At 65.2% G+C, this 55,460-nt stretch carries 51 protein-coding genes and 3 pseudogenes (1 of these 54 running past the window's edge); 26 read left to right on the top strand and 28 right to left on the bottom strand.

What is annotated here, in order from left to right:
- Positions 1–899: the 5' portion of an FAD-dependent oxidoreductase gene (locus BLEFHOIH_RS18050; protein ID WP_125461778.1), read on the bottom strand. 610 nt of this gene lie to the left of the window's left edge; only the first 899 of its 1,509 coding nucleotides appear in the window; the start codon lies at positions 897–899; the stop codon falls past the left edge of the window.
- Positions 900–951: 52 nt separating this feature from the next.
- On the opposite strand from BLEFHOIH_RS18050, the gene BLEFHOIH_RS18045 reads away from it, so the two are divergent.
- Positions 952–1,590, top strand: coding sequence for a TetR/AcrR family transcriptional regulator (locus BLEFHOIH_RS18045; RefSeq protein ID WP_088347526.1), 639 nt, complete (start codon positions 952–954; stop codon positions 1,588–1,590).
- Between the two features lie 33 nt (positions 1,591–1,623).
- Here the strand turns inward: BLEFHOIH_RS18045 and BLEFHOIH_RS18040 are convergent, their stop codons facing one another.
- Positions 1,624–2,718 carry a linear amide C-N hydrolase gene (locus tag BLEFHOIH_RS18040; protein WP_088347417.1) on the bottom strand — a complete coding sequence of 365 codons (1,095 nt, stop codon included), beginning with the start codon at positions 2,716–2,718 and terminating at the stop codon, positions 1,624–1,626.
- A gap of 250 nt (positions 2,719–2,968) precedes the next feature.
- Positions 2,969–4,192, bottom strand: a complete 1,224-nt coding sequence (locus BLEFHOIH_RS18035) for a hypothetical protein (protein ID WP_125461777.1) — start codon at positions 4,190–4,192, stop codon at positions 2,969–2,971.
- 239 nt (positions 4,193–4,431) lie between these two features.
- On the opposite strand from BLEFHOIH_RS18035, the gene BLEFHOIH_RS18030 reads away from it, so the two are divergent.
- A complete protein-coding gene (locus BLEFHOIH_RS18030) occupies positions 4,432–5,469 on the top strand; it encodes a DUF3616 domain-containing protein (RefSeq protein ID WP_245297085.1) in 1,038 nt (345 codons plus the stop codon).
- Between the two features lie 57 nt (positions 5,470–5,526).
- Here BLEFHOIH_RS18030 and BLEFHOIH_RS18025 read toward each other — a convergent pair whose 3' ends face one another.
- The 3 genes from BLEFHOIH_RS18025 to BLEFHOIH_RS18020 all read right to left on the bottom strand — a co-directional run bounded on the left by BLEFHOIH_RS18025 (position 5,527) and on the right by BLEFHOIH_RS18020 (position 8,621).
- Positions 5,527–6,438, bottom strand: coding sequence for a sugar phosphate isomerase/epimerase family protein (locus BLEFHOIH_RS18025; RefSeq protein WP_088347415.1), 912 nt, complete (start codon positions 6,436–6,438; stop codon positions 5,527–5,529).
- Positions 6,439–6,471: 33 nt separating this feature from the next.
- Entirely contained in the window at positions 6,472–6,648 is a 177-nt protein-coding gene (locus BLEFHOIH_RS26820) for a hypothetical protein (protein WP_170937242.1), read from the bottom strand.
- A 143-nt stretch (positions 6,649–6,791) separates the two neighbouring features.
- Complete coding sequence (locus tag BLEFHOIH_RS18020; RefSeq protein WP_245297084.1) at positions 6,792–8,621, bottom strand: extracellular solute-binding protein; 1,830 nt, start codon at positions 8,619–8,621, stop codon at positions 6,792–6,794.
- A gap of 480 nt (positions 8,622–9,101) precedes the next feature.
- Here BLEFHOIH_RS18020 and BLEFHOIH_RS18015 point away from each other — a divergent pair, with 480 nt between their 5' ends.
- A complete protein-coding gene (locus BLEFHOIH_RS18015; RefSeq protein ID WP_245297083.1) occupies positions 9,102–9,731 on the top strand; it encodes an invasion associated locus B family protein in 630 nt (209 codons plus the stop codon).
- 171 nt (positions 9,732–9,902) lie between these two features.
- The gene (locus BLEFHOIH_RS18010) at positions 9,903–10,532 is read left to right on the top strand and encodes a glutathione S-transferase family protein (RefSeq protein ID WP_088347413.1); all 630 of its coding nucleotides are present in this window, start codon (positions 9,903–9,905) and stop codon (positions 10,530–10,532) included.
- Between the two features lie 402 nt (positions 10,533–10,934).
- Here the strand turns inward: BLEFHOIH_RS18010 and BLEFHOIH_RS18005 are convergent, their stop codons facing one another.
- The gene (locus tag BLEFHOIH_RS18005; RefSeq protein WP_088347412.1) at positions 10,935–11,381 is read right to left on the bottom strand and encodes a thioesterase family protein; all 447 of its coding nucleotides are present in this window, start codon (positions 11,379–11,381) and stop codon (positions 10,935–10,937) included.
- Positions 11,378–12,310: a DMT family transporter gene (locus BLEFHOIH_RS18000; RefSeq protein ID WP_088347411.1), complete on the bottom strand. Its 933-nt coding sequence runs from the start codon at positions 12,308–12,310 to the stop codon at positions 11,378–11,380. The genes BLEFHOIH_RS18005 and BLEFHOIH_RS18000 overlap by 4 nt, the downstream gene beginning before the upstream one ends.
- A gap of 105 nt (positions 12,311–12,415) precedes the next feature.
- Between BLEFHOIH_RS18000 and BLEFHOIH_RS17995 the strand changes: the two genes are divergently transcribed.
- The 3 genes and pseudogenes from BLEFHOIH_RS17995 to BLEFHOIH_RS17985 form a co-directional block, all read left to right on the top strand.
- Positions 12,416–13,144, top strand: a complete 729-nt coding sequence (locus BLEFHOIH_RS17995) for a TerB family tellurite resistance protein (RefSeq protein ID WP_088347410.1) — start codon at positions 12,416–12,418, stop codon at positions 13,142–13,144.
- A 104-nt stretch (positions 13,145–13,248) separates the two neighbouring features.
- Positions 13,249–13,998: an N-acetylmuramoyl-L-alanine amidase gene (locus BLEFHOIH_RS17990; RefSeq protein WP_088347409.1), complete on the top strand. Its 750-nt coding sequence runs from the start codon at positions 13,249–13,251 to the stop codon at positions 13,996–13,998.
- Positions 13,999–14,181: 183 nt separating this feature from the next.
- Positions 14,182–14,547 (top strand): annotated as a pseudogene (locus BLEFHOIH_RS17985) (DUF2155 domain-containing protein); the annotation flags it as partial.
- Here BLEFHOIH_RS17985 and aat read toward each other — a convergent pair.
- The 6 genes from aat to BLEFHOIH_RS17955 form a co-directional block, all read right to left on the bottom strand.
- Positions 14,499–15,191, bottom strand: coding sequence for a leucyl/phenylalanyl-tRNA--protein transferase (aat, locus tag BLEFHOIH_RS17980; RefSeq protein WP_088347407.1), 693 nt, complete (start codon positions 15,189–15,191; stop codon positions 14,499–14,501). The pseudogene BLEFHOIH_RS17985 and the gene aat overlap by 49 nt on opposite strands.
- A gap of 51 nt (positions 15,192–15,242) precedes the next feature.
- On the bottom strand, positions 15,243–16,583 hold the full coding sequence (accC, locus tag BLEFHOIH_RS17975; protein ID WP_088347406.1) for an acetyl-CoA carboxylase biotin carboxylase subunit: 1,341 nt from the start codon (positions 16,581–16,583) through the stop codon (positions 15,243–15,245).
- A 15-nt stretch (positions 16,584–16,598) separates the two neighbouring features.
- Positions 16,599–17,045, bottom strand: a complete 447-nt coding sequence (gene accB / locus BLEFHOIH_RS17970) for an acetyl-CoA carboxylase biotin carboxyl carrier protein (RefSeq protein WP_088347405.1) — start codon at positions 17,043–17,045, stop codon at positions 16,599–16,601.
- 26 nt (positions 17,046–17,071) lie between these two features.
- Positions 17,072–17,530, bottom strand: coding sequence for a type II 3-dehydroquinate dehydratase (aroQ, locus tag BLEFHOIH_RS17965; RefSeq protein ID WP_088347404.1), 459 nt, complete (start codon positions 17,528–17,530; stop codon positions 17,072–17,074).
- A 126-nt stretch (positions 17,531–17,656) separates the two neighbouring features.
- Positions 17,657–18,427: a DsbA family protein gene (locus BLEFHOIH_RS17960; RefSeq protein ID WP_088347403.1), complete on the bottom strand. Its 771-nt coding sequence runs from the start codon at positions 18,425–18,427 to the stop codon at positions 17,657–17,659.
- A gap of 29 nt (positions 18,428–18,456) precedes the next feature.
- Positions 18,457–19,815: a M48 family metalloprotease gene (locus BLEFHOIH_RS17955; protein WP_245297082.1), complete on the bottom strand. Its 1,359-nt coding sequence runs from the start codon at positions 19,813–19,815 to the stop codon at positions 18,457–18,459.
- 346 nt (positions 19,816–20,161) lie between these two features.
- Between BLEFHOIH_RS17955 and BLEFHOIH_RS17950 the strand changes: the two genes are divergently transcribed.
- On the top strand, positions 20,162–21,271 hold the full coding sequence (locus BLEFHOIH_RS17950) for an aminotransferase class I/II-fold pyridoxal phosphate-dependent enzyme (RefSeq protein WP_245297089.1): 1,110 nt from the start codon (positions 20,162–20,164) through the stop codon (positions 21,269–21,271).
- 2 nt (positions 21,272–21,273) lie between these two features.
- Here the strand turns inward: BLEFHOIH_RS17950 and dusA are convergent, their stop codons facing one another.
- Positions 21,274–22,272: a tRNA dihydrouridine(20/20a) synthase DusA gene (dusA, locus tag BLEFHOIH_RS17945; RefSeq protein ID WP_088347400.1), complete on the bottom strand. Its 999-nt coding sequence runs from the start codon at positions 22,270–22,272 to the stop codon at positions 21,274–21,276.
- 245 nt (positions 22,273–22,517) lie between these two features.
- Between dusA and rlmJ the strand changes: the two genes are divergently transcribed.
- Positions 22,518–23,342: a 23S rRNA (adenine(2030)-N(6))-methyltransferase RlmJ gene (gene rlmJ / locus BLEFHOIH_RS17940; protein WP_088347399.1), complete on the top strand. Its 825-nt coding sequence runs from the start codon at positions 22,518–22,520 to the stop codon at positions 23,340–23,342.
- 236 nt (positions 23,343–23,578) lie between these two features.
- Here rlmJ and BLEFHOIH_RS17935 read toward each other — a convergent pair whose 3' ends face one another.
- The gene (locus BLEFHOIH_RS17935; RefSeq protein ID WP_088347398.1) at positions 23,579–24,694 is read right to left on the bottom strand and encodes an ABC transporter substrate-binding protein; all 1,116 of its coding nucleotides are present in this window, start codon (positions 24,692–24,694) and stop codon (positions 23,579–23,581) included.
- A gap of 247 nt (positions 24,695–24,941) precedes the next feature.
- Between BLEFHOIH_RS17935 and BLEFHOIH_RS17930 the strand changes: the two genes are divergently transcribed.
- Positions 24,942–26,066, top strand: coding sequence for a TAXI family TRAP transporter solute-binding subunit (locus tag BLEFHOIH_RS17930; protein WP_170937241.1), 1,125 nt, complete (start codon positions 24,942–24,944; stop codon positions 26,064–26,066).
- A gap of 37 nt (positions 26,067–26,103) precedes the next feature.
- On the opposite strand, the gene BLEFHOIH_RS17925 is transcribed toward BLEFHOIH_RS17930, so the two are convergent.
- The gene (locus BLEFHOIH_RS17925; protein ID WP_088347523.1) at positions 26,104–26,520 is read right to left on the bottom strand and encodes a DUF4112 domain-containing protein; all 417 of its coding nucleotides are present in this window, start codon (positions 26,518–26,520) and stop codon (positions 26,104–26,106) included.
- 286 nt (positions 26,521–26,806) lie between these two features.
- On the opposite strand from BLEFHOIH_RS17925, the gene BLEFHOIH_RS17920 reads away from it, so the two are divergent.
- From BLEFHOIH_RS17920 to BLEFHOIH_RS17910, 3 genes are all read left to right on the top strand, one after another.
- Positions 26,807–27,211, top strand: a complete 405-nt coding sequence (locus BLEFHOIH_RS17920; RefSeq protein ID WP_088347522.1) for a septal ring lytic transglycosylase RlpA family protein — start codon at positions 26,807–26,809, stop codon at positions 27,209–27,211.
- A 278-nt stretch (positions 27,212–27,489) separates the two neighbouring features.
- Entirely contained in the window at positions 27,490–28,479 is a 990-nt protein-coding gene (locus BLEFHOIH_RS17915; protein ID WP_088347396.1) for a hypothetical protein, read from the top strand.
- Positions 28,480–28,786: 307 nt separating this feature from the next.
- Positions 28,787–30,595 (top strand): ATP-binding cassette domain-containing protein, encoded by a 1,809-nt coding sequence (locus BLEFHOIH_RS17910; RefSeq protein ID WP_088347395.1) that lies wholly within the window; start codon positions 28,787–28,789, stop codon positions 30,593–30,595.
- Between the two features lie 12 nt (positions 30,596–30,607).
- On the opposite strand, the gene BLEFHOIH_RS17905 is transcribed toward BLEFHOIH_RS17910, so the two are convergent.
- Genes BLEFHOIH_RS17905 through BLEFHOIH_RS17895 form a run of 3 tightly spaced genes read right to left on the bottom strand, consistent with a single transcriptional unit; the run spans position 30,608 to position 33,359 of the window.
- Positions 30,608–31,258 carry a PIG-L deacetylase family protein gene (locus BLEFHOIH_RS17905; RefSeq protein ID WP_088347394.1) on the bottom strand — a complete coding sequence of 217 codons (651 nt, stop codon included), beginning with the start codon at positions 31,256–31,258 and terminating at the stop codon, positions 30,608–30,610.
- Complete coding sequence (locus BLEFHOIH_RS17900; RefSeq protein ID WP_088347393.1) at positions 31,255–32,070, bottom strand: glucose-1-phosphate cytidylyltransferase; 816 nt, start codon at positions 32,068–32,070, stop codon at positions 31,255–31,257. Before BLEFHOIH_RS17900 ends, BLEFHOIH_RS17905 begins: the two co-directional genes overlap by 4 nt.
- Positions 32,067–33,359, bottom strand: coding sequence for a class I SAM-dependent methyltransferase (locus tag BLEFHOIH_RS17895; protein ID WP_088347521.1), 1,293 nt, complete (start codon positions 33,357–33,359; stop codon positions 32,067–32,069). Before BLEFHOIH_RS17895 ends, BLEFHOIH_RS17900 begins: the two co-directional genes overlap by 4 nt.
- 372 nt (positions 33,360–33,731) lie before the next feature.
- On the opposite strand from BLEFHOIH_RS17895, the pseudogene BLEFHOIH_RS17890 reads away from it, so the two are divergent.
- The 3 genes and pseudogenes from BLEFHOIH_RS17890 to BLEFHOIH_RS17880 all read left to right on the top strand — a co-directional run.
- Positions 33,732–34,394, top strand: a pseudogene (locus tag BLEFHOIH_RS17890) (DNA polymerase ligase N-terminal domain-containing protein); the annotation flags it as partial.
- Between the two features lie 93 nt (positions 34,395–34,487).
- Positions 34,488–34,985, top strand: a complete 498-nt coding sequence (locus tag BLEFHOIH_RS17885; RefSeq protein ID WP_088347391.1) for a cupin — start codon at positions 34,488–34,490, stop codon at positions 34,983–34,985.
- A 103-nt stretch (positions 34,986–35,088) separates the two neighbouring features.
- Positions 35,089–35,724, top strand: a complete 636-nt coding sequence (locus BLEFHOIH_RS17880; RefSeq protein ID WP_125461776.1) for a hypothetical protein — start codon at positions 35,089–35,091, stop codon at positions 35,722–35,724.
- Here the strand turns inward: BLEFHOIH_RS17880 and BLEFHOIH_RS17875 are convergent.
- From BLEFHOIH_RS17875 to BLEFHOIH_RS17865, 3 genes are all read right to left on the bottom strand, one after another.
- Positions 35,648–36,412: a DUF2161 family putative PD-(D/E)XK-type phosphodiesterase gene (locus tag BLEFHOIH_RS17875; RefSeq protein WP_088347389.1), complete on the bottom strand. Its 765-nt coding sequence runs from the start codon at positions 36,410–36,412 to the stop codon at positions 35,648–35,650. The genes BLEFHOIH_RS17880 and BLEFHOIH_RS17875 overlap by 77 nt on opposite strands.
- A 60-nt stretch (positions 36,413–36,472) precedes the next feature.
- Positions 36,473–37,213 carry an ABC transporter substrate-binding protein gene (locus BLEFHOIH_RS17870; RefSeq protein WP_245297081.1) on the bottom strand — a complete coding sequence of 247 codons (741 nt, stop codon included), beginning with the start codon at positions 37,211–37,213 and terminating at the stop codon, positions 36,473–36,475.
- Between the two features lie 129 nt (positions 37,214–37,342).
- Positions 37,343–38,239 carry a LysR family transcriptional regulator gene (locus BLEFHOIH_RS17865; protein WP_170937240.1) on the bottom strand — a complete coding sequence of 299 codons (897 nt, stop codon included), beginning with the start codon at positions 38,237–38,239 and terminating at the stop codon, positions 37,343–37,345.
- A gap of 290 nt (positions 38,240–38,529) precedes the next feature.
- On the opposite strand from BLEFHOIH_RS17865, the gene chvE reads away from it, so the two are divergent.
- The 7 genes from chvE (at position 38,530) to BLEFHOIH_RS17830 (ending at position 45,989) form a co-directional block, all read left to right on the top strand.
- Positions 38,530–39,558, top strand: coding sequence for a multiple monosaccharide ABC transporter substrate-binding protein (chvE, locus tag BLEFHOIH_RS17860; RefSeq protein WP_088347519.1), 1,029 nt, complete (start codon positions 38,530–38,532; stop codon positions 39,556–39,558).
- 92 nt (positions 39,559–39,650) lie between these two features.
- Positions 39,651–41,162 carry a multiple monosaccharide ABC transporter ATP-binding protein gene (gene mmsA, locus BLEFHOIH_RS17855; protein WP_210191690.1) on the top strand — a complete coding sequence of 504 codons (1,512 nt, stop codon included), beginning with the start codon at positions 39,651–39,653 and terminating at the stop codon, positions 41,160–41,162.
- A gap of 2 nt (positions 41,163–41,164) precedes the next feature.
- Positions 41,165–42,367, top strand: coding sequence for a multiple monosaccharide ABC transporter permease (gene mmsB / locus BLEFHOIH_RS17850; RefSeq protein ID WP_088347386.1), 1,203 nt, complete (start codon positions 41,165–41,167; stop codon positions 42,365–42,367).
- An 11-nt stretch (positions 42,368–42,378) separates the two neighbouring features.
- A complete protein-coding gene (gene araD1, locus BLEFHOIH_RS17845; protein WP_088347385.1) occupies positions 42,379–43,374 on the top strand; it encodes an AraD1 family protein in 996 nt (331 codons plus the stop codon).
- Positions 43,371–44,309 carry a 2-dehydro-3-deoxygalactonokinase gene (locus BLEFHOIH_RS17840; RefSeq protein ID WP_280950385.1) on the top strand — a complete coding sequence of 313 codons (939 nt, stop codon included), beginning with the start codon at positions 43,371–43,373 and terminating at the stop codon, positions 44,307–44,309. The genes araD1 and BLEFHOIH_RS17840 overlap by 4 nt, the downstream gene beginning before the upstream one ends.
- Positions 44,299–44,949, top strand: coding sequence for a 2-dehydro-3-deoxy-6-phosphogalactonate aldolase (locus BLEFHOIH_RS17835; RefSeq protein ID WP_088347383.1), 651 nt, complete (start codon positions 44,299–44,301; stop codon positions 44,947–44,949). The genes BLEFHOIH_RS17840 and BLEFHOIH_RS17835 overlap by 11 nt, the downstream gene beginning before the upstream one ends.
- A 23-nt stretch (positions 44,950–44,972) precedes the next feature.
- On the top strand, positions 44,973–45,989 hold the full coding sequence (locus tag BLEFHOIH_RS17830) for an aldose epimerase family protein (protein WP_245297080.1): 1,017 nt from the start codon (positions 44,973–44,975) through the stop codon (positions 45,987–45,989).
- A gap of 18 nt (positions 45,990–46,007) precedes the next feature.
- On the opposite strand, the pseudogene BLEFHOIH_RS17825 reads toward BLEFHOIH_RS17830, so the two are convergent.
- Positions 46,008–47,097, bottom strand: a pseudogene (locus tag BLEFHOIH_RS17825) (ATP-dependent DNA ligase).
- Between the two features lie 288 nt (positions 47,098–47,385).
- On the opposite strand from BLEFHOIH_RS17825, the gene BLEFHOIH_RS17820 reads away from it, so the two are divergent.
- A complete protein-coding gene (locus tag BLEFHOIH_RS17820) occupies positions 47,386–47,619 on the top strand; it encodes a hypothetical protein (protein ID WP_088347381.1) in 234 nt (77 codons plus the stop codon).
- Positions 47,620–47,621: 2 nt separating this feature from the next.
- Here the strand turns inward: BLEFHOIH_RS17820 and BLEFHOIH_RS17815 are convergent, their stop codons facing one another.
- Entirely contained in the window at positions 47,622–49,430 is a 1,809-nt protein-coding gene (locus tag BLEFHOIH_RS17815; RefSeq protein ID WP_245297079.1) for a CHASE3 domain-containing protein, read from the bottom strand.
- 185 nt (positions 49,431–49,615) lie between these two features.
- Here BLEFHOIH_RS17815 and BLEFHOIH_RS17810 point away from each other — a divergent pair, with 185 nt between their 5' ends.
- Positions 49,616–50,158, top strand: a complete 543-nt coding sequence (locus tag BLEFHOIH_RS17810) for a GNAT family N-acetyltransferase (protein WP_088347379.1) — start codon at positions 49,616–49,618, stop codon at positions 50,156–50,158.
- Here BLEFHOIH_RS17810 and BLEFHOIH_RS17805 read toward each other — a convergent pair whose 3' ends face one another.
- The 3 genes from BLEFHOIH_RS17805 to BLEFHOIH_RS17795 form a co-directional block, all read right to left on the bottom strand.
- A complete protein-coding gene (locus BLEFHOIH_RS17805; protein ID WP_170937239.1) occupies positions 50,159–51,877 on the bottom strand; it encodes an ADP-ribosylglycohydrolase family protein in 1,719 nt (572 codons plus the stop codon).
- Between the two features lie 285 nt (positions 51,878–52,162).
- Complete coding sequence (locus BLEFHOIH_RS17800; RefSeq protein WP_088347377.1) at positions 52,163–52,693, bottom strand: dihydrofolate reductase family protein; 531 nt, start codon at positions 52,691–52,693, stop codon at positions 52,163–52,165.
- Between the two features lie 72 nt (positions 52,694–52,765).
- Positions 52,766–53,539 carry an SDR family oxidoreductase gene (locus BLEFHOIH_RS17795; RefSeq protein WP_170937238.1) on the bottom strand — a complete coding sequence of 258 codons (774 nt, stop codon included), beginning with the start codon at positions 53,537–53,539 and terminating at the stop codon, positions 52,766–52,768.
- A gap of 312 nt (positions 53,540–53,851) precedes the next feature.
- On the opposite strand from BLEFHOIH_RS17795, the gene BLEFHOIH_RS17790 reads away from it, so the two are divergent.
- Positions 53,852–55,423 (top strand): Do family serine endopeptidase, encoded by a 1,572-nt coding sequence (locus BLEFHOIH_RS17790; RefSeq protein ID WP_088347518.1) that lies wholly within the window; start codon positions 53,852–53,854, stop codon positions 55,421–55,423.
- The last annotated feature ends 37 nt before the right edge of the window (positions 55,424–55,460 follow it).

The following is a 55,460-nucleotide window of genomic DNA, read 5'->3' as shown; positions in this document are numbered from 1 at the left end:
GCGGCATCGCCGGCAAGCAGCACCCTGCCTTGGCGATAGGTGTCGGCCAGCCGCGTGTTGTCCGTCCATCGGCTTCCGCTGTGAAGCGCCGTCACCCGGCTCTCCGTGCCGGTGATGCGCCGGAGCACGGCCTCGATTTCCTCGCGCGTGACCGGAGCTAGCGGGTCCGCCGGCGGGCCGCTGAAGTCCAGCATGAACAGCCGGCCGGGAAACGGCCCGTAGGACAGCATGCCGCCCGATGTGCGGCGCCAGCCGGCGGCGAGCCGGGGTTCCGTATCGTCGAACTCGACGATGGCCTGGTACATTGTCGTGGTGGGGGGCGTGCCAGGGAACGCGATGCCCGCCATCTTGCGGGTCGTGCTGCGCCCTCCGTCGCAGGCGACCAGGTAGGAGCAGCGGATACGGCCTTCACCGACCGGAGACGTCCATTCCACCTCGACGCCATCCGCTCGCTGGACAAAGCGTGTGACGTCGCACGCGCGGCGCAGCTCGATGCCGAGATCGTGCGCCCGGTCGGCCAGCATGGCTTCAACGGCCTGCTGATCCATCAGGCGAACGCGCCGTTCCGGGTCTTGCTGGGCGTCCTTGCGGATAAGCGGCAGTCCGGCGAAATGGCCGCTGAAATTCGAGCCTCCCGCGCGGATGTCCGGGCCGTTTCGCTCCGTGGAGGCCCGGATCGCCGCGACGCTGCGCGCCTCAGCCTCGGCCATGGCCGCATTCATCCCGCGACGCTGCAAGGCTTCCCTGCCGAGAGGCCCGATCCCCAACGCCTTCATGGCCGTGCTCGGTTCGGCGAGACGCTCCAGCACAAGTACGCTGGCCCCGCCCAGGACCAGCTCTATAGCGGTCAGGAGGCCGACCGGCCCAGCGCCCACAATGACAACATCAACCGTATCCATGTACTGAATCCTAATATGTACTCAGTACATAAACTCTGCTATGAAGGGCGCTATGTCAATGCCCCCCGACCGCCGATCCCGTAAGCGCCTTGCGACGCGGCAAGCCATCTCCGATGCCGCCACGCGCCTCTTCCTCGAGCGGGGGTTCGATCAGGTGACGGTGGATGAGATCGCGGCGGCCGCCGATGTCGGCCGGATGACGGTGTTCAATCACTTTCCCCGCAAGGAGGATATGTTCTTCGACCGCGACGCGGAGGGCCGCGAGATCCTGCGCGAGGCCTTGCGGCAGCGGCAAGCCGGCATCGCGCCAGTCGAGGCGTTACGCCTGCTCGCCCACCGGCTCGTCGCGGAGCGGAGCCCCGTCCTGCGGTTTTTTGCCGGGAGCCGGGCCTATATCGAGACGATCGAGGCCAGCGAAACCCTCAAGGCCCGGGCGAGGGCGATCCAGGGCGAACTCGTGCAAGCCGTAACCGCAGCGCTGGCCGAAAGCGCGGGGCGGGAACCCGGCGATCCCGACGCGCATCTGGCCGCCGGTCTGCTCCTGGCGACCTGGACCGTGGCTTTCATCCAGGGTCACCGGACTTATCGGGAGTGCCGAGACTCGGAGGCGGCGCAAGCGGCCTTTCTCGCTCTCGTCGATAAGGGAACCATCGGCGTGAAAGCCGCCATGGCAGATACGCCCTACGCCTGAGCGATTGTGGGGATGGTCCTCATCCGAGCCGAACTAATAAATCGACGCCTGCAAAAACTTGAACGGCTCGGCCGGCTGAAATTTCTCGGCGACCTCGCCGGAGAAGACTTCGCCATTCTGGATCGTCAGCTTCTGCACCGGCGAGCCGGGCAGCAGGTTGAGTCTCTCGATCGACACCCAGAAAGTGTTCGGGCGCGTAGCGGAGTCGAAATAATAGATGAGGTTCTTCTGGTCCGACACCGTGCGCCAGATGGTCGAGGCAATGTTGGGCTGGTTCGGCGTGGTGATGCCGAGCGGCACGCTGACGGAGCGGGTGAGGCTGAGCACGCTCGCCACCGCCTGGAAGGCGAAGGATTGCTGCGGCACGCCGGCGATAAAACTCTTGTCGGCCTGCTTCGGCAGCAAGGGCAGGTAGAACGAGGTCCGCGCAAACCGGTCCGCCGCGCGGCTGGTGCCGGGCAGGAAGGCCGTGCCGCCGACCGACTCCCAATAGCTGTTGAGGGCGAGCTGCTGGTCGTAGGTCGGCGAGTTCGTCATCACCGTAAATTGCTTGCCGTGATGGATGACCAGCTTGCCGGCGACATATTCGAAGATGGCGCTGTCGCCGGTGCCGTCTGAGATGGCGAGGTGCAGCGCCGAGGCTGAACCGTTCGGCAGGGCCGGGGCCAGCATGTTGAAGGGCTCGGCCTTGAGCGCCGTGACCGCCTCGTCGACGCTGGCGAAATTGTCGAGCACATATTGCGGCCAGGCGACGATGGAGAGATTGGGCTTTGCCGCATCGGCCTTGCCGTACTCGGACTCGACCAGATAGAGCAGATTGGCGACGAGGCCCTTCTCGTTCATGCCGTCGGCGCTGCCCGCCTCATAGCCCGAGGTGACGACGCTGCCATATTTGGCTGTCCATTTGATGGAATTCGGCCCGGCCGCGCCGTCGCGCGCGATCCCCGCCGGAAACGCCCAGAGATTGGACGACATGTCCTCCATCCAGTCCAGCGTCCGCCCGGTGATGACGGTGCCGTCCGAGCCGGTATAGAGCGCGCGGGTGCAGGCGTTGGCCGGGTCGGCGAGGGCGAAGAGGCCGAGAAGCGGGGCGGCGATGGCGGCGAGTTTCGAGGCGTTGATCTTCATGATGTCGCTCCGGTGATCCGGCCAACGCTGGGCCGCCAAACAGCCATGCCCGCGCTGGCAGTCCGCGCAGGCAGGGATCAACGGATAGACCTAATTGGAGGGAGTATCCACTATTGCGGAAGCTATCATCTATCGTTGCAAATCATTTCTGCAAAGCAAATATAAAATACTAGCGCCCCGATTAATAAATACAGCGCGAATTGCAGCATCTGCTGTGATTAAGAGAATGCAGTCGGGACTGGAGCCCCGCCTACAACTGCCGCTGCCCCTCCGCCGGTTCATCATGTACCTTCTCCCTCGGCACGGTGCGCTTCGGCGCCTTCTCCTTCATCGCCTCCAGCGCCTCGAATGACCGCTCCAGCCCGGCGCGGGTTTCCGGCTTGAGGCTCGCCAGCAACTGGTCGCGCCATTTCTCGCCCAGCGCCTTGGCGTCGGCCTCGAATTGCGCTTCGACCTCGGGGCTGCGGTCGGGGAAGAGCTTGTTCTTCTCGGCGTCGGTCTTGAAGCGCTCCAGAGCGTCCAGATCCTGCCCGGTGAACGACGTCGCCGAGCGCACCACCTCATGCAGCATCCCGAAGGACTTGGAAAACACCGGCGACAACACCAGCAGATGCAGCTTGGCGAGCTGGTCCTCGGTGAGCGAGGCGGCCAGGATCGAGGGGCCGGCCGCCAGCACGATCGACTTCTGCAAATTGTAGAAGAACTCGAATTGCTCGACATTCTCGCGCACGCCCTCGCGCTCGGATTCGGGGACTAGCGACTTGGTCGCCTGCACCTCCTTGGCGAAGCGGGAGAGGTCGGCGACCATGTCGTCGAGCCGCGAGACACGCAGCAGATCGGTCATCACCGCCTGCGCCTTGGCGATCTTGGCGGGCGAGGGCGTAGGAGCGTTCGGCTGCGTGAGCGGGTTGTTCTCCATGTCGAATGTCAGCTCCTTCATCCACACCGACAGCGCGTAATAGCTGCGCACCTCCTCATAGGAGTAGTTGGTGAAGAGACGCGAGGCGGCATAGACGGTGTTGAACACCTTGCGCATCGCCGGCATGTCGAGCAGTTCGCGCATGGCCTTGATCTCGGGGCCGGTCAGATATTTGGCCTGCAGCCCGGCGATATCGCCGACGATCTCGTCGCGCCTCGCCTCGAGCACCGGGGCAAGCTCGTCGCTGGCGCGCAGCGAATAGTCGAGGAAGGTCGCCATTTTCGCGAGCTGGTCGGCAAATTCGGGCTCGGGCGCCGGGCGTCCGGGGATGCCGTTGACGAGTTCGTCGCGCATCAGGGGCAGGTAGACCTCGCGCACGGAGCGGCGCAAATCGGCGTAAACTTCCGGCAGCCGCGACGGGATCAGCGCTTCGTTGATGAGCCCGGCAATGACGCGCTGCTTCTCGGCGAAGCTTTCCTGCGCCTGGGCGGCGAGGGGGACGAGGCTGCCGGCCGTGAGCGCCAGGGCGAGGAATGCGGCTTTCAAGCGTGGCATCGGCATTCTCCTTTTCGACGGCGGCGATCGCTTGTTAGCGCAATTCGGCCCGGCGGGACAGTCGGTCACGCAAAGAGCTGAATTAAGACCACGGCGCGCGGTTCCCTCCCGAACTATCGCCGAATGGGGTTTCCACTAGGTGAGCAGCTTTGGTCTGGCGCATAATCGCCGCCATGATCGGAAATTTCACCATCGCCGCGGCCGCTATGTCCGCTGCCATCATCGCCGGAGGGTTTTGCGTGAGCGCCAGTCCTAAGGAGCAGATCGCATACAAGGTCGACGGCCAGTTCGTCGGCAAGAAGCCGGGCAAGGCGGCGAAGGATTTGAGCGGCGTCGCCTGCATGCCGCCCCGCGCCGACGGCAGCCGCGTGTGCCTGTTCGTCAATGACGAGAGCGGCCGGGCGCAATTCGCGACGCTGAAGGGCAAGACCATCACGCCCGGCCCGGTGCTCGAGCTGATCGGCGATGAGGCGCATGAGGGATTTTTGGGTGTCCGGCCGGAGCTGGAGGGTGCCGAAGACGCCGAATTCGGCGAATTCGACGGCGAGGGGGTGGCCTATGCCGCGCCCTATTTCTACATCGCCGGCTCGCACGGCCGCGCCCGCAAGAGCGGCGATTTCGCGCTGTCGTCCTTCCTGGTGGGGCGCGTCAAGGTGGATGATGACGGACGCCCGGTCGATGCGGACGGCAAGATTTTGCCGGAGGCGCGATGGCCCGAGGCGGTGGAGCTGACCTACCGGCTGTCCGATCTCCTGCGCCAAGCCGAGCCGGTCGCGCCGTTTTTCGGCAAGCTGCTGGACGCGGAGGAGAACGGGTTGAATGTCGAAGGGGTCGCCGTCGACGGCAAGCGGCTGCTCGCGGGTCTGCGCGCGCCATCGCTCGACGGCAAAGCCTATCTCGTCGGCGCCGATCTGGCGGCGCTGTTCGCGCCGGGCCACGCGCCCGCCGAAGGCACGCCCGAGGTGACGCCGCTCTCGCTCGGCGAAAGCATGGGAATTCGCGACCTTGCGCAACTGCCGGACGGCCGCCTCGTCGTGCTCGCCGGACCGGCGCAGGAGCAGCCATTGCCGTTCAAGGTGTTCGTTGCCGGGCCGACCGGCACGCTGATCCCGATCGGCGAACTGGATGCGGTCGAGGATGAGGACGGCGATCCGGCCAAGGCCGAGGCGATGACCGTGCTCGGCGCGGATGGCGGGACGCTCCGCCTGCTGGTGCTGTTCGACGGCCTGAAAAACGGCGCCCCGGTGGAGCTGCGCTTTCCGCTGCCGCAGCGATAGAAACCTATCCGTCGGCCCGGCTCACCGCTGCGCGGTGTCCGGGATGACGGCTGAGCGCTACCCCTGCGCCGCGCCGATATTGGCGCGGGCGGCAAGCTCGCGCAGCTTTTCGAGGCAGAAGGGCAGGTCGCTCCAATAGGGCGGCGCGAGTTCGTAGATGAAGATAGGGTCGCTGGGGAAGGCAAGGCGGGACATCAGTTCGTCCCATGGGATGGAGCCGAGGCCGAAGGGCAAATGCAGATCGCCGATGCCATAGGCCAGACGCTCGGCGCGGTGGGGGAAGAATGCCCCGAGCTTGCCGAAAGAATCATGTACGTGCAAATGCTTGGCAAATGGCGCCAGCGCCGCCGCCTCGGTCACGAAATCGGCGCCGCGCCGCGTGCTCTCCAGGTACCCGTGCGAAAAATCGAGGCAGGCGCGGATCGCCGGATGGCCGATCTTGGCGATCTCGGCGGCAAGCTCCGACGGTAGCAGCGGCTCCAGGCCGGGCCGCGAGGCGAACAGATTCTCGACCGCGATGGTAATGCCGCGCGCCTGCGCCTCATCGGCGATATCGGCGAGGGCGTCGCGCTGGCGGGCGAGCGCGTCCGCCGGGCTGTCGCCGTCCGCCTCGGCAAAGCGGCCGGAATGGGCGACGAGATGCGCGCCGCCGAGTTCCGCGGTGACGTCGAGATGCGCCTTCAGCACCTGCCGGTGCATGGCTTCCATCGCGCCGCGCTCCATCAGGTCGAGGCCGAGCGGGCCATGCATTGTATAGCCGAACGGGCGGCCGCCGGTGAGCGCCTTGACCGCGCGCAATCGCTCCGGCAGCACGCGGCCATTGGCGACGACATCGGTGGCATAGAGCGGGATCTCGACATAATCGACGCCGTAACGCTCCGCCTCCTCGAGCGCGGGACCGAGTTTTTCCAGCGCGTAATCATCCACATTCGGCAGTGAGTAACCGATGCTGTAATGGCGCGCTGGCATGTCCGGCCTCGTTGGTTTTGCGTCCGTCCGCCGTCAGAAACCGCGCACGAGATTGCCGAGCAGCAGCACCAGATAGGCGATGATCGCCACCCAGAACATGCTGACCGGGATGTAGTTCGACACGACGGTCACGAACTGGCCGACAATGGCCAGAATGGCCAACAGGATCGAGACGAACAGAGTCATTGTGGTCGGCGGCGTAAGTCGCATGCGGTGATCCCCCTGATTTCGATTCGCCGGGCCGCTCCCCTTTTCCCGGCGATGATGCGGGGGATCATACCGCCAGCGCCGGCATCATGGAAGGAGAAGGATCGCGAGCGATCCCAATGCGTTGCCGGCAATGCGCGGCCGAATCACCGCTGCGCGTCGGCCCGCGCGGAGGGGTCGATCCACCATGTGTCGATCTGGTAGCCATAGAGCGGCGTTGCGTCCGGGTGATGCAGCACGGACCAATAGGCCACCCATTGCGCCGGCAGCCGGAACAGCGGCACGGCATAGTCGCCGCTCATCAGCACGCGGTCGAGGGCGCGCACGGCGGAGACGAAATCCTCGCGGTCGGTGGCGGCGAGCATGGCCGCGATCATGGCGTCCGCGGCGGGGCTTTTCACGCCGGGATAGTTGAAGCTGCCATCGGTGTCGGCCGATTGCGAGGACCAGCGGAACAATTGCTCATTGCCGGGCGACAGCGACGCGCCCCAGCCGTTCTGGATGACGTCGAAATCGAAATTGGTCTTGCGGCTCTGGTACTGCGCCGAGTCGATCTGGCGGATGCTGATCTCGATGCCCGCCTTGCGCAGGTTCTCGGCATAGGTGAGGAACAGCCGCTCCTGGTCGCGCGTCGCCGCCAGCGTCTCGAAGCTGAAGGGCTGGCCGGTCGCCTTGTTCGCCATCTTGCCGGCGGCGTTCAGCTCATAGCCGGCGGCCTTCAGGAGTTGCAGCGCCTTGCGCAGATTGTCCCGGTCGCGACCCGAGCCGTCGGTGACGGGCTGGGTGAGCGTGCCCTCCATCGCCTCGGGGGTGACGGCATCGGGGAAGGGCGCCAGCAATTCGCGCTCGCGGGCATTGGCGGGGCGGCCATGCGAGGAGAGTTCCGAGCCGTCGAAATAGCTCTGAATGCGGGTGTAGAGCCCGTGATAGAGGTTCTTGTTCTGCCACTCGAAATCGAACAGCAGGATCAGCGCCTCGCGCACACGGCGGTCGGCGAAGAGCGGGCGGCGCGTGTTGAAGGCGAGGCCCGACATGCCCGACGGCGTGCCGGTGTGGAAATCCTGCTTGACGACGCGGCCGTCGAGCACGGCGGGGAAATCATATTCGCGCGCCCAGCGGCCCGGATCGCCTTCGCCGTTGATGAGGAACAGGCCCTTCTTGAACGCCTCGAACTTGGAATTGGCGTCGCGGTAGAACTCGTAGCGGATCTCGTCGAAATTGTAGCTGCCGCGATTGACCGGCAGGTCGCGGCCCCAATAGTTCGGGTCGCGCTTCAGCACCAGGCTGGAGCCGGGATTGACCGAGGTCGCCAGATACGGCCCGCTGCCGACCGGCAGGGCAAAGCTTGTCGCCTCGAAGCGGTCCGGATCGATCAGGTGCTTCGGCAGCACCGGCATCAGCCCCATGATCAGCGGCATTTCGCGGTCGCCGCCATCCTTGAAGCTCAGCTTGACGCCGCGCTCGCCGACGCGCTCGATCGTGCCGACCTTCGAATAGAAGCTGCGATGGTTGGGGCGGCCCTTTTCGCGCAGCAATTCGAGCGAGAAAATTACATCGTCGACGGTGACCGGCTGGCCGTCGGAAAAGCGCGCCTCGGGGCGCAGGGTAAAGGTGACCGAGGAACGGTCGTCCGGCACGTCGATGCTCTCGGCCAGCAAACCGTAGAGCGTGAACGGCTCGTCCTGCGAGCGGGCCATCAGGCTCTCGAAGACGTATTCGCGCATTCCCGGCGCAGTATTTCCCTTGACGATGAAAGGGTTGAGATTATCGAACGAACCTAGAACGCCAAATGTCGCCCGCCCCGATTTCGGCGCATTCGGGTTGACATAATCGAACTGGGTAAAATTGGAGGGATATTTCGGCTCGCCGTGCATGGCGATGCCGTGGCGCGGCTCGGCGGCGGCGCAGATCGGGGAAATCAGGAACGCAAGGGCGGCGATCGTCCATCGGATCGCCCGGGCGGATGCGGTCTTCATGGCTCTCGTACTTGTTCGGTTGAAGCCGGTCGCGCTAATGCCAACCGCATAGCACATTTTCTCGGTGTGAAAACTGTCTTACTGATGCCCCTTTGCTCTCGCCTTCCTTTGCGAGCGTGCTATGAAAGGCCGTCCAGGGCGGGGGCATTCCGCTGGTCGATCGCTCACAACGGAGTTGTGGAGCAGGACCGTTCCAAGGCAAACCTGTCATGGGATTGCCTTATTTGAATGGTTCCACGCCGGGTAGAGATCGCCAAGCCGAGGGTTTTGGGGAGCGCGGAAGCGAATGAATTCCGTAATGACCTGCCGGGGGTTTGGAAACTGTCAGACTTCGAAAGACAACTTACGCCCGCATGCGAAGTGAAAGGTCAAACGATTATGTATGCAGAGAGAGTTAAAGAAAAAAGGGGAGTCGCCGCGCGCGCTGGTCTTTTGACCTTGGCGCTGGCGCTCGTTGCGGGCTTTGCGATATCGCCCGCCGTGGCTCAGGACAAGAAGGCACCGGCCGCCAAGCCGGCCGCTGCCGCCGCTCCCGCGGGCAAGGAAGCGCCTGCCGGCGAGGCGCAGAGCGCCTGGGTCAAGCTTTGCGAAAAGGCTCCCAACCTCACCGATCCGAAGAAAGAGCTGAATGTCTGCCTGACGCATCATGAGCGCCTGGACGGCAACACCGGCATGGTCCTCGTCTCCGCCGCCATCCGCGAAGTGGAAGGCCAGGATAAGAAGGCCCTCATGGTCATGGTGCCGCTCGGCATGGCGCTGCCGCCGGGCGTGCAGGTGAAGGTCGACGAGAACGAGCCGGTGAAGCTGCAATTCACGCTCTGCCATGCCGCCGGCTGCACCGCCGAAGGCGAGGCAAGCGCCAAGATCATCGACGAGATGAACAAGGGCAAGCAGGTCGTGGTCGCCGCGATCAACCTCGCCGGCAAGGCCATCGGCTTCCCCGTCCCGCTCACCGGCTTCGACAAGGCCTATGCCGGCAAGCCGGTCGACAATGAGAAGTACAAGGAAGCCCGCAAGCGCCTGATGGTCGCCATCTACAAGCGCCAGAAGGAACTCGCCGACAAGGCGAAGGAAGACGGCGCGAAGCAGCCGGAAACCAAAAAGCAGTAAAACCTTTTCGTTTGACGGATTTGGGCCGGTTGCCGAAAGGTGGCCGGCCTTTGTCGTTTTGGCGTATGTTCCGCAATGACCGGCCCCGGGCTGAAAGGTTGGAACCGAATTCGGGGTAAGGACGATGACATGACTGGGTAGAGCCAAAGGCTCTAGAAGGAGGAAACAAGAATGGCCGAGCTGGATCTCGTCTTCTACCATGCGCCGCGCAGCCGTGCCGGCGTCGTCTTGTGGATGCTTGAAGAACTCGCCGTCCCCTACCGCATGGAGTTGCTGAACATCAAGACCGGCGAGCAGAAATCGCCCGGCTATCTCGCGGTCAATCCGATGGGCAAGGTCCCCGCCATCAATCATGGCGGCACGGTGGTCACCGAATGCGCCGCCATCTGCTGCTATCTCGCCGACGCCTTTCCCGAAGCGGGCCTCGCCCCGGCCATCGGCGACCCCAGGCGCGGCGCCTATCTGCGCTGGCTGTTCTTCGGGCCGGGCTGCATCGAGCCGGCCATGACCGACAGGGCCTACAAGCGCGATCCGGCGCCCGCCAGCAGCGTCGGCTATGGCGATTTCGACACCGTCATGGATACGGTCAGCGGCGCCCTTTCGCGCGGCCCCTATCTGCTGGGCGACCGGTTCAGCGCCGCCGACATTTCGATGGGCTCGACCCTGCGCTACGGCATGATGTTCGGCATCATCCCCAAGCGCCCGGAATTTACGGCCTATGCCGAGCGCCTTGAAGCGCGGCCCGCATTGCAGCGCATCAACGCCCGCGACGAGGAATTGGCCGCGGCGCAGGCCGCCTAGCGGGGGCGGTGGGTGGGGGCCGTAGGGCCTACCGCAAACCGCAGCCGAGTCCCCTCTCCCACGGGGAGAGGGCTAGGGTGAGGGGGTAATCCCTATCCGTAGGTCAGGGCGTCGCCACACGGATAGGCATTCCCCCCTCACCCGGCGCGCGGACGCGCGCCACCCTTTCCCCATGAAGACCTTTGCAAAACTTCGATTCCTTCGCCCCGGCCGTTAGAGCCGGGGCCCANCCCACTCGCCTCTCCACTTGCCGCAGCAATAGCGGAAATATGATTGGGTCCCGGCTCGGCCTGACGGCCGTCCGGGACGACGGGAGAGGACCGTCGATACGCAAATGTCTCCCATGGGAGAGGGAAAACTGCGGCGGTTTGGAAGGCCGGGCAATGCCTCGCGACAACCGCCCTATGCCGCGATCGTCGCGAGCAGTGCCCTGAGTGCGTCGGGGAGCGGCGTCGGGCGGCGTGAGGCGCGCTCGACATAGACGTGGATGAAATGCCCCTCGGCGGCGGCGTCGTCCTCCGCGCCCCGGAACAGGCCGACCTCGTAGCGCACCGAACTCTTCCCCATATGCGCGACCCGGAGGCCCGCCGTGACCGTATCCGGGAAGGCCAGCGGCTTGGCATAGCGGCAGCCGGTTTCGACCACCAGCCCGATGACGGGGCTGGTCTCCAGGTCGAGGAAACCGCCCTCGATCAGGAAGCGGTTCACCACCGTGTCGAAGAAGGAATAATAGACGACATTGTTGAGGTGGCCGTAAAGGTCGTTGTCCATCCAGCGCGTGGTGATCGGCAGCAAAAGCCGGTAATCGCCGCGCCGGCCGAAGGGTTTGCGGGACGCTGCATCGCTCATCTGCCGGTCGGCCTTTCCACGCGCAATCGCCTGCCGATGGTGACGATGGCGACCACCGCGAGCGCGAAGCCCGCATGGCGAAGGCCGACATCCTCCCCGAGCAGCGCCATCGAGCCGGCCAGCGTCACGAAGGGCTGCAGGAGCTGAAGTTGCCCGGTTTTGGCGACACCGGCAAGCGCCAGCCCGCGGTTCCAGAAGAAGAAGCCGATATATTGGCTGACCAGCGCGACATAGAGGAAGGCGAGCCAGGCGCTCAGCGGGGCGTGCCAATTGATCGGTCCGGTGAGCAGCCAGGTACACAGGATCAGCCCCGGCAGCCCGAAGACCAGGGCCCAGGAAATCACCTGCCAGCCGCCGAGGTCCCGGGTCAGGATGCCGCTCTGGGCATACCCGATAGCGGCGAAGATCACCGAGCCGACCAGCAGCAGATCGGCATGTTCCAGCGTGAAGCCATGCGCCTCGATGATGGCGAAGGCCAGCACCAGCAGCGACCCGGCGACGCCCGCCAGCCAGAAGCCCAGTGAGGGGCGTTCGCCCGCCATCACGGCGCCGGCCATGGCGGTCGCCAGCGGCAGGATGGCGAGGATGACGGCGCCATGGGCCGAGCTGGCATATTCCATCGCGGCGGTGGCGAAGATCGGGAAGCCGAAGGCGACGCAGCCGCTGACGATGGCGAGCCCGCGCCAATATTTGCGCGGCGGCAGCTTCTGCCGCGTGACGATCAGCACGACCGCCGCCAGAAGCGCCGCTAGAATCGCCCTGCCGATGCCGACAAAATAGCGGTCGAAGCCGGCAAGTGCGATATGGGTCATCGGCAGCGTCAGGCCGAAGGCCACGACGCCCACCAATCCGGACAGCAATCCGCTGAGTTCGGAAGGCGCGCGCGCGACGGCCGCGCCGCGCTCCGGGGGGTCAACGTGACGCTGCATATTCTCTCCAAAAATGCCTATAAATGCGCGGCAAAGCCCGTTAGCTAAAAAGAAGTTGGGCATTTTTTGCCAGCACTTTTTTGCCAAATCACTTAGGGTGTGTGTATGTCGATATGGGGCAAACTCGCAGGTGCGGCCGCCGGGCTCGCCGTTGGTGGACCGCTGGGCGCCGTATTGGGCGGCCTTGCCGGTCATCTCGTCGTCGATTGGGACTCGGAGCCCGCGGCGCCGGACAAGCAGCTCGCGTTTACCATTGGCGTGATCGGACTTGGCGCGAAAATGGCCAAGGTCGACGGCCATGTCACCAAGGACGAAGTGCACGCCTTTAAAGAGGTTTTCCGGGTTCCCGAGAGCGAGCGCAAGAATGTGGCGCGCGTCTTCGACCTTGCCAAGCAGGACGTGGCGGGTTTCGAATCCTACGCCAAGCAGCTCGCCCGCCTGTTCCATGACGATCCGGAAATGCTTCACAATATTCTGGAGGGCCTGTTCTATATCGCCGAGGCCGACCGGGTGTTGCAGCCGACCGAGCGCGACTATCTGGCGACCGTCGCGCACCATTTCGGCATCGGCGATGACGAGTTCCGCGCCATCCTGGCGCGCCACTATGCCGCCGAGCGCGACAGCCCCTACCGGGTGCTCGGCGTCGAGCCGGCGATCTCGGATGAGGATCTGCATCGCCATTACCGCAAGCTGATGGTACAGAACCATCCCGACAAGCTGATGGCGCGCGGCCTGCCGCAGGAGATGATCGACATCGCCAACAAGAAGATCGCGGCGATGAACGAGGCCTATGACGAAATCCGCAAGGCCCGCCTGGTCGGGGCGCGGGTCTAGCCGGGCACGAACATCTTGATCCCGCGCGCGGCGCTCCCATTATGTCAAGCGCGCGGGGCCTTCGCGGCGCCAGCATGACAGGATCTTCATCCGGAGAGAGTGCGATGGATCTGGATACGGCGCTTGAGGCGAGCTGGCGCCCGGCCGCGAATTTCGAGCCGCGCCGGGCCGGGATGCGGCCGACCATCCTGCTCCTGCATTATACCGGCATGGCGTCGGCCGAGCGGGCGCTCTACTGGCTCACCGCGCCGGAATCGCGCGTCTCCTGCCATTACCTCATCGACGAGGATGGCCGCATCACCCAGATGGTGCGTGAGGATATGCGCGCCTGGCACGCCGGCGAATCCTATTGGGCGGGCGAGACCGACATCAACTCCGCCTCGATCGGCATCGAGATCCACAATCCCGGCCATGCCGGCGCTTATCCGGATTTTCCCGAAGTGCAGATGCGCGCCGTCGAGGCGCTATCGCGCGACATCATCACCCGGCACCAGATCGCGCCGCCTCTGGTGCTCGCCCATTCCGACATCGCCCCGCGCCGCAAGGCCGATCCCGGCGAGAAATTCGACTGGGCGCGGCTGGCGCGGGCTGGCGTCGGCCATTGGGTCGAGCCGGCCCCCATCGAGGGCGACGCCGGCCTCGGGCTCGGCGATGCCTCGCCCGAGGTGGAGCGCATGCAGCGCCAGCTCGCCGCCTATGGCTACGGGGTTCCGGTCAGCGGCGCCTTCTGCGCCGATACCGAGATCGTGGTCGCCGCCTTCCAGCGCCATTTCCGCCCCGCCCGCATCGACGGCCGCGCCGACCGCTCCACCATCGCGACACTGGATCGCTTGATCGGCGCGCTCGCGGTTTAGGCCTGCCGCAAGGCCCGATACGGCGATTTGCGGGCCATGCCGGGGGGCAAGCTGTGGCTTGCCGGTTCAAACCGGGGCGCGGCTGCCAAGACTTGGCGGCTGCGGCGGAAAATGGCTTGATGAGGCCGCAAACCCCGCTAGTGTAGCCAGCGTCCAGAACAGAAAGAGCGGGGACGAGGCTTGATGCTGAAGCAGACTTTCACCCTATGCGCGGTGATCGCGGGTCTCTGGCCGCTTCATGCTCAGGCGGACAAGATCAAGAACCCCATCGCCGTGTTCGCCGCCCTGGACAAGGTCACGGCCCAGATCTCGCCGCTGGAGGTGCCGATCGACCGGTCCGGCAAGTTCGGGGCGCTGACCATCACGCCGCGCGTCTGCTACACGCGGCCCTCGACCGAGCAGCCGCTCACCTCCGCCTTCGTCGAAGTGGACGAGACCCAGCTCGACAACAGCAAGAAGCGGATTTTTACGGGTTGGATGTTCGCCGAAAGCCCTGGGCTTCACGGCGTCGAGCATCCCGGCTTCGATGTCTGGCTGACCAGTTGCAAGACGCCGGAAGGCGACAAGCCGCGCGGCAATCCGTGGAAGCCGGAGTGAATCTGCAGGGCCGGGCCGAGCAGCTTGTGAAATTCGGGGCGTGAGATTTCGCGGGCGCCGAACTGGCGCAGGTGCTCGGTGACGAATTGCGTGTCGAGCAAGGTGAAGCCGCCATATTTCAACCGGGCGACGAGATAGACCAGCGCCACCTTGCTGGCGTCGCGCTCGGTCGAAAACATCGATTCGCCGAAAAACGCCCCGCCCAGATGCACGCCGTAAAGGCCGCCCACCAGCCGGCCGTCGAGCCAGGCTTCGATGGTGTGGCAATAGCCCATTTTGAACAGCTCGCCGTAAAGCTCGGCGATGCGCTTGTTGATCCAGGTGGTGCGGCGGCCGGCGCGCGAGGCGGCGCAGCCCTGGATGACGCCGGCAAAATCGCTGTCGACACGGATTTCGAACTTTTCCTGCCGGATGGTGCGGGCGAGGCGTTTCGGCACCCGCACCTGATCCAGCGGCAAAATCCCGCGCTCTTCCGGTTCGATCCAGTAGAGCGTGGGGTCGTTGGCGCTCTCGGCCATCGGGAAAATGCCGCAGCCATAGGCCTTCAGCAGCACCTGCGGCGTGATGTCGATGGTGAGATTAGCGGGTGATCCCATGCTCGGCTGGTATCCGGCAACGGGCGGCGGTTGTGCGGCCCACCCCCTAATCTAATGCTTCCCGAGATATTTTTCGAGCCAGTGAATGTCGTAAATTCCGTCAACGATCTCAGGCTCGACGATCAGCCGGTTGAACAAGGGGATCGTCGTCTCGATTCCGTCGATGACGAATTCGCCCAAAGCCCGGCGCAGGCGCATCAGACATTCGTTGCGCGTCTTGCCGTGCACGATCAGCTTGCCGATCAGGCTGTCATAGAAGGGCGGGATGGTGTAGCCCGCATAGACCGCCGAATCGACGCGCACGCCGAGGCCGCCGGGCGGGTGGAAATAGGTGATGCGGCCCGGCGAGGGCACGAAGGTCGCCGCGTTCTCGGCGTTGATGCGGCATTCGATGGCATGGCCGTCGAAGCGCAGCTCTTCCTGCTTCAGCGACAAGGGCGAGCCCGAGGCGACCAGCAATTGCTCGATGACGAGGTCGATGCCGGTGATCATCTCGGTGACGGGATGCTCGACCTGCAAACGCGTGTTCATCTCGATGAAGTAGAACTTGCCCTCTTCATAGAGGAATTCGACCGTGCCGACGCCGCGATAGCCCATCTCGGCGATGGCCTTGGCGACCGTGCCGCCGATTTCCTGGCGCTGGCTGGTATTGAGGGCAGGGGAGGGCGCTTCCTCCCAGATCTTCTGGTGGCGCCGCTGCAAGGAGCAGTCGCGCTCGCCGAGGTGAATGGCGTTGCCGCGCCCGTCGCCGAGCACCTGGATCTCGATATGGCGCGGCTTCTGGAGATATTTCTCCATGTAAAGCGAATCGTCGCCGAAGGCCGCCTTCGACTCGGCCCTCGCCGTCGCCAGCGCGATCGGCAGTTGCTCTTCGTCGAGCGCCACCTTCATGCCGCGCCCGCCGCCGCCGGCCGCCGCCTTCACCAGCACCGGATAGCCGATCTCGCGCGCGATGGCCTTGGCCTCGGCATCGGAGGTGATGGCGCCGGCCGAACCGGGCACCACGGGAATGCCGAGCCTCTGCGCGGTTTCCTTGGCCTTGATCTTGTCGCCCATCATCCGGATGTGCTCGGAGGTGGGGCCGATGAAGGTGATGTCGTGCTCTTCGAGGATTTCGGCGAAGCGCGCGTTCTCGGACAGGAAGCCGTAGCCCGGATGCACGGCGTCGGCGCCGGTGATCTCGCAGGCCGCCAAGAGCGCCGGGATGTTCAGATAGCTTTCGGAGGCCGCGGGCGGCCCGATGCAGACGCTTTCATCCGCGAGCCGCACATGCATGGCATTGGCGTCGGCGGTGGAGTGGACGGCGACCGTCTGGATGCCGAGCTCCTTGCAGGCCCGCTGCACCCGAAGCGCGATTTCGCCGCGATTGGCGATGAGGACTTTATCGAACATATGCCGCCATGATGCCTATTCGATAATCAACAAGGGCTCGCCGAACTCGACCGGCTGGCCGTTCTCGACCAGGACCGACTTCACCACGCCGGCCTTGGGCGCGGGGATGTGGTTCATGGTTTTCATCGCTTCGATGATGAGCACGGTTTGCCCGGCCTTGACGGCGGTGCCGACTTCGACGAAGGCCGGAGCGCCGGGCTCGGGCGAACGGTAGCAGGTGCCGACCATGGGGGATTTCAGCGTGCCGGGATGATTGTCGGCGCTGACGGGGGCGAGGGCGATGGCGGCGGGCGCGGCGGCCAGCGGCGCGCCGACTGCGGCGGCGACCGTCAGATTGCGGGCGATGCGGACGCGCAAGCCCTTCTGCTCGATCTCGATTTCGCTAAGGCCCGTATCGTTGAGCAGCTCCGCAAGGCTCCGGATCAGAGCCTCGTCAACCAATTCGTTCTTCTTCTCGCGCATGTCGGCTGTCACTGACACAGTCCCCTTCAAACGTCCAGCTTTTCCACATCTGATTGAAGGCGCCCGGCCAGCGCGTCAAGCGCCAGCTCATAGCCCTGCGCCCCTAATCCGCAGATAATTCCTGTTGCGGCCGCCGACACATAGGAATGGTGCCGGAAGGCGTCGCGCCGATAGATATTCGTCAAATGCACTTCGATCACCGGCAGGCCGCAGGCGAGCAGCGCGTCCAACACCGGCACCGAAGTATGGCTGAGCCCGGCGGCGTTGATGATGATGGCGGAGCCCTTCTCGCGCGCCTCGTGGATCCAGTCGATCAGTACGCCCTCGTGATTGGTCTGCCGGAAGCTGATGGCGAGCCCGTGCGAGGCGGCGCGCGTGTTGAGCCGCGCCTCGATGCCGGGCAGCGTGTCCGAGCCGTACAGCTCGGGCTGGCGGGTGCCGAGCAAATTCAGATTGGGACCGTTGAGGACGTAGATCGGTTTCATGGCCGGTGATGATGTGAGGATGCGCCAGCCCTCGGGAAAGCAAATAAGGCCGCGCTCATCGCGGCCTTTCTTTGGCAGTCCCTCTGACGCCTGTCTGACTATTGCCGAAAAGCGCGGTGCGCGCAATCAGCAGACGCTGCAGCCTTTTTCGCGGATGCCGGCGACGGCGGTCTTCAGAATGGCGTTGAGATTTTCCGGTGCGCCCGGGATCGCCTCGTCGCCGACGAAGATCGCCGGCGTGCCCTGCACGCCCATCGCGGTGCCCAGTTCCAGGTTCTTCTCGATCAGCGCATCGACCTCGGGCAGCTTCATGTCGGCCTTCAGCTTCTCGACATCGAGGCCGACTTCGGCGGCGACCTTGAAGACGACGTCCTCTTTGACTTCGCCCTTATATTTCATCAGGCCCTGGTGGAAGGGGAAATATTTGCCCTGCTTGGTCGAGGCGATCGCCGCCTGGCTGGCAACGCGCGAGCCTTCGCTGAGGATCGGGAATTCGACGAAAACGACGCGGACGTCCTTTTCCTGATTGGCGACGCCGACCAGATTGTCGAAGGCCTTGCGGCAATAGCCGCAATTATAATCGAAGAACTCGACCAGCGTGATCTTGCCGCTGCCGGTGGAGAAAGGGCTGTCCTGCTTATACAGCGTCGCCAGCGCCTTCTTGCGCTCCTCGGTCGCGGCGACTTCCTGGCGCTTGTTCAGCTCGGTGATCGCCTCGCGCAGGATTTCGGGCTGCTCGAGCAGGTATTCCTTCACGATCGCGCGGATCGCGTCCTTCTGCTTGGCGTCGAATGCGGCCGCATCCTGCGCGCTGGAAGGGATGACAAAAGCCGAGGCTGCGGCGACAAGCGTCGCTGCGCCAAAGATCGCGCCATAAAATTTGCGCTGAAACATCATACGGGTCGCTCCAATGCTTGCATTCTTGCTTAGTTCTTTGCCAATTGCCTGTAGGTATCGACGTCCGAGATGATGTCGTTGGCCTTCACCCAATTTGGCGAACCTTCCGGAAATGCTCTGATAGCACGTTCTGCGTGAACCTTTGCAAAATCGGCGTTGCCTTCAAAGAAAAATGATTGGGCGGAGGCAAGCTGCGCTTCGGCGACGCGGTTGAGACGGCCATAGGCAATCGCAAGCTGTCTATACCCCACCACCGATTGATTTTCCTTAACCAGCGCCTGCTGCAAATGGGCGATCGCTTCCTTGAGCATGCCCGGATCCTCGGTCGCAACCAGCGCTTGTCCCAGCATAACCTTCATCAGGCCCGATTGCGACAGGCTTACGGCCTTGCGCAGAGGCGGGATCGAATCGCGCACCTTGCCGCTTTCGAGCAGGAACTGGCCCTTCAGCTCGTAGAAATACGGGTTGTTCGGCTGTTCGGCGATCAGGCTGTCCAGATCGGCGACCGCGCGCTGGGCGCCGGAGGAGAAATAACGGCAGATCGCCCGGGCATAGCGCGCCGGCAAGGTCTGGTCCTTCTCCGGATATTGCCGGAACACATAGGCGGCGTTGTTCTTGTTGGTGAAGGCCTCCAGCTTTGCCCGCACCATGTCGTGGCGGAACTGCAAGGCCGGCGAGTCCTTCTGGTTGAAATAGGGGCTGCGCTCGGCCAGATCGCGCAATTGCGCGATACGATCCTGCGGCATCGGATGGCTTTGGATATAGGGATCGATGGCCACCGCCGAGCCGAGCGACTGGTCGGCGAATTGGCGGAAGGTCTCCAGCATGCCGCGCGTCGATTGCTTGGTGCGGTTGAGGAAGGAGACGGCCGCCTGGTCGGCGGAGGATTCCTCGACGCGCCGGTAGGAGAGGATCGAGCGCTGGATCAGCGCCGAGCCGCCATAGAGCACGGCGGCGCCCGCTTCGCCGACATCATTGCCACCGCCCGACACCGCGCCGCCGATCATGGCGCCGATGCCGATGAGATTCATGATCAGCGCCGCCGACTGCATGCGCGAGATCTGCACCTTGAGCCGCGCCAGATGTCCGCCGGCAATATGGCCTGCCTCGTGCGCGATGACCCCTATGAGCTGGTTCGGCGTCTCCGACCGGGTGATGGCGCCGGTGTGGATGAACATGTTTTGGCCGTCGATGACGAAGGCGTTGAACGACTTGTCGTTGACGATGTGGATGTTGACATTCTGGGTCGACAGATTCGCCGCCCGGAAAATCGGGGTGGCGTAATCGTTCATCAGCTCTTCGATCTCGGCGTCGCGGATCAGCCCTGCCGCAAAACTCCCTGCCGTCTGTGCGGCGAGCAAGACCGCGACCAGAGCGATGGAGGTCATGGTACGCCCGGCGCGAAACAGAATGCGCCAAGCAACGGCGGAGCGCGGATCGGTCAATTGCGGCCTCGCTATCATGTCAGGAGCGCTGTTGATGCCCAAATCGCTTGTCAAACGTGCGGCGGAGCCTAAAGTGGCCGCGTCCATCGGTCAACATGGGAGCGAACCCGCAACGGCCTTGTGATTGGCCCGGCTCGCGATTCGCATTTAACGGCCTTAGTTGGGCATAACCATGACAATTCCCACCTTGACGGAAGCTGGAGTGAAGCAGGACAGCAAGACCGCCCCGGCGCCGGCCCGCTCGAGGCTCGACCCGTCGCGCCGTGGCGCGATTTCGCCCTTCGTGGTGATGGACGTCATGCGCGCCTCCTATGAGCGCGAAGTCGCCGGCCATGACATCGTCCATATGGAAGTCGGCCAGCCCGGAACGCCCGCGCCGCGCGCCGCCCGCGAGGCGGTGAAGACAGCCATCGACCGCGATGTGCTCGGCTATACCGATGCGCTCGGAATGCCCGCGCTTCGGGAGCGCATCGCGCGGCATTACCGCGACGCCTACGGAGTGAGCGTCGGCCCGGAGCGGATCGTGGTGACGGCGGGCTCGTCGGCCGGGTTCGTGCTGGCCTTCCTGGCGCTGTTCGACGAGGGCGACGGGATCCTGCTGCCCGAGCCGGGCTATCCCTGCTACCGCAATATCGTGCAGGCGCTCGGCATGACGCCGCTTGGCCTGCCGGTCGGGCCGGATCAGCGCTGGATGCCCTCACCGGCGCTGATGGAGGCGCATGCCGCCGCGGGCGAGCGTCCCGCCGGCCTCCTCTTTGCCAGCCCGGCCAATCCGACCGGAACCGTGATGGGCGACGACGCGCTGGCGGCCATCTGCGCGCATTGCCGGGCCCGAGGTCTGACGCTGATATCGGATGAGATCTATCACGGCCTCGCCTTCGACCGGCCGGCCCAGACCGCGCTCGCCTATGATGACGAGGCGATCGTCATCAACAGCTTTTCGAAATATTACTCGATGACCGGCTGGCGCGTCGGCTGGATGGTGGTGCCGCCGGGGCTGGTACGCAGCGTCGAGCGGCTCGCGCAGAATTTCTACATCTCGCCCGCCGCGATCTCACAGGTCGCCGCGCTCGCCGCCTTCGATGCGGTCGAGGAGCTGGAGGCGAACAAGGCCGTCTATGCCGCCAACCGGGCGCTTTTGATAAATGAATTGCCGCGCGCCGGTTTTGCCAAGCTGTCGCCGCCGGATGGGGCGTTTTATATCTACGCCGATGTCTCCGACCTGACCGGCGATGCCGCTGGTTTTGCGACGCGGATGCTGGAGGAGGCCGGCGTCGCGGTGACGCCCGGCATCGATTTCGACCCGCCGCGCGGGCACCGCTTCATCCGCTTCTCCTATGCGGGGACGACCGAGGCGATGGCTGAGGCTGCAAGGCGCCTGCAGGCTTGGCGGAAATGAGATCACTCCGCCGCTTGCTGTAGCGCCGGCGCCTGCTCGAGAAAGCGCAGCGCCTCGAGAACCACTTCCACCCCCGCGCCGCGCTTGATCGCGCCTTCCGTCAAATGCCGGCGGTAGGCACGCGCGCCGGGCACCCCCGGCACCAGCCCGAGCATGTGCCGGGTGATCGAGGACAGCCGCTCGCCGCGCACCAACTCGCGCTCGATATAGGGGATCATGCGCAGGATCGCGGCGGCCGGATCGGCATCGCCCGCCGCCTCGCCGAAAATGCGCTCATCGACCGACAGCAGCAGCGCCGGTGTTTGATAGGCCGCCCGTCCCAGCATCACGCCATCGACATGGGCCAGATGCGTCTCGGCCTCGGCGAGCGTCTTGATGCCGCCATTGATGATGATGGTGAGGTCGGGCCGCGCCGCCTTCAGCCGGTAGACGCGGTTATAATCGAGCGGCGGCACATCGCGGTTCTGCTTCGGGCTCAAGCCGTCGAGCCAGGCCTTGCGGGCATGCACGACGAAGGTCCCGCAGCCCGCTCCCGCGACGGTCTCGATGAATTTGGCGAAATCGGCCTCGCTGTCCTGGTCGTCGATGCCGATCCGGCATTTTACCGTCACCGGCACGCTGACCGCGCCGCGCATCGCCGCCACGCATTCGGCGACCAGTTCCGGCTCGGCCATCAGGCAGGCGCCGAACCGCCCAGCCTGCACCCGGTCCGAGGGGCAACCGACATTCAGATTGATCTCGCCATAGCCGTAATCCGCCCCGATCCGCGCCGCCTCGGCCAGTTGCTTCGGCTCGCTGCCGCCGATCTGCAGCGCGACGGGATGCTCGGCCGCGTCGAAGCCGAGGAGTTTGTCGCGCTTGCCAAAGATGATCGCGGGCGCCGTCACCATCTCGGTATAAAGCAGCGCATGGCGCGTGAGCTGGCGGTGGAAGAAGCGGCAATGCCGGTCCGTCCATTCCATCATCGGCGCGACAGAAAATCTGTGGCTGCGAGGTTCCATGGGCTTTCAAACTTTCGGCTGCGGCTGCGGAGCCCCTGCCGTTCGGTGCGCGTCTTCGTTGACCCTGCATATCGAGGATATGCGCGCGCTTGGCAAGCCGCCCGCGCGGATATTCATCCAGCGCCTGCCCGGCGCGAGGCTGAATTTTGGCTCTTGTCTCGGCGCCGTTCTCGATCAATTTAGGCAGTCGGGCGCGCCCGCTAAGTCCCGCTGCATTACCCGCGCCCCAACCATTTGCGGCTTCGATGAACTATCGCCACCTCTACCATGCCGGGAATTTCGCCGATGTGCTGAAGCATCTCGTGCTGACCTTGTGCGTGGACTATCTGCAGCGCAAGGACGGGCCGCTTTGCTTCCTCGACACCCATGGCGGCGCGGGGCTCTATGACCTTGCCTCATCCGAAGCCCAGAAAACGGGCGAATGGCAGAAGGGCATCGGGCTGCTGAAGGATAGCGCCGATGCGCCCGAGGATCTGCGGCTCTATCTCGATCTGATCCGCCCGGATCTGGATGCGGGGACCTATCCGGGTTCGCCGCTCATCATCGCGCGGCGGTTGCGCGCGCAGGACCGGCTGATCGCCAGCGAATTGCACGGCGAGACCTTCGAGGCGCTGCAAAGCGTGCTGGCGCCCTATCCCGGCACGCGGGTGCTGCAAATGGACGCCTATGAATCCGCCCGCGCGCACCTTCCGCCGCAGGAGCGGCGCGGCCTCGTGCTGGTCGACCCGCCCTTCGAGCTGAAGAGCGAGTTCGAGACGCTGATCCGCCAGATGAGAGAATGGAAGAAGCGCTGGGCGACGGGGGTTTTCCTGTTGTGGTTTCCGATCAAGGCGCATCTGCCGGTCGCGGAGCTGAAGGCGGCGGCGCGGGCGCTGGCACTGCCCCGGACGTGGTGTGTCGAGCTGCTGATGCACCCGCGCGAGCGCGCCGAGAGCTTCAATGGCAGCGGCCTGATCGTGTTCAACGCGCCGTTCGGGGTGCCGGAGCGGGTCGAGGTGCTGCTGCCCTATCTGAGGCAGGCGATGTCGCTGCACGCCACAGCCTCCGGCTGGGAGGTTCCGCCGGTTTAGCGCTGGATTTTGATTGGAAGCACCATGCTGGCCCTTGCCGCAGCCCAACCCTCTCCAAGGGGAGAGGGTGGCACGCGAAGCGTGCCGGGTGAGGGGTTGGTGCCTCACGGCTCGCTCACGAACCCCTCACCCCCGCCCTCTCCCAAGGGAGAGGGAGTCCGGCTGCGGATCGTGGAAGGGCTGCGATCCTGTCCGCGTCCTTTCAGAGCGATCACGCTTTAAGCGCGGCCCGCGCCTCAATATTTCAGCGCCAGCGCACGGTAGGCCGTGTAGCTGACGTCGGAGATCTGCTGCCATTCGGAAACCCGCTTCTGGAAGCCGGCCCAGCTCCGCAAGATGCGGTCGGCGAGCGGGTCGGCGCGGCCGATCTCCAGCACCACCTCCTGCGCCACCCGCGCGATCTGGCTCCACACCTCCTTCGGGAAAATGCTCAGCGTGACGCCGTCCGTCCCGGTCAGGGCCGCCAGCGCCTCGGCATTGCGGGCGTTGAATTGCGCCGTCATGACATCGTTCTCGGCGGCGGCGGCGGATTTGACGATCTCCTGCTCCTCGGCGCTCAGATCGTCCCAGAACGCCTTGTTGACGCCGAGCGAAATGCCGGTGCCCGGCTCGTGGAAGCCGGGGAACATGTAATGGCGCAACAATGTCTGCAGGCCGAGCTCGCGGTCGTTCCACGGGCCGATCCATTCGGCCGCGTTCAGCCGGCCGGACTTGATCGCCGGCAGGATCTCCGGGCCGTCCAGATTGCTCGCCTCGCCGCCCAGCCGCTCGATGACCTCGCCGCCGAGGCCGGGGATGCGCATTTTCAGCGCTTTGATCTGGGCCAGCGTCTGGATCGGCTCCTTATACCAGCCGCCCATCTGCACGCCGCTATTGCCCGCCAGCATCGCCTTGATGCCGAAGCGGGCGGACAGCTCGTCCCACAAGGCCTGTCCGCCGCCGAAATGCACCCAGGCCGAAAGCTCATGCGCGGTCATGCCGAGCGGCACGCTGGCGAAGAACGGGAAAGCCTTGTGCCGCTTGTCCCACATGGATTCGGCGGCGTGATACATCTCGGCATTGCCCGAGGCGACGCTGTCGAAGCAGCCCGAGGCTGGCACCGGCTCGCCCGCCGGAAACGCCTTGACCCGCAAACGGCCGCCCGAGATCGCGGTGATGCGCCGGGCGAGGCGCTCGGCACCCTCGCTCAGCCCCGGCAGGCCGCGCGGCCAGGCGCTGACCAGCCGCACCTCCTTGATGCCGCCGCCCAATGCCGGCGCGCCCACGCCCTGCGCGCGGGCCGGTCCCGCCAGGGTCTCGCCTGCCGCGATGGCCGCCAGACCGGATGCCCGGATGAACGTTCGACGATCCATGCCCGCCCCCTCGACATTGCGCTAGACGCCGCTTAGCCCGGTTATGTCATCTTATTTCTAGCAGCCCGGCGAAGCGCGGGTAAAGCGCCCATGCTGGCGAAACGGCCTAGCAAATAGGATAGTCGTCGCATGTTGCAAACCGGCCTAACTCACGGCACTATGCTGGTGAAGACTGGGGTTTGGGCATGTTTTCAGGTCTTTATCGATGGGTCGGATATTTAGGTTGTACTGCTACAACCGCGCGCAGATGAAACTCCCTGCGGTTCAACTCGTCTTGCTCGGCGGGTTGATTTGCTTATGCTTTGTGCATTCCAGCATCGCCTTCGCCGAGACATACGCGCCCGAGCGCACCGAGCAGCGCGGCGCGACCAATGACGCTGCGGTGCTGATCGTCGCCGACCACCCCGACACCACCATGATGAAGGTTGCCGACGATCTCTCCGTCGCCATGCGCGACGAGCGGAGCGGCTTCCGCGTCGTGCCGGTTGCGGGCGACGGCGCCGAGGGCAATGTGCGCGATGTCATCCTCCTGCGGAACATGGATGTCGCCATCACTGACCTGACCACGCTCGAGCGGATGCGGCGGTCGAAGGATCTCAGCCAGAATCTGGCGCTGGAACTGGCGCATTTGGTGACGCTGTTTCCCGACAAGCTGCAGATCCTCGCCAATACCGGGGTAAAGAGCATCCGCGATCTGGCCGGCAGGCGCGTCGCCGTCGGGCAGAGGGAGAGCGGCACCGCCGGTCATGCCGCCGCGATCTTCGGCGCGCTGGGGATCGGCGTGCTGCCGGTCGCGCTGCCGCCGGCGGATGCAGCCGAGGCGCTGCTGCGCGGGGATGTCGATGCCATCGTCTGCTTCTGCCTGAATGCGCCCGGCATCTATCAGCGGCTGATGTTCAATGTCGACCTGCATCTGCTGGCGATCCCGTTCGAGGGCGCCTTGCAGAGCGACTATCTGCCGGCGGAGCTCGGCCACGAGGATTTCCCCGCTTTCATCGGCAAGGGCGAGAACGTCGAGACCGTCGCCGTGACGCTGGCGCTGGTCACCTATAATTGGCCGAAATCCAATCCGCGCTATGGCCGGGTGGAGGCGTTCACCAAGCGCTTCTTCGCCAGCCTGCCGCAATTGCAGAGCGCGCCGCGCCATCGCGGCTGGCGCTCGGTGCAGGCCGCGGCGACCCTGCCGGGCTGGCCGCGCTTCCCCGCCGCGGCCGAATGGCGGCCGGAGCCCAAGCCCGTCGCGTCGGAGGAAATGCTCTACGCCTTCAATCAGTTTCTGAACCGCTGGACTTCGGAGACCGCCAATGTGGAGACGCCCGACCAGCAGAAGCTGTTCGAGGAGTTTTTGGAATGGCGGCGTTCCGACCGGTAGGCGGCGCTCTTTAGAGACGGGCGACCGTGCGGCGGCTCTAGGCGCTGCGGGCAAAGCTGTTCGGGCGCGGCGGCTCGACCTGCCGGGCCTGATACTGGCGCAGCAGCGCCAGATTGCGCCGGTTGGAGCGGAAGCCGACGTCGAAAACGTCGCCGAAGACCGGGATCAGGCCGAGGGCGCTGTCGAGAATCATGTTGCCGGCCATGCGGGCCAGCACGAAGTTCGACACGCCCATGCGCCGCGCCCGCCAGATGATATAGCTCGACACGATGCCGCCGACCGCGTCGCCGATGCCGGGGACGAGGCCGAGCAGGGCGTCGAGGCCGAAACGGATATTTGTGCCGGGGATGCCGAATCGGTCATCCATCAGCCGCGCCAAAAAGGCGAGGTCGGCGTCGTCGGTCCTCGTCAGGATCTCCGGGGCGATCCTGTCCGTCCGGGTGGAAGCGCTCATGTCGTTTTGCCGCACCGCTTGGTTAACGTTGTATGTAACTTAGGCAAGCATAGAACTCACCGCGGAGGCTGCTGTTCCGTTGCACAGCAAGGCCAGGCGCAAAGCCACGAAAATGCCTTAAAAAATAGTGCCCAAGGCTCTATTGCGCGAACGCGAATTCATCAATAATGAACGCAGCCTGAATGGGTTGGGTCGTCAGGGGATTTGACTGGGATCGGTAACGGTGCAAGACCGTCCGGTCGGGACGTTTGCGGCGGGGGCCGCGATTGGGGGAAGCTTGTCGATCTTGGGACTGTCGAGATCCGCCGCCGGTTTGATCGCCGCCATCTGTTTCGGCGGGGCCGCTCTCGGCGCGCCGGTACGGGCCGAGGAGAAGACCGGTTCACTGCCCGCGCCCGCCGCGCCGGCATTCGCGCAGACGGGCCTGGCATCCTTCTACACGCCGCGCGGGAAAACCTCCTCCGGCGCCAAGGTCGATCCGCGCGCTCTGACCGCCGCTCATCGCAAGCTGCCATTCGGCACCCGCGTCCGCGTGACACATTTGAAAACGGGCAAAGAGGTGGTGGTGGTGATCACCGACCGGGGGCCATTCCGGGGCGGACGCATCATCGACATCTCGCGTGAAGCGGCCAAAGCCCTTGAAATGACAAAGACCGGTGTCGCCCGAGTCCGCATCACCCTGGCCGATTAAGCAACGACACAGCCCATGCTTGAAACCGCATTTTCGCCACAATATATACTCACCAGCGCCAACATTGTGACGCCCGTCCGCGCGAACCGCGCATCGCATCAGGTGTTTCATCGGAACAGAATCGGAGCCGACACGGCTCCAAATGACACGCGGCGTTACTCTTTGGATTTCTCAACGAAGCAGCCCAAGAAGATGAAGCCTGCGCTCGCTCGGCGGCATGGTGTGTCGGGTTGTTCCGCGCGAGCAAGCGAAGATGCCAGAAGGGCATGACGACAGCCATGATCCAATTCGACTCCGAAACGAGTGAAAGCACGGCCTCTGACGTGAACGGTCATGAGCGCCCGCCGGTCGAGGACCATCTAGGTGCCTCCCGGCTGATCCTGATCAACAAAACCGGCGCGCCCCAGGGCAAGCTGGACGAACAATTGCGCCGGCTCGGATTTTTGATTCTGCATGTGCAGCAGGGACCGGACGCCATGAACGAGATCAACCTGCTGGCCGGATCGGCCGAGGCGGTGATTCTCGACTGGCGCTGCGAAGGCGCCAAGGACGGCCCCTTCGCCGAAGCGCTCGCCCATGCGTCCGCGCTTGCCGGCCTGCCGGTGCTGACCCTTGCCGCCGCGACCCGCGCCGAGGATATGCAACTCGCCTCCGAAGCCGGCCTTGCCGATCATCTGCCGACGCCCTGCCAGCTCGCCGACCTGAAGGCCATGCTTGGCGAAGTCGTCAAGAAGCGCCGCCAGCGGCCGGAGATGTCCAATCTCAGTCTCGAAGACGCGGTGATGCTGCTGGAGAGCTGCAAATTCCGCTTCCGCACGCCCGACGACGTCGAGAAGCTGGTGCCGCTGATCGCCCGGATCTTCCCCAAGCCGACCCGCGCCGCCGCCGGCATCGCCGAGCTGATGCTGAACGCCATCGAGCACGGCAATCTGGAGATCGGCCAGGAGCGCAAGGCGAACTGGATCGCCCGCGGCGTCTACCGCGCGGAACTGGCCAAGCGCCTGAACACGCCGCCTTATTCCACGCGCTGGGGCGAGGTCATCATCAACCGCCGCGCCGACGGCATCATGATCGTCATCATGGACCAGGGCTGCGGCTTCTGCTGGCAGGATCTGATCAAGAACCCGGCCGCCGAGAACGGCGCCACGGCCGTCGCGGCGGGCAACGGCATCGCCAAGGCGAAGTCGGAATGTTTCGACGACATCCGCTTCAACCTGCAGGGCAATCAGGTGACCGGCTTCGTCTCCACCGACAATCACGTCTGGTAGCCCGCGCCTAAGGCTCTGCCTCACCTCTCACACTCCAACCCCTCACCATAACCCTCTCCCCAGGGAGGGGGAATCAGGCTGCGTAGGCGGAGATGGCGGGGTTCCCGCGGAAGGCGAATTCACGCTCTACTTCGTCTTGCGCCAAGGCCGAACGCCCTCTCCCTTGGGAGAGGGCTGGGGTGAGGGGATCGTGAGCCAGCCGTGAGTGGCTGACCGGTCGCTTCGCTCCTTCACATCCGCCGCCACGCAAGACAGCGCGCTCTCTTCGCTTTATAGAAGAGCCAGCTTCTCTCATCACCGGACACCCATGCCGCCGCTTCTTCAACTCAGCGATGTCGCCCTGACCTTTGGCGGAACCCCTTTGCTCGAAGGGGCCGAACTCTCCGTGTCGGCGGGCGAGCGCGTCTGCCTTGTGGGCCGCAACGGCTCCGGCAAGTCGACGCTGCTGAAGATCGCCGGCGGCTTGATCGAGCCAGATCGCGGCAGCGTCTTCATGCAGCCGGGCGCCAGCATCCGCTATCTGCCGCAAGAGCCGGACCTGTCCGCCTTCCCGACGACGCTGGCCTATGTCACCTCGGGCCTGTCGCCGGCCGACGATCCCTATCAGGCGCAATATCTGCTCGAACAGCTCGGCCTGACCGGCGGCGAGGACCCCTCGCACCTGTCGGGCGGCGAATTGCGCCGCGCCGCGCTCGCCTATGTGCTGGCGCCCGAGCCCTCGATCCTGCTGCTCGACGAGCCGACCAACCATCTCGACCTGCCGACCATCGAATGGCTGGAAGCGCGGCTCGCCTCGCAGCGCGGCGCGCTCGTTATCATCAGCCACGACCGGCGCTTTCTCGAAACGCTCTCCCGCAGCACGGTCTGGCTCGATCGGGGCAGGACGCGGCGGGTCGATTTCGGCTTCGGCGCCTTCGAGGCTTGGCGCGACGAGCAACTGGCGCAGGAAGAGCGCGACCAGCATAAGATCGACCGCAAGATCGAGGCGGAGAAGGACTGGCTCCGCTACGGCGTGACCGCCCGGCGCAAGCGCAACGTCAAGCGGCTCGGCGCGTTGCAGACCATGCGGCAGGAGCGGCGGGCCTATCGCGGCTCGCAGGGCAAGGCGACGATCTCCGCCGCCCAGGCCGACCAGTCCAGCAAGCTGGTGATCGAGGCCAAGGGCATCAGCAAGAGTTTTGGCGACCGCCCCATCGTGGCAAATGTCTCCACCCGCGTCATGCGCGGCGACCGTATCGGCATCGTCGGCCCGAACGGCAGCGGCAAGACCACTTTGGTCAACCTGCTGACCGGCGCGTTGGCGCCCGATGAGGGCACCGTGCGGCTCGGCGTCAATCTGGAGATGGCGACGCTCGACCAGCACCGCGAAAGCCTCGATCCGGACTGGACCTTGAGCGAGGCGATGACCGGCGGGCGCGGCGACCACGTTATCATCGGCGGCCAGTCGCGCCATGTCGTCAGCTATATGAAGGATTTCCTGTTTTCGCCCGAGCAGACGCGGACGCCTCTGCGCGTGCTCTCAGGCGGCGAGCGGGCGCGGCTGATGCTGGCGCGGGCGCTGGCGAAGCCGTCGAACATGCTGGTGCTCGACGAGCCGACCAACGATCTCGACCTGGAAACGCTCGACGTGCTCGAGGAGATGCTGGGCGACTATGCCGGCACCGTCGTCCTGATCAGCCATGACCGCGACTTCCTCGACCGGGTGGTGAATGCCGTGATCGTGCCGGAAGGGGAGGGCAGGTGGGTCGAATATGCCGGCGGCTATGCCGACATGCTGGCCCAGCGCGGCACCGACATCGCCGGGCGGACGGTGGAGAAGGCGAAGGGCGCGCGGGCCGCGAAGGAGCCGGCCCCGGCGGCGTCGAAGCCGGACCGCAAGCGGCTGAGCTTCAACCAGCAGCACGCGCTGAAATCCCTGCCGGGCAGGATCGCCAAGCTGGAAGAGCTGATTGCCGACCTGCAGGGGCGGCTCGCCGATCCGGGCCTTTATGCGCGCGACCAGAAGGCGTTCAAGGAATTCTCCGCCGCCCTCGGCGAGGCGCAAGGCGAATTGGCGGCCGCCGAAGCGCAATGGCTCGAGCTGGAGATCTTGCGCGAGGAGATCGAGGGCGGCTGAGCCGCCTCTCGCTCAGCCGAGCAGCGCCTTGCGGACGAAGAAGCCTTCGGCGAAGCGCTCGGGCGCCCGGCACTCCATGCCGCGCAACCGGGCAAGGCCGCGAAACGTCTCGGCGTCGAACCAGTCCTTGGAGCGCTGCGAGCCGAAATGGGCGTCGAGCAGATCGCATTTGCGCGCCATGATCTCTGCGCTGAGGGGCACATACATGTTCGGCTGGCCGAGATCGCCGTCCCATTTCGGCACTTCATATTCGAGGATCAGGTGATCGCGAAAGCTGTTCGAGGTCAGGCGGCAGATCTCGCGGTGGTCCTGGTGCCCGTCATCGCGGCGGTGGGTGAGGATGACATCGGGCCGCACCCGCTGCTTCAGTCCCTCGAACCAGTCCTTCAGCTCGGGCCGGTAGGGGAAATAGCCGTCCTGAAAGGCGGCGAGCTCGATGGTCTTGGACGCCGCGCCGGCAAGAAACGCCTCTGCCGAAGCGCCGGCCTCGTCGGCGCGAGGGCCGGTCGCGCTCAGCACGCACCAATGCACGTCGAGCCGCGCGCCGCCCGCGATCCAGGTGAGCAGCGTGCCGCCCGCGCCGATCTCGATGTCGTCGGAATGAGCGCCCAGGCACAGAACCGTCAGCGGCTCGCCGGGGCGCGCAATTTCCAGCGCTCTCATTCGCCCGCGGCCAGGAGCTGCGCCGGGATCGGAAGCTGCTCCGGCTTGACCACCCAGGGCATCTCGCCTTTTTCGACGAGGTCTTCCAGCATCTGCCTATCGCGCAGCGTGTCCATCGAGCGCCAGAAGCCTTCATGCTTATAGGCCATGAGCTGGTCGGCCTCGATCAGCCGCTTGAACGGCTCCAGCACCAGTTCCTCGCCCGGCCGCATATAATCGAAGACGCCCGGCTTCAGGATGAAATAGCCGCCATTGATCCAGATGTCGGAATGGCTGGAGGAGCGGAATTCGCGCACCGAACCGTCCTTGTCCATGTCGACGAGGTGATAGGTGAGGGGAGGGCGGATGGCCAGGAAACAGGCGAGCTTGCCGCTCTTGCGGAATTTCTCGATCATGCCGTCCAGATTGACGTCGCACAGCCCGTCGCTGTAATTGGCCAGGAACATCTCTTCGCCGCGCACATAATCGCGGACCGTCCACAGCCGTTCGCCGATATTGCGCCAGATGCCGGTGTCGATCAGCGAAATGCGCCAGTCTTCCGGCAAGGCGCTCAGGAATTCGACGGTCGCGCCGTGGTTGGAGACGACGCAATCGGCGAAGGATTGCGGCCGGTAATTCAGGAAGAAGTCCTTGATGATGTTGGCTTTATAGCCAAGGCACAGCACGAAGTCGCGGTGGCCGTACTGGCTGTAATACTGCATGATATGCCACATGATCGGCTGATGGCCGACCGGGATCATCGGCTTGGGGATGCTCTCGGAATATTCGCGGATGCGCGTGCCGAGTCCGCCGCAGAACAGAACGACTTTCATGGCTGCAAATCCTTCGGGTCGATGATCGTGACTTCGGGGATCGGGATGATGAATTTCGCGCCCCATTCTCCCGCATGGCGCATCTGCTGGACGATTTCCTGCTTCAGGTTCCAGGGCAGGATGAAGATGTAGTCGGGCTTGGCGGCGTCGATCGCCTCGGGTGGGAGGATCGGGATGTGCATGCCCGGCGTGTAGCGGCCGTGCTTATAGGGGTTGCGGTCGACTGTGAAGTCGAGGAAGTCCGGGCCGATGCCGCAATAGTTCAGGAGCGTGTTGCCCTTGCCCGGCGCGCCGTAGCCGGCAATCGTCTTGCCGTCATCCTTGATGGCGATCAGCGCGGCGAGCAGCTTGCGCTTGGTCGCCTTCACCTGCTCGGCGAAGAAGCTGTAGGTGGCGATATGGCGGAAGCCGAGCCGCTCCTCGCGGGCAAGCAGGGCGGCGACCGCCTCGGACGGCTGGCGCGCCGATGCCTTATGGGCGAGATAGACGCGCAGCGAGCCGCCATGCGTCTTCAATTCCTCCACGTCGATCAGCTTCAGCCCGTGCCGCGCGGCCATCGCCTCGATGGTGACGAAGGAGAAATAGGAGAAGTGCTCATGGTAAATGGTGTCGAACTGGTTCTCCGCGATCAGCCGTTCCAGATGCGGGAATTCCAGCGTGATGACGCCTTCGGGCTTCAACAGGATCGCCATGCCGGCGACGAAATCGTTGAGATCCGGCACCTGGGCGAGAACGTTGTTGCCGGCGATCAGATCGGCCTGCCTGCCCTCCGCCGCCAGGCGTTTTGCCAGCGCCACGCCGAAGAATTCGGTGATGCTGGGAATGCCCTTGTCGATGGCGACCTGCGCGACGTTGACTGCAGGCTCGATGCCGAGCACCGGCACGCCGAGGGGGAGGAAATGCTGCAGCAGATAGCCGTCATTGCTGGCCAGCTCGACCGCGAGGCTGTCCGCGCCGAGGTTCAGCCGCTTGGCGATCATCTCGACATAGGATTTGGCGTGGGCGACCCAGCTCGTCGAATAGGACGAGAAATAAGCATATTCGCGGAAAATATGCTCCGGGCTGACATATTCCTTGAGCTGCACCAGGAAACACTGGTCGCAGACCAGCACATGCAGCGGAAAGAACGGCTCCATCGCGTCGAGCTGGTCGGCTTTCAGGAAGCTCTCGCAGAGCGGCGACATGCCGAGATCGACGAAGCTGTGCTTCAGCCCCGCGCCGCAAAGACGGCAGGACGCGGTCTGTTCGGACGATGCATCTGGAAAGGACGGCCGGAATTGCAAATTCATGTTCGCCAACTGTGCCCCGCTTAATGAAGTTGAAGAAAACAATGAAGTCGGATGTGACCTTCGCCTGAACCCTTAAAAGTTTCGTTCTTTTTTCGCCGCGGGGAGGCACGCGATAGACTGCGTGCCTAATAAAACCCTGCGCCGCCAGTTATGACAAGACGGAAAGCGAGCTGTTTAGACCGGAGCGGCGGACTTTTCAATCTGTGGTGAACGCGGCCTACTCGCAAAGAGTAGCTCCCACGCCGATCGTCTGATGAATACGCCTTTCGCGGTGCCAGGCTTCAAATCTTTCGCCGAACCAATTGCGCCCTGACGGCATTATCTCCCTAACGATTCAACTGAACCGATGCCATTCAAGCTCTGGTGAAGCCCATGCCGGAAAAGGGAAAGCTTTCGAAATACCGCGAAAAGCGGGATTTCACTAAAACAGGGGAGCCGAGCGGCAAGGCCAAGGTTGCGCGCTCTGATAAGCGGCGCTTCGTCGTTCAAAAGCACGCCGCGAGCCGGCTGCACTATGATTTGCGGCTCGAGCTGGACGGCGTGTTCAAAAGCTGGGCGGTGACGCGCGGCCCCTCGCTCGATCCGCGTGACAAGCGGCTCGCTGTCGAGGTCGAGGACCATCCGCTCGGTTACGGCGACTTCGAGGGCACCATACCGAAAGGCGAATATGGCGGCGGTACGGTGCAGCTCTGGGATCGCGGCACCTGGGAGCCGGACGGCCCCAAGACGCCGGAACAGGGGCTCGCCGATGGCGATTTCAAGTTCAAGCTCGACGGCGAGCGGCTGCATGGAAGCTGGGTGCTGGTGCGCCTGAAGAACGACCGCTATGGCGGCGGCAAGCGGACCAACTGGCTGCTCATCAAGCATCGCGACGAATATGCCAAGGACGGCGATGGCGACGCGATCCTCGCCGAGGACCGCTCCGTCGCGTCGGGGCGGACCATGGCGGCGATCGCGGAAGGCAAGGGGCGCGGGCCGAAACCCTTCATGCTGGCGGGGACCGCTCCGGCCGAGCCGGATGCGGTGTGGGACACCGCCGGCGCGCCCGAAAAACCCGCGAAACGCAAGCCGTCCCCGCGCAAAACCAAGGCCCAGTTGGCCGAATGATCGATCGAAAGGAGGGCCTGGATGCAGGTCGAAACGCTGCTGCTGGCCGAACAGGGCTGGGTTCCGAACAATGCGCTGCTGCCGGTGCTGCTCTATCGCGGCGCATTCAAAAGCGGCGACGGCGCCGAAGTGATGGAGGCGGCGTTCGAGCGCAATGGCTGGCCGCCGCAATGGCGCGACGGCATCTATGCCTATCATCATTACCACTCGACGGCGCATGAGGTGCTGGGCGTCTATGAAGGCGCGGCGCGGCTGATGCTGGGCGGTCCGGGCGGCAACGAGGTCGAGGTGGCGGCGGGCGATGTCGCCGTGCTGCCGGTCGGCACCGGCCATTGCCGGCTGGGCGCGACGGAAGATTTCCTGGTCATCGGCGCCTATCCGGCCGACCAGCAATGGGACATCTGCCGCAGCGCGCCGACTCCCGCCATGAAGACGCGCATGGCCCAGCTCGGCTTTCCTGATAGCGATCCGGTCGGCGGCAAGGATGGCCCGATGGCCGGGCTCTGGCAGCGCGTCTAAGACGCGTTCCGCACCATATTTCCCGCGTTCATCGCCGCCGATTGCGGAGCCGCGCCAAAGCTGACAGGGTGGCGCGCGATCTGGCACGAGGCGCTAACCCGGAATGATAACGAATCCCGAGCGAAAGCGAGACAACGGCCCCGCCGCGCGGGCGCTTTCCCTGCTTCGGGCGGGGCTGGCCTTGCCGTTCCGCCTGGCCGGAACGCTGCTGAAGCGGACGGCGCAGGTCATCCTGTCGCTGTTCATCGTCATCCTGCATCCGCAGTTTAAATGGCTGGTCAAGGTCATCGCCCGCTCCGGGCTGGTGCAGAACTACATCAAGCCGGCCTTTCACGGCTTCATCGTCGGCTATTACGAGCCGTTTTTCGACCTCCTCGCCACGCTGCCGCCCTTCTGGGCGACGGTCAGCATCGCGCTGCCGCTGGCGATCCTGGAGCCGGCCAAGGTCGTCGCCACCATCCTCATCGCCGAGCGCCCGAAATCCGGTCTGCTGCTTTGGGTGCTGCTACAATTGCTCAGCCTGGTGCTGATCGACCGGACCTGGACGGCGGTGCGCCCGCAGAGCCGCAAGATCTGGATCGTCAGCCGGCTGCATGCCTGGGGCTGGCTGAATTATTCCTACGGCAAATATTGGGTGACGAGTTCGCCCTTCTACCGCCAGATCATCCGCTGGAAGGAGCAGGTTCAGCAGACCGCGCAAGCCTTCTGGGCGCGGCTCGCGGCGCGGCGGCGGGCGTGATTTCAGGCGCCCGCATCGGCGCGATTTGCGGCCAGCGGATGAGCGCGGCGCGGCCGGCCTCGGTGAGTTCGTAAACGCCCCGGTCGGCGCGGGCGAACCAGCCATAGACATTGTGCAAAAGGATTTTCCCGGCATCCGGCGCGGCGGGACGCAGGTCGCGCGGGCGCTTCGGGCCGTCCGCCATCGCGGCGGCGCAGGCGAGCGCCTGCTGGCGGTAGGCGGTCATGATCGGCGCGCGGGTGCTGCCGCCGGGCACCGGATCGCCCTGGCGGCGGCGATGCTCCTCGATGAGCCGCGACCGGCGCCGCTTGTCCTTGCGCGGCATCGGCGCGTCCGGGCTGACGATGACGGAGACAGTGCCCGCCGCCGAGACTCCGAGCATCCCGAACCCGAGGCGGCGGCAGAGATTGCGGAAGCGTGCGTCGCTCTCCCGCCCCTTGCCGCGCCGTGAGATCTGCGCGGCGATCCAGACCTCGTCGCAGGCGGCGGCGCGGTCGACGGCCTGCAACACCAGTTCCAGGTTGAAGGTCAGCTTCATCTCGCAGATGACCACGATGGGCGTCCCGTCAGTGCCGAGCGCCACGAGGTCGCAATTGCGCACTTCGCCTTTGACGGCGAAGCCGAGCGATTCGAGGAAGCGTTTGACCGGCGGGTAGAGCGAGGTTTCCAGAGTGTAAGTCTCCGCCATGCAGCGATGGTCGGAGACTCTAAAAGCAGTTCGCGCAAAAACGGAACGTCTTTCTGCGCGCTACTGGGCCGCCGCGGGCGGCGCGACGGTGGCATCGGCCTGTCCGCTCGCCGCGAGCGCCTTGGCGACGAAGCCCGACGCCTTCATCTCCTCGACGAAATCGCGCAGGAAAGGCGCGCCGAGATCGCGGCCCTTCGGGATGCCGATGGCCTGGTTGATGACCATGAACCGGCCCGGCACGACGCGCAGACCCGGGCGGCTCGCCGCATAGCCGACGAGCGGCTGCTTCACCCCGGCGGCGACTTCGAGCTTGTCCTGCACGAACAGGTCGAGCGCTGCCGCCGAGCTTGGCGCGCGGACGATCTGGGCGCGTTTCAGCTCGCGCGTCAGGTAGAGATCATAGGCGCTGCCCTTGCCGACGGCGACCCGCACGCCTTCGCGGTCGACATCCTCGATGGTCTTAAGGGCCGAGGCATCGGGCACGAGGTAGGTGCCTTCGATGATGACGTAAGGCGGGGTGAAGCTGATACCGGCGGCGCGGACGGGATCGATGGCGAGAAATGCCACGTCCCAGGTGCCGAGCGCGTCGAAAACCTTGCCCGCCGAGTCGAAGGTGGTGAATTCGAGCCGGCTGCCGAGGCGCTTGGCCAATTCGCGCGCAAGCTCGGCGGAGACGCCGCGAGGCTCCCCGCTTGCCGGATCTTTCTGCGCCAGGACGGGATTGCCGTAATTGATGGCGACCCGCAACGGGCCGGTCGGGGCAAGGTCTTTGACGACGGCGGGAGAAGGGGCATCGGCCATGGCTGACGTCGCTAAACAACAGAGGAGAACAACGGCTACAACTATCCTCATCATTTCCATCCCAGTCTATATCGCGTTTTTGATTATCCGGGCATCATAGCAAATCTAGCGAGGGGTCACCCGCCCCGCTCAGACGCTCCCCGCGACGAGGCTGTACATCGCCTTGGCCGCCGGGGTCAGCTCCCGGCCGGTGATGGTGATGAGCGCATAGGGCGGCACTTCCAGCCGCATATCGAGCGCCAGCTCGCCGATGGCGGAGTTCATGCCCGACTGCGAGGCAAAGAACCGCGCAACCGACGTGGCGACCGGCGCGATGGCGTTGGTCTGGTTCACCGTGACGAGGGTCAGCAGGAAGGACGAGGTGTTCAGCATCTTGACCGGGAGCGACATGCCCTGGGCCAGCAGCGCGGCCTCGATGGTGCTGCGCAGCAGCGCGCCTTCCTGCGGCAGCACCCAGTCGAATTCCATCAGCCGCCGCATGGTATGCTCCGGGCGGCGCAGCAGCGGATGGCCCTGGCGCACGATCAGGCTGATCGGCTCGGGGCCGATGAAGTGGGCCTCGAACTGGCGCGGGTCGCGCCGCGCCGGCAGCCGGGCGAGGATGAAATCCAGCTTGCCCTCGATCAGCGCTTCGCCGAGCACGTCGCTGGTCGAGACCTCGACATTGACGGTGATGCGCGGCAGATGCACACGCGCCTGCCGGATGGCCGGCAGCACATGCTCGACCGCCGGTCCCGTTACCGAACCGATATTCACCGTGCCGGCATTGCCTTTCAGGATTTCCGACAATTCGCGCTCGGTCTCGGCGACCTCAAGCAGCATCCGCCCGGCGCGGTTGGCGAAGGCGCGTCCGGCCGGGGTCAGCACGATGCCGTGGCTGGTGCGTTCGTAGAGCCGCGCGCCGGTGATTCGCTCGGCTTCGGCGGCGAGGCGCGAGGCGGCGGGCTGGGAGATCGCCAGCATGGCGGCGGCGGCGCTGATCTGGCCGGTCTGAGCCAGACCGTCGAACAGTCGCAGGTGGCTCATCTTCAGACCGCGACGGGTGAGCTGCGATCCCGAAGGCGGAAACAGCCGCCGCTCCGATGTCATTCCCCAACGCCCCCAAAGTGACATACCATTTTAGACATATTAGAATTACCATTACGAATTTGACATGCATATCGCCTTTCGCGATCCTCATCCCGGCTCCGGTTAGAAAACATGCGCAAGAGCAGATGACCGGCAGCGGGCAAGTTACGTAGAAGGGCGACGCCCCTTTGCGGCGTTGCCGATGGGAGGAAATATTGAAGATCTTCAAAGCACTGGCCACTCTGGCCATGGTGTCGCTGCTTGGCGTCGTCTCGGCCAATGCCGCCGAAAAGGGCCTCGTTGGCATTTCCATGCCGACGAAATCCTCGGCGCGCTGGATCGACGACGGCAATAATATGGTCAAATACTTCCAGGAGGCCGGCTATAAGACCGACCTTCAATATGCGGAAGACGACATCCCGAACCAGCTCGCGCAGATCGAGAACATGATCACCAAGGGCTCGAAAGTCCTCGTGATCGCCGCCATCGACGGCACGACGCTGTCCAACGCCCTCGCCAACGCGGCCGCCGCCGGCATCAAGGTTATCGCCTATGACCGCCTGATCCGCGACAGCAAGAATGTCGATTATTACGCCACCTTCGACAATTTCCAGGTCGGCGTGCTGCAGGCGCAGACCCTGCTCAAGGGCCTGAAAGAGCGCTTCGGCGACGGCCCCTACAATGTCGAGCTGTTCGGCGGCTCGCCCGACGACAACAACGCCTTCTTCTTCTATAACGGCGCCATGTCGGTGCTGCAGCCCCTGATCGACGCCGGCAAGATCACCGTGCAGTCCGGCCAGCAGGGCATGGACAAGGTCGGCACGCTGCGCTGGGACGGCGCGGTCGCCCAGGCCCGCATGGATAACCTGCTCTCCGCCTTCTACACCAACAAGCAGGTGCATGGCGTGCTGTCGCCCTATGACGGCCTCTCTATCGGCATCCTGTCCTCGCTGAAGGGCGTCGGCTACGGCTCCGGCACATTGAAGATGCCGATCGTCTCCGGCCAGGATTGCGAAGTGCAATCCGTCAAGTCGATCCTCAACAACGAGCAATATGCCTCGATCTTCAAGGACACGCGCGAACTCGCCAAGGTCACCGTGGCCATGGTCGATGCCGTGTCCAGCGGCAAGGAACCGCAGATCAACGACACCAAGACCTACAATAATGGCGTCAAGGTCGTGCCGTCCTACCTGCTGAAGCCGGTCGCCGTCGACAAGAGCAACTGGGAAGCAACCCTGATCGGCAGCGGCTATTACAAGGCCGAACAGATCAAATAGCGCCTGTTTGAAGCGGCGGGTCCGGCGCGTCCGGGCCTGCCTCTCCGGCAAGCCTCAAAGATCTGGAGCAGGACGTGCAACCCATCCTCGAAATGCGCGGGATCACCAAGACATTCCCGGGCGTGAAGGCGCTCGACAATGTCTCGATCAGCGTCGGCTATGGCGAAATCCACGCCGTCGTCGGCGAGAACGGCGCGGGCAAATCCACGCTGATGAAAGTGCTGAGCGGCGTCTACCCGCATGGCAGCTACGAAGGCAGCATCCGCTTCGAAGGCGAGGAGCGCAGCTTCCGCCATATCCGCGATTCGGAAGATCTCGGCATCATCATCATCCACCAGGAGCTGGCCCTGGTGCCGCTGCTGTCGATCGCGGAAAACATCTTCCTAGGCAACGAGGTGCAGACGCGTGGCGTCATCAACTGGCCAGAGACCTACGCGCGAACAGAAGAGCTTCTGGCCCGCGTCGGCCTGAAGGAAGCGCCGCGCACGCTGGTGACCCAGCTCGGCGCCGGCAAGCAGCAGCTCGTCGAGATCGCCAAGGCGCTGTCGAAGCGGGTCAAGCTGCTGATCCTCGACGAGCCGACTTCGAGCCTCAACGAGACCGACAGCGACGCGCTGCTCGATTTGCTGCTGGAATTCAAGCGCAAGGGCATCTCCTCGATCCTGATCTCGCACAAGCTCAATGAAGTTTCCAAGGTCGCCGACAAGATCACCGTGCTGCGCGACGGCGCCAGCATCTCCGTCGCCGATGCGCGCGCCCGCACCGTCACCGAGGCCGAGATCATCCGCGACATGGTCGGCCGCCCGCTCACCGACCGATTCCCGCCGCGCGAGGCCGCGATCGGCCCGACGGTGTTCGAGGTCAGGAACTGGACCGCGCATCACCCGATCCATATCCGGCGCAAGGTCGTCGACGATGTCAGCTTCAAGGTGGCGCGCGGCGAGGTCGTCGGCATCGCCGGGCTGATGGGCGCCGGCCGCACCGAGCTGGCCATGAGCATTTTCGGCCGCTCCTACGGCGAGGGCATCTCCGGCGAGGTGCTGGTCGGCGGCGAGCCGGCCGATACCTCGACCGTCGCCCGCGCCATCCGCTCCGGCCTCTGCTACGTCACCGAGGACCGCAAGACCTTTGGCCTCGTGCTCGACGAAACCATCCGCCGCAACATTCCGCTCGCCAATCTCGGCGGCATCTCCAGCGGCGGCGTGATCGACGACAATGAGGAAATGGCCGTCGCCACCCGCTACCGCGACCGGCTGCGCATCAAATCAACGAGCGTCGAGCAGAAGACGCTCAACCTGTCCGGCGGCAATCAGCAGAAGGTGGTGCTTTCGAAATGGCTCTACGCCAATCCGGAAGTGCTGATCCTAGACGAGCCGACGCGCGGCATCGATGTCGGCGCGAAATACGAGATCTACACGATCATCAACGAGCTGGCGGCGTCGGGGAAGGGCGTCGTCTTCATTTCCTCGGAGATGCCCGAACTGCTCGGCATGTGCGACCGCATCCTGGTGATGAGCGAGGGCCGCTTCGTCGGCGAACTCGCGGCGGCGGACGCCTCACAGGAAAAGATCATGCACATGATCCTCAACGCGAATGGTGAGTGACTATGACGATCGCACATGAAGAGCACGCAGCGACGGCCGCCGATACGGCCTCCTACGGCGATTTCATCCGCCACCATATGCGCGAATACGGCATCCTGATCGCCCTCGTCGTCATCATGGGCTTCTTCCAGATCGTCACCGGCGGCGTGCTGCTGAAGCCGGTCAACCTCACCAATCTCGTGCTGCAGAACAGCTACATCATCATCATGGCGGTCGGGATGCTGCTGGTGATCGTGGCCGGCCATATCGACCTGTCGGTCGGCTCGGTCTGCGGCTTCGTCGGGGCGGTCGCGGCCGTGCTGATGGTGCAATACGGCTATGATTTCGTCACCGCCTCGGCGATCTGCCTCGCGGTCGGCGCGGTGATCGGCGCGGCGCAGGGCTATTGGGTCGCCTATTACCGCATCCCCTCCTTCATCGTCACCCTGGCGGGCATGCTGGTGTTCAAGGGCTTGGCGCTCGGCCTGCTCGAGGGCCGCTCCATCGGACCGTTCCCGCGCGAATTCCAATTGCTCGCCTCCGGCTTCATCCCGGATTTCATCGGCAGCGGCCCGTTCAACCAGTTTTCGATGGCCATCGGTATCGTGACGGCGGTGGTGCTGCTCTGGATGGCGGTGCGCTCGCGCAATCAGGCGCTGAAATACGGCAATGTCGACGAGCCCTTCGCGGTGTTCGTCGTCAAGCACGCCGCGATCGCCTTCGCCATCCTCTATCTGACCTGGCTGATGTCGGCCTTCCGGGGCCTCCCCAACGTGCTGATCGTGATGGCGCTGCTGATCAGCGTCTACACCTTCATCACCACGCGCACGACGCTCGGCCGCCGCATCTACGCGCTCGGCGGCAATGAGAACGCGGCAAAGCTCTCCGGCATCAACACGCAGCGGCTGACCTTTCTGACCTTCGTCAATATGGGCATCCTGTCGGCGCTTGCCGGCCTCGTCTTCGCCGCGCGCCTCAATACCGCGACGCCGAAAGCCGGTCTCGGCTTCGAGCTGGACGTGATCGCGGCGGTGTTCATCGGCGGCGCGTCGATGAGCGGCGGCATCGGCACCGTGGTCGGCGCGGTGGTCGGCGCCTTCATCATGGGCGTCATGAATAACGGCATGTCGATCCTGGGCATCGGCATCGACTGGCAGCAGGTCATCAAGGGCCTCGTGCTGCTCGCCGCCGTGATTTTCGACGTCTACAACAAAACCAAGGCCTGAGGAGAATCCCCGTGCTGCTTTCCCAAATTCGAGACAAGGCCGGCCGGTTGCGCGTCGTGGTGCGCGAGGGCAGCGAAGCCTATGCGGTCGAGGGCGCGGCCAGCGTTTACGATCTGGCGCGGCAGGTGGCGGCGGCCGGCACCCAGCTCGCGACCCGCATCCGCGAGCTCGGCCTCGGCGAAGCCGTCGACCTGGAAGCGGCCTATGACGAGGGCCGCCTGCTGCTGCCGATCACCCATCCCGATCCGGCGCATCTGCATGTCACCGGCACAGGCCTCACGCATCTGGGCTCCGCCGCGACGCGCGATGCCATGCATTCCGCCGAGAAGACCGAAAACCTCACCGATAGCATGAAGATCTTCCGCATGGGTGTCGAAGGCGGCAAGCCGGCGGCGGGCAAGGCGGGCGTGCAGCCGGAATGGTTCTACAAGGGCAACGGCCATGTGGCAGTCGCGCCGGGCGCGGCGCTCGTCTCGCCCGAATTCGCCGATGATGGCGGCGAGGAGCCGGAAATCGCAGGCGTCTATATCATCGGCGACGATGGCGCGCCGTTCCGCCTCGGCTTTGTGCTGGCGAACGAATTCTCCGATCACGTGATGGAGCGGGTCAACTATCTCTATCTCGCCCATTCCAAGCTGCGCCAGGCCTCCTTCGGGCCGGAAATCCTGGTCGGCGAGCTGCCCGCCGATATTCGCGGCGCTTCGCGGGTCTATCGCGGCAGCACGCCGATCTGGGAAAAGCCGTTCCTCTCCGGCGAGGCGAACATGTCCCACACCATCGCCAATCTGGAGCACCATCATTTCAAATACGGGCTGTTCCGGCAGCCGGGCGACGTGCATGTGCATATGTTCGGCACGGCCACCCTGTCTTTCGCCGACGGCATCCGCGCCCAGCCGGGTGATGTCTTCGAGATCGAAGCGCCCGATTTCGGCCTGCCGCTGCGCAACCCGCTCGAAGTCACCGCGGCCAAGGACGCGCCGCCCGTCTATGAGGTGACGGCCCTTTGACACCGTTCTGCGCCGCGATCGATTGGGGAACGTCGTCCTTCCGCCTCTGGCTGATGTCCGAGGCCGGGACGGTCATCGCCGAGCGGCAGAGCGACGAAGGCATGATGCGCGCCGCCGCCATCGGTTTCGACGTGGTGCTGGAGCGGCATCTGGCCGAGCTTGGCGTCGCCGAAGAACTTCCGGTCGTGATGTGCGGCATGGTCGGGGCGCGCCAGGGCTGGCAGGAGGCGGGCTATCTCGACACGCCCGCCGATCTGGCCGCCATCATCGGCAAGGCGCGCAAGATCATCGACGCCTATCCGCGCGACGTGCGGGTGCTGCCCGGTATTGCCCAGCGCGAGGCCGGCGCGCCCGACGTCATGCGGGGCGAGGAGACGCAGCTTCTGGGGCTGGTGGCGCAAGGCATCGGCAAGGGGCTCGTCTGTATGCCGGGGACGCATTCGAAATGGGTGCGGCTGAAGGGCGGCAAGGTCGACGGCTTCTCGACCTATATGACGGGCGAATTGTTCGCCATGCTCTCGCGCCACTCGATCCTGAGCGCGGCGGTGGATCAGGCGGCGGCGGTTTCGGCGGATGCTCCCGGCTTCCTCGATGCGGCGCGGACGGCGCTCGCCGATCCGCAGGCGGTGTCGAATTTGCTGTTCCAGCTTCGGGCTGGCCAATTGTTGGGATTTGCGCCGCCGAACGAGGGGGCGGCGCGGCTTTCCGGCTTGCTGATCGGCTTGGAGCTGGCGGGGGTGGCGGTGCGGCACGGCACGCTGCGCGATGTCGTGCTGGTGGCCTCGGGCGGCTTGTGCGACCTTTACCGGGCCGTGCTGGAGTGCCAGGATTTGACCGTCCATGTCTGCGATGCGAGCGAGGCCGTGCGGCGCGGCCTCTGGCGGGCTGCATCGACCTTCTGGACGGCGGAGGAAAGACAGGAACATGCCCGCTGAGCGCGCCGTCATCCCGTGGCCCGAGCTGAAGCGCTCGCTGGTCGCGATTCTGCGCGGCATCCGGCCGGAGGAGGCCGAGGCCGTCGTCGCCGAATTGATCGATGCCGGTTTCGAAGCCATCGAAATCCCGCTGAATTCGCCGGAGCCCTTCGTCTCGATCGGGAAGGCAGCAAAATTTGCGCCGCCCGGCTGCCTGATCGGCGCGGGGACCGTGCTGCGGGTGGCGGATGTCGACCGGCTGGCCGAGGCCGGCGGGCGGCTGATGGTCAGCCCCAATGTCACGCCCGAAGTCATCGCTAGGGCGGCGGCGCGCGGCATGGTCACCATGCCCGGCGTTTTCACGGCGACGGAAGCGCTGCTCGCGGTCGATGCGGGCGCTTCGGCGCTGAAATTCTTTCCCGCCAGCGTTCTCGGCCCTGCGGGCATCAATGCCATCCGCGCGGTGCTGCCGCCGGCGCTGGAAATCGGCGCGGTGGGCGGCGTGTCCGAGGCGGATTTCGCCAGTTACGCGGCGGTCGGCCTGCGCACCTTCGGGCTGGGCTCCAGCCTTTACCGGCCGGGGGCGGCCGCCGCCGATATCGGCAAGAAGGCGCGGGCGGTCGTCGCCGCCTATGATACGGTTTTCGGCAAGCGGTCCTGATGCGGCCGGGGAGTGGAGGGATCGTGGACGCGGAGATTTTCGGTTATTTGCCGGACGGGCAGCCTGTGCATCGCGTCGCCATCCAGGGCGGCGGGCTGAGCGCGACCATCATCAATTGGGGCGCGGTGGTGCAGGATCTGCGGCTCGCCGGCCACGCCGATCCGCTGGTCCTGGGCTTTGACAATTTCGCCGATTACCCGGCGCATTCGCCCTATTTCGGCGCGGTGGTCGGGCGCTTCGCCAACCGCATCGCCGATGGCCGCTTCAGCATCGACGGCATCGCCTATCAGGCCGACAGGAATTTCCTCGGCAAGCACGCGCTGCATGGCGGCGCGTCGGGCATCGGCCGCCAGCTCTGGACCCTGGCCGACGCGGGCGCCGATTTCGTCACCATGACCTGCCGCGCCCGCGACGGCGAGATGGGCTTTCCCGGCAATCTCGACGTCACCTGCACCTATGCGCTGAAGGATGCGGGCCGCCTCGTCGTCGAACTGACCGCCACCACCGACGCGCCGACTGTCTGCAATCTCGCCCATCACAGCTATTTCAATCTCGATGATGGCGGGCGGACGGATGTGCTCAACCACATCATGCAGATCGAGGCGGAGGCATACCTGCCCGTCGATGGCGAGCTGATCCCGACCGGCGAAGTGATCCCGGTTGCCGGGACGGAGTATGATTTCCGCGCGCCGCGGCCCGTCCGACGTGGCGAGCCGCACCGCCCCTACGATCACAATTTCTGCCTTGCCCCGGTGCGTGGCGCGTTACAGCGCGCGGTGACAGTCGAAGGGGCGCGCTCCGGCATCGCCATGGAGGTTTGGACGACCGAGCCCGGCGTGCAGTTCTATGACGGCCCCGGCATCGCCGCTGGCCTCACCGGCCTCGACGGCGTCGGCTATGCCCCGCATTCCGCGCTGTGCCTCGAGCCGCAGATCTGGCCCGACGCGCCGCATCGCCCCTATTTCCCGCAAGCGCTTCTGCGTCCGGGCGAGCGCTACGCCCAGACCACGGAATACCGCTTCCGCAAGGCGGGGCGCTGAGGGGCTGGCTCTCATCCATCACGCGGGCGCTCCGACATCGGCTCGGGGCGGCAGAATCTGGTCGAAGCGGCATTGGCGCGGGGCCTTGTCGGGGCGCCAGCGCAGGAATTTGGTGCCGTGGCGGAAGCGGTCGCCGCTGACATGGTCGAAGCGCACCTCAGCGACGAGTTTGGGCCGCAGCGGCTCCCATTCGCCGCTGCGCTCGGTGCTCCAGCGGCTCGGGCCGCCGGGCGCCTTGCCGGTGAATCCGGGTGCGCCCCGCAGCGCCTCAAGCTTGCGCGTGAGGGGCAGGGCGCTCCTTGTCGGAGATGGTGGAGGTGAAGCCCACATGGTCGAGCTTGCCCTCGGCATCGTAGAGGCCGAGCAGCAGCGAGCCGACCTCGCGGCTGTTGCTGGCATAGCGGAAGCCGCCGACGACGCAATCGGCCGTGCGCAGCCGCTTGACCTTGACCATCGAGCGGATGCCCGACGTGTACAGCCCGTCCAGCGCCTTGGCGACGACGCCATCCGTGCCGCCGCCGGACTCGCTGAGCCATGTCTCCGCCCGCTTGCGGTCGCGCGTATAGGGCGAGACGATCAGGCGTTTCGGGATGCTCGCCGCCTTGCCGAAAGCGTCCAGCGCTGCCCTGCGCCGGGTGAGCGGCAGGTCCATGAGCGGCGCGCCGTCGGCGGCCAGCATGTCGAACAGCACGAGGCGGGCGGGCGTCGCCACCGAGAGCTTTCGGATGCGGCTCTCCGCCGGATGCAGGCGCATTTGCAGCGCGTCGAAGGAAAGCCGCCCGTCGATCTCGATGACGAGTTCGCCGTCGGCCACGAAATTGTCCACGGCCAGATCGCGCAGCATGGCGAGGACTTCGGGGAAATAGCGGCCGAGCGGCTTGCCGGATTTGGCGCGCAGCTCGACATGGTCGCCGGATTTGAAGGCGAGGGCGCGAAAGCCGTCCCATTTGGGCTCGAACTGCCAGCCCTTGCCCTCCGGCAGCGCCTCGGCGGAGCGGGCCTCCATGGGCTGGGTGTCGAGCGGCAGGGCGAAGCCGGCGTCGCCAGCGGGGTTCGCGCTGCGTTTCGGCCGGGCGGCCGACGGCTTTTGGGGAGCGGTCACATGAATCCTCGATCCGGAAGTGGCACGGGACAACGCAGCCGTTACGCTTTGGTTCTTTGCGCGCCCCGGTGACCGGACATTTCATGGCTGAGACGATCAGCGGCCACTTTATTGGCCAGGCATTTTTCCTCGCGGCGGCAATCTCACGACCGCCACCTGCCGCGAGGCGCGCTATTGCTGACGCGGTGTCCTGGAAAACGCTACCCAATTCCAAGGCGCGCGGTCATTTAAGCACCCTTCCCATGAAAATCTGCTAGCATCACCGGGGATTGCAGCCTCACCAGTGAGCGCGCCATGCGAGAGCAACAAATTCTCGATCACATAGCCCTGTCGGACCTGCATTTGCAGGAGGCCGAGGCGCGGGTGGCGCTGCAGCGGTCGCATGTGGCCAATTCCGAGGGCGCCCAGCGGGAAAAGGCGACGGACGTGCTCACGACCTATCTGGAAATCCTCGACCAGATGATCATCCACCGGCAGCTTCTGAACAAGGAATTGCTGATCTTGCGGGCCGCGCCGCCTTTAGGCTGAGGTCAGGCGTGGATTTCGGTCTCGATCGCCTCGCGCACCTTGCGCGACAGTTCCTCGATGCTGAAGGGCTTGGCGAGGAAATGCACGCCGTGATCGAGCACGCCATTATGCACGACGGCGTTCTTGGTGAAGCCGGTCATGAACAGCACCTTCAGCCCCGGCCGCAGCGCGAGCGCCTGATCGGCGAGCTTGCGGCCATTGACGTCCGGCATGACGATATCGGTCAGCAGGAGATCGACGCGCGCGCCGTTCTTGAGCTGGCGCACGGCCTCATTGGCGTGGGTGGCCTCCAGCACGGTATAGCCGAGTTCGCGCAGGCTGGTCGCGGTGAGGGTCAGCACGCTGAGCTCGTCCTCGACCAGCAGGATGGACTCGGTGCCGCGAAGTTCGGCGAGGATCGGATTGGCGGGCGGCCGGTTGTCGGCGGGCGCGTAGTGGCGCGGCAGGTAGATTTTCACCGTGGTGCCCTGGCCGGGCTCCGAGTAGATCTTGACGTGGCCGCCCGATTGCTTGACGAAGCCGAAGACCTGGGAGAGGCCGAGGCCGGTGCCTTTGCTGGCGTCCTTGGTGGTGAAGAACGGATCGAAGGCCTTGGCCAGCACGTCCGGCGTCATGCCTTGCCCGGTGTCGCTCACGGCGATCAGCACATATTGCCCGGCCGGAACGCCCGGATGCTGGCGCGCATAGCGGTCGTCGAGATGGCAATTGGCGGTCTCGACGGTGAGGCGGCCGCCATCGGGCATGGCGTCGCGAGCGTTCACGCACAGATTGAGGATGGAATTCTCGAGCTGGGCGGAATCGGCATGGGTCAGCCAGAGGCCGCCGCCGAGAATGGTCTCCATGCGGATGGATTCGCCGAGCGCCCGCGAGATCAGCTCGGAAATGCCGGCAACGAATTTATTGGCGTCGAGGCTGACCGGGGCGAGCGGCTGCTGGCGGGAGAAGGCGAGCAGGCGCTTGACCAGCGTCGCCGCCCGCTGCGCGCCCTCGATCGCGCCGGACAGGAACTCGTCGACCCCCGGCTCGCCCTTGGCGAGGCGCTTCTGCGCGAGGCCCACGCCGCTGATGATGACCGCCAGCATGTTGTTGAAGTCATGGGCGATGCCGCCGGTGAGCTGGCCGACCGCCTCCATCTTCTGCATCTGCCGAATCTGCAGCTCGGCGGCTTCGCGATCCGCGATGGTCTCGACGAGCGCGGCATTGGTGAGGGCAAGCGCCCGCGCGGTGCCGCGCGAATGCACGATCCAGCCGATCAGCACGCCGAGCATGCCGATGACGCCGAGAGCGATCGCGCCGGTCAGCGCGTAGATCGTGCTCTGGGCGGCAGCCTCGCGCGCAGCGAGCAGGTCCGATTCCGCCGCCCGCAGCCGCTCGAAGCGCTGGCGCAGATTGCGCATCATCTCCGTGCCCTGGCCGGACAGCACCTTTTCTCGCGCGCCGTCGAAATCGCCCCGGCGGCGCAGTGCGATGGTCTCGTTGGCGAAGGCGAGGCGCTGCCCGATCAGCGGGCGCGTCTCGGTGACCGCGCGTGCCTGGGCGGGATTGTCCGACGTGAGCGCGGCGAGCGCGTCCAAATCGCTCCAGATGTGCTGATTGGCGTCGTAATAGGGCTGCAGGAAGCGGTCCTCGCCGGTCAGCACATAGCTGCGCTGGCCGATCTCGGCATCCTGCATATGCGACCAGATGCGTGAGATCTTGGTTTGCACTTCGAGCGTGTGACGGACCAGATCGGCCTGATTGACATAGCGGAAGCCGAGCCAGATCGTCAGCGCGAAGATCAAACCGAGGGCAAGGGCGGCTGCCTCGGGCATGCGTTCCCTGACGGCCGTGAGCGATTGCTGAACCATTGGTCTGAACGCCCCTAACGCATCGTCCTCGTCGTGCCTGGCAAAGCGTAATACCATCGGGCATCATTTCCGCAAGTGGAGAAAGCCGCGCCGCCGCAGCGATAGTGCTAACGCAATCGGCCCCCAAGAGCAAAGGAGCGTGGCGTCGCATGACCCCTGTGCTTGAGACCGCGCGGCTCGTCCTGCGCCCCTTACGCCTTGCCGATGCCGCGGCGACCCAGACCTATTTCCCGCATTGGGACGTGGTGAAATACCTGAATGCGCGGCTGCCCTGGCCCTATCCGGAGGATGGCGCGCTGCAATTCTATCGCGATGGGGCGCTGCCGGCGGTCGCGCGCGGCGAGAAATGGATCTGGGCGATCCTGTTGAAAGGCGGCCCGGAGCACCTGATCGGCGCCATCGAGCTGACTCGCGCTCAGAACGACAACCGCGCATTCTGGCTGGGCGTGCCCTGGCACGGGCAGGGGCTGATGACCGAGGCTTGCGCGCCGGTGACGGATTTCTGGTTCGAGGTGCTGGGCGAGGAGCGGCTGGTCGTGTGCAAGGCCGCGCCGAACCTGGCCTCGCGCCGCATCTCGGAGCAGCAGAATGCGCGGCTGATCGGCACCGAGGAGCGCGATTACGTCTCGGGCCGTCTGCCCTCCGAGATCTGGGAGCTGACGCGGGAGCTGTGGCGGGCACGGGAGCGGTAGCTATTGTCCGGCAAGCTCCGCGGGGGCTGGCGGGTGCGCCATGTCGGACAGCGCGTCGAGTTCGATGATGCTGGCAAAGCCGCCCGCCGTCGCCCCGCGCAGGCGGATGGCGGAGACCGGCAGCGTTTCCGGCAAGGTCCAGTCGATGATCTGGTAGGGGGCCGCCGTGATCTTGGCCGACGGGGCCGCGCCGGCCGGCAGATCCTGCCAGGCGCCATTGACCAGCATCTGCGGCCTCACGGTCCGGAACCAGCCGACGGCATTGGCATGCGCGCCGCCCTCGATGAAGCGCAGAATCTTCATCGGCACGTCCTCGCTATAGCTCACCGTGAAGGTGACGTCGTCGCCCATGCCCCAGAACTCGTCCGAAGGCGCGGACGGCTCCCGTCCCGAAAAATCCTCCTCGACGCCATCGGCGAAGACGCCGGGGCCGGCCCGCTCCTCGCTCGGGTCCGCACTGCTGGACGCGGTTACAATGCCGCCGGCGAGACGGAGACGGTTGTTGGCGCTGCTGCGATAGAGCTTTGTCGTCGGCGTCAGCTCGACCTGGTTCGACGCCGGCAGCGCGGGCAGCCGGTAGGTGCCGCCATCGACGCCGCCGCCGCCATTGCCGAGCGCCTCGACGACCAGCGGCCGCATCCGCGCGGCCATCATGGTAAAACTGTCCTCGGCGGCGCGGTCGCGCGGCAGGTAGTCGGGCAACTCGTGGCTGCGCGTGCGGCGGATGCTGTAGCGGTCCGAAAGCGCCCGGCCCGGAAACTGCGCGGCGACCCAGTCATAGCCGTTCATCAGCCCGAGCACGCCGCCCATGGTGGCGGTGCCATTGTCGGAATCCCAGCCCGACAGCGTGCCGATGCGGATGGTGCGCTTCAGATCGCCCTGGCCGTAGAGCAGCGCCATCATGCCGGTCGCGTAATTCACGGCGGAATCGTACCAGTCGTAATATTTGAAGCCGTTGCCGTCGGCCTGGAGCTGGTAGCGCTCGGCGATGCGGTCGCGTGTGTCCTCCCAATCGTCGCAGCCTGGCGCGTCCTGCGCCGGGCACATGCGCCGGAACTCGCCGAGCACGAAATCGAAAATGTCGGCGGTTTTTGACGTGTCGGGGATGTATTTGCGCGCTTCGGTGGCCAGCCAGATCACCTTGTCGCGGTCGCTGAGCGCGGGATCGGCGACGGGCGCCAGGGCGTAAAGCAGCACGAATTCCTGCGCGGCGTGGGCGGCATAGCTCGCCGCCGTGTTGCGGATCGGCAGGTCGCAGATGCGCAGGGCATAGACCGGCATGCCGGGGGCGAGCGCGCCGCACATCTCGGTGGTGAGCTGGGCGTCGATCATCAGGTAGCTCATCTCCTCCTTGGGGTCGTTGGCGGCGTTGACCGCGCCCATGCCCGTCGCCGGCGGCAGCGCACCCCGCCGGATCAGCCGCAGCGAGGTGAGGTTGGAGATCCAGACGAAATCCTCGCGCCGAAAATAGGTGTCCCAGCCATCGGCGAGCTGCTGCGGGCTGAGCAGCGTCGTGTGGTACTCGTTCATCAGGTGCAGCAGGATATATTCGACGTCGGTGTCGTCGTCGGCGCGCCAGGGATCCTGGAAGACGAAGCCGATGCGGCGGTGGAAATCGCTGAGGCCGCCCCAATCCTCATCCGTGTAGAACGGCTTGTCGGTCCGGTCGCCCTCGGTGATGAGGCCGGTCCAATTGGCGATGCTCTGCGCCAGCCACATGCCGCGCAACTGCTGCTCATAGGCCGTGGCGTCGAGACTGGCTCGCGGCTCGGCTGAAGCGTGGGGGGATAGGCCGGTCAGGCTTAAAGCCAGGAGGCACAATGCGGTCCGCAGACCATGCGGCAAGGACAAACGACACTCGCAGGTTGTTTTTCGAAGCGAGTACACCTGCATTGCAATTGTGGCGAGAACACGGGCGCCGGCCGACTGGCGCGGCTTTTCACCCGTATGTGCGGTGGTCCGTTACCTGAAGCTGACGCGCCAGAGCGTCCGTCTGGCGAGAGATCAAGCGGGAACGTAGGTCAGCCGGATCACGCCATCGCCAAGGCGATCGGTGGAAACAAGCCGCAGCAGCGGGCGCGGTCCGGCGAAAAATGGCTTGCCGCCACCGACCACGACGGGGTGGAAATAGAGGCGATATTCATCGATAAGGCCAAGCTCGGCCAGGCTTCGCGCGAGGTCCGGTCCTGAAACTGTAATTTCCCCGGACAGCCCAGCCTTCAGGTCACGGACCACGCCCCCGATATCATCCCCGACAAGCGTGGCATTGGGGCCGACGGACTTCAGCGAGCGCGATGCGACCCATTTCGGCAGGCGCCGCCACGCCGCCGCGAACTCGCGTTGCTCGGCATTCCACTCGGGACGGTCCTCGTCCCAATAACGCATGGTCTCGTACATGCGGCGGCCGTACACGCTGCCCGTCAGGTCGCGCACGTGCTCGATCCAGTGACGAAAGAGCGCCAGGTCAGGCGCGAATGCATCGTGGTCGACATAGCCGTCCAGGGACTGGTTCATTCCAAAGACGAGCTTAGCCATGCTGCAAGTTCTCCGCCGCGGGGAACGCACAATAGCTTGAGCCGGCATTTCGCAAAAGTGGGGTTGGAGCCCCTAGACCAGCGGCGGCGCGCCGGCGGTCTGGCCGCCATCGACGACGAGGCACTGGCCAGTGATCCAGCTCGCATGGCTGGAGGTCAGGAACAGCACGGCGTCGGCGATGTGGTTCGGGCGGGCGAAGCCGCCGAGCGGAATGCGCTTGCGGGTGGAATCGTATTTGGCGAAATCCGTCTGCCGGACGCGGTCCCAGATGCCGCCCGGAAATTCCGTCGATCCGACAACGAGGCAATTCACCCGGATGCCCGCCTCGGCATAAAGGATGGCGGCGCTGGCGGTGTATTGCTCGACGGCCGCCTTCATGGCCCCGTAGGGCAGCCGGTCCGGAAAAGCCTGGCGCGCGCTGACCGAGGAGAAATTCACCACCGAGGCCTGATCGCTCTGCTTCAGGTACGGGGCGGCCGCCTTCAGGCTGCGCACGGTGCCCATGAGATCGATATTATATGCCGCGCTCCAGCCGCCTTCATCGTCGACGATCGACAGGCTGGTGGCGCAATTGATCAGCGCATCGATGCCGCCGAGCGCATCGGCGGCGTGGCCCATGAAGCGGTCCACCGACGCGGCGTCGGCGACATCGCACGGCTCCGCATGGACCTCGCCGAAGGCGGACAATTCCGCCTGCACCGCGCGCAGGCGGGCTACGTCCCGCGCCCCGATGGCGATCGAGGCGCCCTCCGCGAGGAAGCTTTCGGCCACCGCCTTGCCGATCCCCTTGCTGCCGCCGATGATCACTGCGCGGACTTTCGCGCTTTGCCTCGCACCGTTTTGCATGGAACACCTCGCAATCCTGATTGGGTTGGAGGTTGGTTCCGGCCAGTTGCGTTGCGATTGCTCCGAGCGCCTAACTGGTTGCATTTGTAACGCGTGTCGACGATGCCGCAGGCGCGACCGGAATGGCGGAATGCGGGGCTTTGGGCCCCCAGGCAGGGTTTCCGCGAATGGGCGGGCCCGTCGCCGTTACAAGGCGGCGCGCATTACAAAAAGTTATGCAACCGTCCACATAACGGCAAGGTTGGCTCTGTGATCATCCCGTCCAAGATCCCGCGCGATGCGTTCGCGCCGAGCTTTGTGGAGCCCTGTCACATGACAACCCCTAACGACACGCCGCGTCCTTCGCAGCCGACGCGTTCGAACATGATGCGCAAACTTGTCGTCGGCGTCAGCGCGGCGGCCTTGCTGGCCGGCGTCGGCCTGACCCATTATGCCGGAGCCGCCCCCGCGACGCCGGTGCTGAGCGTCGAGCAGGCGCAGACCCCGCCCCAGCAATTCGGCATGCCCAATTTCACCAGCCTCGTCGAGCGCGTGAAGCCGGCGGTGTTCTCGGTGCAGGTCGACATCAACCCGTCCCTGCGCACCGCCCAGGATGAGGACGACCAGCCGAACGGCCCGGGGCAGGGCGAAAACCCGTTCAAGGGCACGCCTTTCGAGCATTTCTTCGACCAGTTCCGCAATGGCAAGGGCGGCAAGGGCCCCAATAACGGCCGTCCGCAGGAAGAGCGCGTCAAGGCGCTCGGCAGCGGCTTCTTCATCACCGCCGACGGCTACGCGGTCACCAACAATCACGTCGTCGATGGCGCTTCCAAGATCGAGATCGTCACCGATGGCGGCAAGACCCATCGCGCCACGATCATCGGCGCCGATCCCAAGACGGACCTCGCCCTGCTCAAGGTCGAGGGCGGCAGCGACTTCCCCTTCGTCAAGATGGCGGCATCGATGCCCAAGATCGGCGAATGGGTGCTGGCGGTCGGCAATCCCTATGGGCTCGGCGGCACCGTCACGGCCGGCATCGTCTCGGCCGAGAACCGCGATATCGGCTCCGGCCCCTATGACGACTTCATCCAGATCGACGCGGCGGTCAATCGCGGCAATTCCGGCGGCCCGACCTTCAACCTCGACGGCGAAGTGATCGGCGTCAACACCGCCATCTTCAGCCCGTCCGGCGGCTCGGTCGGCATCGCCTTCGACATCCCGACCACCACCGTGCAGGCCGTCATTCCGGTGCTGCGCGACAAGGGCCGTCTCGACCGCGCCTGGCTCGGCGTGCAGATCCAGCCGGTGACGACCGATATCGCCGAAGGCCTCGGCCTCGCCGATGCCAAGGGCGCCATCATCTCCAAGCCGCAGGCCGACAGCCCGGCTGAGAAGGCGGGCCTCAAGGCGGGCGACGTCATCACCCAGGTCGACGGCAAGATCGTCCCCGACGCTCGCGGCCTCGCCCGCATGATCGGCAGCATGGCCCCCAACACCAAGGCCGAGCTGACCGTCATCCGCGACGGCAAGGCGCAGCCTTTGGCCGTGCTGCTGGGCGAGCTGAAGGATGAGCCCAAGCTCCAGGTCGCCAAGGCCGATTCGAAGGCCGAGCCGAAGTCGGAGCAGTTCGGCAAGCTCGGCCTGTCGGTCGCCCCGGCGCCGAACCCCAACGGGCGCGGCAAGGCGGGCGTCGTCGTCACCGATGTCGATCCGGCCGGCGCCGCCGCCGATGTCGGCATCCAGGAAGGCGATGTCATCCTCAAGGTCGGCGAGCACGACATCTCGTCCGCCAAGGACATGCGCCAAGCCCTCGCCGACGCCCAGGCGCGCGGCCGCAGCAAGGCCCTCGCCCTGGTGCGCTCGGGCGACGCCGAGCGTTATGTGGCGCTGCCCGCCGCCGCGTAGAGTTCCCCCACCCCCCGCGAAGCAGAGAAGCCCGTCC

Origin of the sequence: Rhodomicrobium sp. R_RK_3, from assembly GCF_002198715.1 — a bacterium.
Taxonomy (GTDB): Bacteria; Pseudomonadota; Alphaproteobacteria; order Rhizobiales; family Rhodomicrobiaceae; genus R-RK-3.
Note: the sequence above shows the minus strand (reverse complement) of the source record. Positions and strands in the feature narration are given on the sequence as shown.

Bases quoted from the DNA above. Each gene is read 5' to 3' on its own strand.
- BLEFHOIH_RS17815 (WP_245297079.1), bottom strand. From the start codon at position 49,430: ATGCCCGAGGCAGCCGCCCTTGCCCTCGGTTTGATCTTCGCGCTGACG.
- BLEFHOIH_RS17925 (WP_088347523.1), bottom strand. From the start codon at position 26,520: ATGAGCGCTTCCACCCGGACGGACAGGATCGCCCCGGAGATCCTGACG.
- BLEFHOIH_RS17875 (WP_088347389.1), bottom strand. From the start codon at position 36,412: ATGGCGGAGACTTACACTCTGGAAACCTCGCTCTACCCGCCGGTCAAA.
- accC (WP_088347406.1), bottom strand. From the start codon at position 16,583: ATGTTCGATAAAGTCCTCATCGCCAATCGCGGCGAAATCGCGCTTCGG.
- accB (WP_088347405.1), bottom strand. From the start codon at position 17,045: ATGCGCGAGAAGAAGAACGAATTGGTTGACGAGGCTCTGATCCGGAGC.
- BLEFHOIH_RS17930 (WP_170937241.1), top strand. From the start codon at position 24,942: ATGAAACTCCCTGCGGTTCAACTCGTCTTGCTCGGCGGGTTGATTTGC.
- BLEFHOIH_RS18045 (WP_088347526.1), top strand. From the start codon at position 952: ATGTCAATGCCCCCCGACCGCCGATCCCGTAAGCGCCTTGCGACGCGG.
- BLEFHOIH_RS26820 (WP_170937242.1), bottom strand. From the start codon at position 6,648: ATGCGACTTACGCCGCCGACCACAATGACTCTGTTCGTCTCGATCCTG.
- BLEFHOIH_RS17935 (WP_088347398.1), bottom strand. From the start codon at position 24,694: ATGGATCGTCGAACGTTCATCCGGGCATCCGGTCTGGCGGCCATCGCG.
- aat (WP_088347407.1), bottom strand. From the start codon at position 15,191: ATGGGATCACCCGCTAATCTCACCATCGACATCACGCCGCAGGTGCTG.
- BLEFHOIH_RS17950 (WP_245297089.1), top strand. From the start codon at position 20,162: ATGGACGTCATGCGCGCCTCCTATGAGCGCGAAGTCGCCGGCCATGAC.
- chvE (WP_088347519.1), top strand. From the start codon at position 38,530: ATGGTGTCGCTGCTTGGCGTCGTCTCGGCCAATGCCGCCGAAAAGGGC.
- BLEFHOIH_RS17820 (WP_088347381.1), top strand. From the start codon at position 47,386: ATGCGAGAGCAACAAATTCTCGATCACATAGCCCTGTCGGACCTGCAT.
- BLEFHOIH_RS17960 (WP_088347403.1), bottom strand. From the start codon at position 18,427: ATGATGTTTCAGCGCAAATTTTATGGCGCGATCTTTGGCGCAGCGACG.
- BLEFHOIH_RS18010 (WP_088347413.1), top strand. From the start codon at position 9,903: ATGGCCGAGCTGGATCTCGTCTTCTACCATGCGCCGCGCAGCCGTGCC.
- BLEFHOIH_RS17800 (WP_088347377.1), bottom strand. From the start codon at position 52,693: ATGGCTAAGCTCGTCTTTGGAATGAACCAGTCCCTGGACGGCTATGTC.
- BLEFHOIH_RS17995 (WP_088347410.1), top strand. From the start codon at position 12,416: ATGTCGATATGGGGCAAACTCGCAGGTGCGGCCGCCGGGCTCGCCGTT.
- BLEFHOIH_RS17955 (WP_245297082.1), bottom strand. From the start codon at position 19,815: ATGACCTCCATCGCTCTGGTCGCGGTCTTGCTCGCCGCACAGACGGCA.
- rlmJ (WP_088347399.1), top strand. From the start codon at position 22,518: ATGAACTATCGCCACCTCTACCATGCCGGGAATTTCGCCGATGTGCTG.
- BLEFHOIH_RS17810 (WP_088347379.1), top strand. From the start codon at position 49,616: ATGACCCCTGTGCTTGAGACCGCGCGGCTCGTCCTGCGCCCCTTACGC.
- BLEFHOIH_RS18005 (WP_088347412.1), bottom strand. From the start codon at position 11,381: ATGAGCGATGCAGCGTCCCGCAAACCCTTCGGCCGGCGCGGCGATTAC.
- BLEFHOIH_RS18025 (WP_088347415.1), bottom strand. From the start codon at position 6,438: ATGCCAGCGCGCCATTACAGCATCGGTTACTCACTGCCGAATGTGGAT.
- aroQ (WP_088347404.1), bottom strand. From the start codon at position 17,530: ATGAAACCGATCTACGTCCTCAACGGTCCCAATCTGAATTTGCTCGGC.
- BLEFHOIH_RS17790 (WP_088347518.1), top strand. From the start codon at position 53,852: ATGACAACCCCTAACGACACGCCGCGTCCTTCGCAGCCGACGCGTTCG.
- BLEFHOIH_RS17835 (WP_088347383.1), top strand. From the start codon at position 44,299: ATGCCCGCTGAGCGCGCCGTCATCCCGTGGCCCGAGCTGAAGCGCTCG.
- BLEFHOIH_RS17915 (WP_088347396.1), top strand. From the start codon at position 27,490: ATGATCCAATTCGACTCCGAAACGAGTGAAAGCACGGCCTCTGACGTG.
- BLEFHOIH_RS17895 (WP_088347521.1), bottom strand. From the start codon at position 33,359: ATGAATTTGCAATTCCGGCCGTCCTTTCCAGATGCATCGTCCGAACAG.
- mmsB (WP_088347386.1), top strand. From the start codon at position 41,165: ATGACGATCGCACATGAAGAGCACGCAGCGACGGCCGCCGATACGGCC.
- BLEFHOIH_RS17805 (WP_170937239.1), bottom strand. From the start codon at position 51,877: ATGTGGCTGGCGCAGAGCATCGCCAATTGGACCGGCCTCATCACCGAG.
- BLEFHOIH_RS17990 (WP_088347409.1), top strand. From the start codon at position 13,249: ATGGATCTGGATACGGCGCTTGAGGCGAGCTGGCGCCCGGCCGCGAAT.
- mmsA (WP_210191690.1), top strand. From the start codon at position 39,651: ATGCGCGGGATCACCAAGACATTCCCGGGCGTGAAGGCGCTCGACAAT.
- BLEFHOIH_RS17900 (WP_088347393.1), bottom strand. From the start codon at position 32,070: ATGAAAGTCGTTCTGTTCTGCGGCGGACTCGGCACGCGCATCCGCGAA.
- BLEFHOIH_RS17885 (WP_088347391.1), top strand. From the start codon at position 34,488: ATGCAGGTCGAAACGCTGCTGCTGGCCGAACAGGGCTGGGTTCCGAAC.
- BLEFHOIH_RS18020 (WP_245297084.1), bottom strand. From the start codon at position 8,621: ATGAAGACCGCATCCGCCCGGGCGATCCGATGGACGATCGCCGCCCTT.
- BLEFHOIH_RS17795 (WP_170937238.1), bottom strand. From the start codon at position 53,539: ATGCAAAACGGTGCGAGGCAAAGCGCGAAAGTCCGCGCAGTGATCATC.
- BLEFHOIH_RS17905 (WP_088347394.1), bottom strand. From the start codon at position 31,258: ATGAGAGCGCTGGAAATTGCGCGCCCCGGCGAGCCGCTGACGGTTCTG.
- BLEFHOIH_RS17870 (WP_245297081.1), bottom strand. From the start codon at position 37,213: ATGGCCGATGCCCCTTCTCCCGCCGTCGTCAAAGACCTTGCCCCGACC.
- BLEFHOIH_RS18040 (WP_088347417.1), bottom strand. From the start codon at position 2,718: ATGAAGATCAACGCCTCGAAACTCGCCGCCATCGCCGCCCCGCTTCTC.
- BLEFHOIH_RS17865 (WP_170937240.1), bottom strand. From the start codon at position 38,239: ATGAGCCACCTGCGACTGTTCGACGGTCTGGCTCAGACCGGCCAGATC.
- BLEFHOIH_RS18000 (WP_088347411.1), bottom strand. From the start codon at position 12,310: ATGCAGCGTCACGTTGACCCCCCGGAGCGCGGCGCGGCCGTCGCGCGC.
- BLEFHOIH_RS18035 (WP_125461777.1), bottom strand. From the start codon at position 4,192: ATGCCACGCTTGAAAGCCGCATTCCTCGCCCTGGCGCTCACGGCCGGC.
- BLEFHOIH_RS17880 (WP_125461776.1), top strand. From the start codon at position 35,089: ATGATAACGAATCCCGAGCGAAAGCGAGACAACGGCCCCGCCGCGCGG.
- dusA (WP_088347400.1), bottom strand. From the start codon at position 22,272: ATGGAACCTCGCAGCCACAGATTTTCTGTCGCGCCGATGATGGAATGG.
- BLEFHOIH_RS17910 (WP_088347395.1), top strand. From the start codon at position 28,787: ATGCCGCCGCTTCTTCAACTCAGCGATGTCGCCCTGACCTTTGGCGGA.